This is a genomic window from Rhizobium sp. FKY42, from assembly GCF_005222835.1.
Lineage (GTDB): Bacteria > Pseudomonadota > Alphaproteobacteria > Rhizobiales > Rhizobiaceae > Neorhizobium.
This window is the reverse complement of the sequence record NZ_STGA01000021.1, coordinates 56,718-114,388: the sequence shown is the minus strand read 5'-3', so window position 1 is coordinate 114,388 and position 57,671 is coordinate 56,718. Positions and strand designations below refer to the sequence as shown.

Here is a 57,671-nt window from a genome sequence, read left to right as displayed (position 1 = left end):
GAGAGCAGCACGTTCTGGACGGCGCAGACATCGCTGTCATCCTGCTTGTCGCAGGTCTTGAACCAGCCGAGTGGCGGTGCACCAGCCGGAGCGGTATCCTGCTGCGCGGAAACCGCCATCGGGGCAGCCGAGATTGAGATTGCGAGGGCGGACAGGGCAGTCCGCAGAACCTTGTTTGCCTTAAGCATCATACCGAGATCCGTCTCCTGAAAGCGGTTGTGAGAAGCAGCTGTGCCGCTTCATGCCGGGTGCGGTGTCGCTCCACTGTCGTTCAAATGAGGCATTTGAATGACCCACCCGATTTGCACCCCTGTTACATCGCGTGGCGGCGGATATCCAGCATTAGTTTTGCGAAACTACACGGCATATTGATCTTTTAGGTCCGCCGATTGAAGTCATTGCGAGCTATAGGCTAGGCTCCGTGCGAATCGACTTTGACAGGACGTTAAGACCATGCGCCGTTTGACCACGCTTTCTTTTATGTTGCTTGCCTTGGCGGGGGCCGCCCATTCGGAACCTGTTCATGGCATTGCAATGCACGGAAATCCTGCGCTACCAGCCGACTTCAAAAATTTCCCATACGTCAATCCATCTGTCAAAAAGGGCGGCAAGATCGCCTATGGCGTCGTCGGCACGTACGATAGTCTCAATCCGTTCAATCTGAAGAGCATCCGCACGACGGCCCGCGGAATGTGGGACAACATATTCGGCAACCTCGTTTACGAGAGCCTGATGGTGCGTTCGTCCGATGAACCCTTTACGCTTTACGGCCTGCTGGCAGAAAGCGTCGAATGGGATGAGGCGCGGACCTATATCCAGTTCAATCTGAATCCGAAGGCGAAATGGTCCGATGGGCAACCGGTAACGCCGGAAGACGTCATTTTCAGCATGGAGGTTCTGCGGGACAAGGGCCGCACACCCTTCAATGCCCGCCTGAAGCCTGTCGAGAAAATGGAAAAGGTTAGCGAGCGGAGCGTGCGCTTCACCTTCAATAAGCTGGCGGACAGGGAGTTTCCGCTGATTCTCGCCTCCGGCACTCCCATCCTGCCGAAGCACATCATAAACCCTGCAACGTTCGATCAATCCTCGTTGACGATTCCAACGGGTTCCGGTCCCTACAAGGTGAAGGCCGTCAATCCCGGCCAGAAGATCGTTTATGAGAGAGATCCTAATTACTGGGGCAAGGACATCCCGTCGAAGGTCGGGTTCGACAATTACGACGAGCTGTCTGTCGAATATTTCCTTCAGGAAAACACCCTGTTCGAGGCATTCAAGAAGGGCGCAATCGACGTCTACCTGGAAGGTAACCCGACTCACTGGTCGCGCGCTTACGACTTTCCGGCAGTTGCGACCGGTGATGTCATCAAGGACGTGTTCAAGCCGAATGTGCCCTCCGGCATGGTCGGGTTCGTCTTCAATCTTCGTCGCCCGGCTTTCCAGAACGAGCATGTTCGCAAGGCTCTGGCGACGGCATTCGATTTTGAATGGGCCAATCGCAACCTGTTCGACGGCGCTTATACGCGTACGCAGAGCTACTGGCAGAATTCCAGCCTGTCTTCTCTGGGAAAACCCGCCGATCAGAAAGAACTGGCGTTGCTTGGCGATGCCGTAAAAAGGATCCCGAAGAACATCCTGGACGGCAAGACCGAGTTCCCTGCGACGGATGGCTCCGGTGGCGACCGGAAGGTGCTGCGTGATGTGGTGGAAACCCTCAGGAAGGGCGGCTACTCCATCAAGGGCGGCAAGATGGTGAATGATTCCGGCGTGCCGATCGCCTTCGAGATCATGACTCAAAATCAGGACCAGGAAAAAGTCGCCATCTCGTTCCAGCGAACGCTGAAGATGATCGGTGTCGATCTTTCGATCCGCACAGTCGATGATGCGCAGTACCAGAGCCGTTCCGGCAACTTCGACTACGACATCATCATGAAATCCTACCCCTCATCGCTTTCGCCCGGCATTGAGCAAATTGGCCGTTGGGGGAGTGATTCCAGGGACCGCCAAGGCAGTTTCAACTTCGCCGGACTTGCAGACCCAGATGTCGACCGCGTCATCCAGGCCATGCTGAACGCCCGCTCGCGTGAGGATTTCGAGACGGCAGTTCGCGCCTACGACCGCTTGCTACTTGCCGGCAACTATCTTGTTCCGCTCTATCACATTCCGGAGCAATGGGTTGCGCGCTGGAAGCACATAGAGCATAGCGACAAACTTCCCCTTTACGGCTACCAGCTGCCTACCTGGTGGGATGCGCGAGCGCAGAAGTAGCGAACAAACGAACCAACTGACGGATGGCCCTCATGGAACAGCTGACCATTGACCTTGTATCCGACGTGGTTTGCCCATGGTGCTATCTCGGCAAGGCGCGCCTCGAACTCGCGATTGCCGAAGTGCAAGATCAGGTGCAGATCGACATCAATTGGCGGCCCTACCGCCTGAATCCTGATTACCCCGCCGAGGGCGTTGACCAGAAGGCAGCGCTTGAGAAAAAGCTGGGCGGTGCAGAAGCCGTCAAGCGCGCTCACGATATGCTGACGGAACTCGGCCGTGACGTTGGAATCAACTTCAATTTCGAAGCGATCAAAGTCGGCCCTAACACGCTTGATGCGCATCGCCTTATCCATTGGGCTTCAATGGACGGTCGCGATGTTCAGGACCGTATCGTGACGGCCTTGTTCAAGGCAAACTTCGAGGAAGGCCGCAATATAGGCGATACCAAGGTTCTGCTCGATATCGCGGTTCAGGCCGGGCTTCAGCAGGATGTAATTGCAGCATTGCTGAATTCGGATGCCGACAAAGACACTGTTCTGGGCGAGATTGAAGCCGCGCAGAAGATGGGCGTCAACGGAGTTCCCTTCTTCATCATCGAGCAACAATACGCGGTGAGTGGGGCTCAAACGCCGGATGTTCTGGCGAACGCATTCGTGGACATTGCGAAAGCAAAAGCAGAAGCCCGCGCGAACTTGAATTGACGCCTTTGTAAGAGAAGCCTAATCCGACAGGACAACACCTGCCGGAATCGCTCCCTTGTCCAGTCAAGATACAACCCTCAAAGGCATTCTCATCGCCTTTCTCTGCTTTGCAGCCTACTCCTTCAGCGATGCCGCGGTGAAACTCGTCGAAGGACGCGTTCCGGCCTTTCAGGCAGGCTTCATTGGAACGGTGGTTGGTTTTGCGGCGGTCCCGTTCCTGCTGAAGAAGGGTGATCGCTGGAGCGACATGGTGCGCACGACAAACCGCCCGCTCTGGCTTCTGCGTTTCGTTTGCGCGACCATTGGCACAGTGGGAAGCATCGTCGCCTTTACTGAACTGTCGATGGCGGAAGCGTTCTGCCTCATCTTCCTCCTGCCGTCGTTCGCGACAATCATGTCGGTCATTTTCCTGAAGGAGCGGGTGGGAGCAAAGCGATGGGCAGCTGTCATTATCGGCTTTGTCGGCGTGCTTGTCGTCTTGCGACCCGGATTTCGAGAACTGTCTTTTGGTCACCTGACGGCACTCGCTTCAGGCTTCACCGGCGCCGTCTCGGTCATCATCTACCGCAAGCTGGGTCCGAGCGAGAAGAATATCTCGATGTATGGCGCCGGAATCCTTGGGAGCCTGATCATCTGCGCCGTGCTGATGGTGCCTACCCTGATGATGCCGACAGCGTGGGACCTCTTCCTGTTGACGGTTTTTGGTCTTTTGGCAGCTGTGGGCACTGTGCTTCTGATGATCGCTTCCTATTATGCGCCCGCTGCCATCGTGACGCCCATCCAGTACAGCCAGATGCTGTGGGCCATCCTGCTCGGCTATCTGGTTTTTGGCGACTCAGTCGATGGCTGGATGGCGGTCGGCATCGCCCTCATCGTCGGTTCCGGGCTTCTGACGCTCATTCGCGAACGCAAGCGAGGCACCAGTCTCCCACCGCCGGTCGCCGGACAGAGTGAAGCGGCTCTGGCGGTCAAGCCGGACAACCCGGCCTGACCTCCCCCAATCAGGCATGCTTTGCCAGATCCGCGAGTTGCACCATGATCTGCGCAGCCGTGCTGAGACGCTTTTCCGGCGTTGGCAGATCACGGTTAAGGAACACGCTGTGGTCTGGCCTGATCTTTGCCATGCTGCCCTGTTTTGCAATATAACCCACGAGCCCCGCCGGGTTGGGGAACTGCTTGTCGCGGAACTGCAGGACGACACCCTTCGGACCGGCCTCCAGTTTTTCCACATTGGCCGTGCGGCAGAGAGACTTGATGAAGACAACCTTCAAAAGGTTCTGCACTTCGACTGGCATCGGACCAAAGCGATCCACCATCTCGGCGCCGAAACCATCGATCTCCTTCAACTCGCTGAGTTCGCCCAGGCGGCGGTAGAGGCCCATACGCAGGTGCAGGTCGGGAACGTAGTTTTCCGGGATCATGACCGTGATGCCGACAGAGATCTGTGGCGACCAGCCTGTATCCAGAATCTCGTCCTCGCCCTTCACCTCGGCTACCGCTTCCTCCAACATCTGCTGATAAAGCTCGAAGCCGACTTCCTTGATGTGGCCGGATTGCTCCTCACCCAACAGGTTTCCTGCGCCGCGAATATCGAGGTCGTGGCTGGCAAGCTGGAAGCCTGCGCCCAACGTATCGAGCGACTGAAGAACCTTCAGGCGACGCTCTGCCATCGTGGTCAGCTGCTTGTTAACCGGCAGCGTAAACAGCGCGAAGGCGCGCACCTTGGAACGGCCAACGCGACCACGCAGCTGATAGAGCTGCGCCAGACCGAACATATCGGCGCGGTGAACGATCAGCGTGTTGGCAGTCGGAACATCAAGGCCGGACTCAACGATGGTCGTGGACAGCAGGACATCATATTTGCCATCGTAGAAGGCATTCATGATGTCTTCCAGCTCGCCTGCTGGCATCTGGCCATGCGCCACGGCCACCTTCAGTTCCGGCACATCCGATTGCAGGAAGGCTTGAATATCCGGCAGGTCTGCCAGACGCGGGCAGACATAGAAGCTCTGGCCGCCGCGATAGTGCTCGCGCATCAAGGTTTCGCGGATGACCAGCGGATCGAAGGGCGAGATGAAGGTACGCACCGCCATGCGGTCTACCGGCGGGGTCGTGATCAACGAAAGTTCTCTAACGCCGGTCATGGCCAGCTGCAATGTGCGCGGGATTGGCGTCGCAGACAGCGTCAGAACGTGGACGTCGCTCTTCAGCTCTTTCAGCTTTTCTTTGTGCTTCACGCCGAAATGCTGCTCTTCATCAATGATGAGCAGGCCGAGATTGGCGAACTTTATGCCGGTGCCGAGAAGCGCATGCGTGCCGACGACGATATCCACCTTACCTTCGGCCAGATCCTTCTTGGTCTGGTTAAGCTCCTTGGTCGTCACGAGCCGCGATGCCTGCTCCACCCGGATCGGCAGCCCACGGAAGCGCTCACGGAAGGTTTTATAATGCTGACGGGCGAGCAAGGTCGTCGGCACGACGACCGCCACCTGCGCGCCATTCATTGCTGCGAAGAAGGCTGCACGAAGCGCAACTTCCGTTTTGCCAAAGCCCACGTCACCGCAAACGAGGCGATCCATCGGGCGACCGGCGGCCAGATCCTCGCGCACAGAATCGATGGCGTTCGCCTGATCTTCCGTCTCATCATAGGGGAAGCGCGCGGCAAATTCGTCGTATAGTCCTTCGGGCGTTTCCAATACCGGGGCACGGCGCGTGATGCGCGTTGCAGCCAGCTTGATAAGCGCGTCCGCCATATCCAGCAGCCGCTTCTTGAGCTTGGCCTTGCGAGCCTGCCAGGCACCACCACCCAGCTTGTCCAGCTGGGCTTCCGCAGCGTCAGATCCATAACGCGACAGCAGGTCGATGTTTTCAACGGGTAGGAAAAGCTTGGCCTGATCCGCATAATGCAGTTCAAGGCAGGCGCGTGGCGCCCCGGCGGCCTCGATCGTCACCAGACCGACAAAGCGGCCAATGCCGTGTTCGGCATGGACGACCAGCGAACCTTCGTCGAGGCCCGCCACTTCCGAAATGAAATCTGCTCCGCGCTTGCGGCGCTTGGAACGGCGCACCATGCGGTCGCCGAGAATATCCTGCTCGCCAATGATAACGAGATCGCCGGTTTCGAAGCCAGCTTCAAGACTCAGCACCGCGGAAGCGGCCTCGCCCTTGTCCAGCTTGCGTAGGTCCGAGAGCTTTTCGATCTGCTTGATCCGCTTGAGCCCGTGCTCGTCCAGCACTTGCAGAAGTCGATCAAGCGAACCGGCAGACCAGCCGGTAATCAGAACCTTGGATCCTTCCGCCCGCTTATCAGCAATGTGCTTGACCACGAGATCGAAAACGTTTGTCCGCTCGTCACGGGATTGCTGCTCCGCTTCTGCCTGCGCCTTCGCCCAGCGTGGACCGGCATGCGCATCGACCGTCACGATCTTGCGCCTCTCGCCCTCGTGCTCATTGAACGGCGTCAGGCGAATGGCGTGAACGGCATCCAGTAACGCGCCGAAGCCTTTGCCCTCCAGATAGAGTTGGCCGGGCGATAGAGGTTTGTAAGGAGCCGACTGTGCAGCACCGCCCTTCCCGCCGGTGCCGGTCGACTGGCGTGCCTCATAGTAGTCCAGAATGAGCTTTGAGCGCTCCAGTGCCGCCTCACGCGCCGTATGATCGGTGACGATACGGAAGCCTGAGAGATAATCGAAAGCGGTTTCCAGCTTCTCGTAAAACAGCGGTAGCCAGTGCTCCATGCCTGCATAGCGCCGGCCTTCGGACACCGCCTGATAAAGCGCATCGTCACGCGTTGCCGCGCCGAATGTAGAGAGATACGACTTGCGGAAACGGCTGATGGTTTCCGGCGTCAGCGTCACCTCGCTCATGGGGTTCAGATCGAGCGCTCGTGCCTGACCTGTCGTGCGCTGGCTGGCTGGATCGAAGGTGCGGATGGTTTCCAGCGTATCGCCAAAGAAATCGAGTCGAACCGGCTCCTCGCTTCCGGGGACGAAGACATCGAGGATACCGCCGCGTACGGCAAATTCGCCGACTTCGCGAACAGTTGGAACACGGTCGAAACCGTTTCGCTCCAACCGCGCCGCGATATCATCCATGCGGATCGTATTGCCGGGCTTGGCGGAGAAGGCGAGGCTTTCAATCACATCGGCAGGCGCGATCTTCTGCATCATCGCGTTGACGGTTACCAACACGATTGCGGGATGCGGTTTGCGCGCGTGGGCAATCAGGCCAGAGAGAGCGGCGAGACGTCGTGCCGACGTATCAGCGCTCGGCGAAACTCGGTCATAGGGCAAGCAATCCCAGGCGGGTAGCGTCAGCACCGGAATGTCTGGCGCAACAAAGCCGAGCATCTGCTCGAGGTCCGCCATCCGGTGGCCGTCAGACATGACATAGGCAACTGGCTGCCCTGCCCTCGCCATATCAGCCAGCAGGAAGGGTTCCATGCCCGCCTGAACATTGGCAACAGTGAACCCTGTCGCCGAAGCGACCAGTTTCTTCGCATCAAAGCCAGAAATCATGAACGCGGACCGTGCTTCTCAGCGAGGGAGGCGATCGTCACGATATCGAAATCAGGCCGGTATTTGCAAAGGCGCTCGAACATCGGCGTTTGCAGATGCGATGGCACCGGATCGGCACCGGTAATCCAACGGTTCAAATCCTGATCCTCTTCGGCCATGATCTTCTCGAATTCATCGAGTTCCTCATCCGAAAGAGAGGCAATTTCGTTTTCGGCAAATTGTCCGAACACGAGATCCATTTCGCGAATCCCGCGGTGCCAGCACCGGTAAAGAATGCGACGACGGCGGGGATCGAGATCGGCGCTGCTGCGCGACAGTCCTGTCATGAGCGTGTACCCTGTTTGTACGCGTCATATAGGCCGAAAACTTCTGCTTGTCAGCCTTGCCAAACAAGCATTTTCCAGCGCATTTTCCCGGCCATGCGTCCAGCCCTTCTCGATCCGCTCTTTGCGTCCGTCTCAAGCCTGCCCGGCATTGGCCCAAAACTGGCAGAACTACTCGCCCGCGTTACCAATCGCGAGGATGCCGATGATTGCCGCGTGGTGGATATCCTCTTCCACGCCCCCTCTTCGTTGATTGATCGTAGAAATCGTCCAGGTATTGCGTTGGCGCCGGAGGGTGTGATCGTGACCGTGCAGGGCCATGTCGATCGACATCAGCCGCCACCGCCGGGCAAGAGCAACATGCCCTATCGCGTTTTCCTGCGCGATGAGACCGGTGAACTTGCGCTAACCTTTTTCAAGGTAAAAGGAAACTGGCTCGAGAAAGCTCTTCCCATAGATGAAGAGATCCTCGTTAGCGGCAAAGTTGACTGGTTTAACGGCCGCGCCTCCATGGTGCATCCTGACCTGATGGTGAAGACCTCCGAGGCGGCCGATATGCCTCTAGTGGAACCGGTCTATCCGATGACGGCCGGCCTCGTGCCAAAGGTCATTCGCCGCGCCGTCGAAGGGTCGCTTGCGCGTCTGCCCAACCTGCCGGAATGGATGGATATTCCGCTTCAGCAGAAACAGGACCTGCCCTCGACAGCGGATGCGTTCCGCCGCCTGCACGATCCTCGGGATGCGGCCGACCTCGATCCGCAGACACCGGCAAGACGCCGTCTGGCATATGACGAGTTCCTGGCGGGGCAAGTGTCGCTGGCACTTGTGCGCCAGCGCATGCGCAAGGCGGCGGGCAGACCGATCAAGGTGCAGGGCAGCTTACGGGAAGCCATTCGCACGACCCTGCCCTTTTCGCTGACAAACAGCCAGCAGACGGCAATTTCCGAAATTCTACAGGACATGGAAAAGCCGGAGCGCATGTTGCGACTGGTGCAAGGCGATGTCGGCGCGGGCAAGACGCTGGTGGCGCTCATGGCCATGGCGGATGTGGTGGAAGCTGGCGGACAGGCTGTCCTGATGGCGCCGACCGAAATTCTTGCCCGACAGCATCATGCCACAATTTCCCGCTTCGGTGCGGCAGTCGGACTGAAGGTAGAGGTTCTGACAGGGCGTGTTAAAGGCAAGGAACGCGAAGAGGTTCTGGGCCGGATCGCCTCCGGTGAGGCGCAGATCATCATCGGCACCCATGCCCTGTTTCAGGACGCCATTGTCTACCACGACCTCATGCTGGCTGTAGTGGATGAACAGCACCGCTTTGGTGTTCACCAGCGTTTGCGGCTAACGGCCAAAGGCGCGAACCCGCATCTTCTCGTCATGACGGCAACACCAATCCCGCGCACGCTGGTACTCGCAGCCTTCGGCGATATGGACGTCTCCAAGCTGACGGAGAAGCCAGCGGGCCGTAAGCCAATCCAGACCGTAACAGTGCCAACGGAGCGGACGGACGAGATTGTGGCACGTCTGCGCGCAGCCATTGCCGACGGCAAGAAAGCCTACTGGATTTGCCCTCTCGTTGAAGAATCGGATGTCGCGGAATTGATGTCCGCAGAAGAGCGGCACGCCGTTCTCGCAAAGGCGCTGGGTTCGAAGGTGGGTCTTGTTCATGGGCGGATGACCGGTCCGGAAAAAGACGCGGTGATGGCGGCCTTCAAGGCCGGGGAGCTGCGAATGCTTGTCGCGACGACCGTGGTGGAAGTCGGCGTCGACGTTCCCGATGCAACGATCATGGTCATCGAGCATGCTGAACGTTTCGGCCTTGCTCAATTGCATCAGTTGCGCGGGCGTGTTGGTCGCGGAGACGAGGCTTCAACCTGCATTTTACTCTATAAGGGACCGCTGAGCGAAACTGGTCGCGCCCGACTTTCCATCTTACGCGACAGCGAAGACGGCTTCCTGATCGCGGAAGAAGATCTCAAGCTTCGTGGCGAAGGTGAATTGCTGGGAACCCGTCAATCCGGCACACCCGGCTTTCGCATTGCAAGCCTAGAAGCTCATGGCGATCTGCTAGAAATTGCGCGCAAGGATGCGACCTATATCCTGGAACGAGATCCGGAACTGATGAGTGAGCGCGGGCAAGCGCTTCGCGTTCTGCTCTATCTGCACCGCCGCGACGAGGGGATCCGTTATCTCAGGGCGGGGTGATTACCATTTATGGCGTGTGTTGTTCACACTAAATTCAACCAAAAGAAGCATTCTCGAACCGTCAAACTTGAGGATGTAATCATGTCGAATAGCTTTCAGGTCAATTTTTTAGTGTCCGACTTTCAGGCGGGCGCGTCTTCATTCGAGGTACCCGTCACCCAAACTTCGGTCATCAGCGCCTATCGGTTGCTTGTCGAGAATGTAAGTGGAGGAGTAGCAACGCTGAACATTCAGTTCTGGCAAGGTGACAAAGTCGGCGTACAGGCAACACTCGTCATTGATGCATCCAATCCGCCGGGAAACACTCTATCAGTCCCGCCCGGGGTGGATAAGGCAGTTGGCACTTTCGGAGCAATCAGTTTCCCGATGGGAACCGTGGTTGTTGCCGTCAGCTCCTGAGAGCTGTAACTTTCGGGAGAAAGCGAGACAGGGCGGACGACACCATCCTGTCTCAACTCATCTTACTGCTTCATGCCAGGAAGCGTGACGCGGAAGACCTGGAACATTGTATCGACGTCTGCGCCATCTGCAGCCTTGTAGGCGGCGCCGACCTGATAGCCATCCTGAGTCAGGAAGTCGTTATCGTTTGCAACGAACAGGAAGTAATCGTCCGGCGCGTTGGCATCGAGCGCGCTGGCAATGCTCATCGCTTCCCATTTTTCCGACAGATTACTCTTGTTGTTCGGCGCGCCATTGTGCAGACCGAAGCGCGCCAATTCGCCGCTATCGTTCAGGTCGATAAATGGTGTGAGCGTTGCAGGCTTGACCGAAGCGTCAATCACGCCCTTCGGTGCAACCGGTTTGTCGGCGTCAAAGGCAGTGTTTGCAATATCGGTCGCCGCAGACAGATCAACTGCGAGGATCTTACGGTAGACGGATGTATCGCCCTTCAGCCCCTGACCGCTATTGCTGTCACGCGCCAGCATGAGGAATGCCTTGTCGGACAGGGCAACGATTTCACTCTGGGCGGCAACGGACACTTTACCCTTGTTATCAAAGGTGGGCAGCGGCACGACGTATTCGTGCACCAGCTTGAGGCTATCAATGTCGGAAGCATCATACACGAGCGCACGGGTGTTCATGCGCGTCTGGCCGGAATCGCCGCCATCCTGACGGGCCGCAGACTGAAGGACGGCGATCACGAACTTGCCGTCTGGCGTCATCGACATGGCTTCCAGGCCCTGATTGTTCTGTCGGCCGGTATCCGGATCCTTGGGATCAGGCTTTTTGCCTTCTGCATCCACGTTATTGGAGGAGAAGTTCACCTCGCCCTTGCGCATTGGCAACAGCGCCTTCGGCGGCTGCGTAACCGAAACCATCTTACCACCTGCGGTGAAGTGGTAGATGTAGGGACCATATTCATCGCTGATCAGGAATGAGCCATCCTTCAGGCGAATGATCGCTTCAGGGTCGAGTGCAATCTTGCCTGTGCGCGCCTGCGGCAAAAGCGGTAGCTTTCCGGATGCCGGGCGTGTTCCGGATTCCGGATCGAGGCCCGTCATGTTCTTGCCCTGATCGTCCGTCAGCAGAATTGTGTCGGCGAGCTTTGCTTCAACACCGCTCTGCTGCTTTTCGGCTGAAAGAGCGCCGCTTGCCGGGGTCAGGCGAAATTCGATCCGGTTCAGGCGATCATTGTAATCCGTGGTCCCTTCGACGTTGTAGCCGCGATCCGGAAGCAGCCAGAGAGCGCCCGTGTAGGCCTCGCCATCTTTTTTCCATGCTGTCGGATCAATCGCCATTCCAGAGCCCGAACCGAAGGTTTCGTTAAACTTGTCCTTCTGATTTGCGGGGATGCGACCAACAGCGACAAGGCCCTTGCTGGAAATGGTGATGCCGGCTGCGGATACCGAGCCTTCAGCATGAACTGCGAATGGCATCGCAAAAACGGAAGCTGCCAGTGCGAGGCTGGCGCAACGACGTGCAAACGTGGATGGAGATTTCATGAGAACAATCCTTTGAACTGGAGATCCCATTTCTGCCCTGCGCTGCGCCCGTAGATCTGGCGCAAAGTTGAACATGGTGTGATCGTGGACTGTATCTATGAGCGATTGATGACAGTCCGATGAAGCCTACGCTCAGTTCACGACTGGCCTTGGCGTCCACTCGGGAGCAATAAGCCCACCGGAAATCAGCAGCTTGGCCGCGTCTTCCGGCGTCATGTCAAGGATAATGAGTTTTTCCTTCGGTACGAACATCAGGAAGCCGGCGGTTGGTACAGGCGTGGGCGGCAGGAATACAGCAATCATTTCCTGTCCCATTTCATTGAAACGGTGTGCCAGTTCGCCTTGAGCTTCCGTCGCGATAAAGACAAGCGCCCAGGTTCCGGGTGAAGGAAACTCAACAAGACCGACCTTCTTGAAAGAGGTCGATTGATCCTTGAGCACGGTTTCGAAAATCTGCTTCAGGCTCTTGTAGAGCGTGCGCACCAAAGGCGTACGATTGAGGATCGACTCGCCAAAATTGACGATTGACCGACCGATGAGATTCTTGACCAGAAAGCCGATCAGCGTGATCAGGATCATCGCGATGAGCAGGCCAAGACCCGGTATCGTGATGTCGAAATAATATTGAGGATTGTAACGCTGTGGGATGTAGGGCGTTACCCAACTGTCAGCCCAATCGATGAAGGCAAAGGTCAGCCAGATCGTGATGGCCAATGGCGCACAAATGATCAGACCGGTCAGGAAGTTATTCCGAAGCCGTCCGGCGAGCGTTATGCGTTCCGGGCTTTCCATCCACTACTTCCAAGAATCATGCTGCACTGCCGTCAAAGGCGGGTGAAGCCGGACAATGCCGGACCTCTTCCCGCGTCGCAAGTGCGTATCGATTAATATTTGGCAAGGCTGAAACCTTGCTTCCGTTATTCGACTGTGACCGATTTTGCCAGGTTGCGGGGCTGGTCTACATCAGTGCCCATGAAGACGGCTGTGTGATAGGCGAGCAGTTGGATGGGCAATGCGAAGATCATCGGGGCGATGACTTCATCCACGTTCGGCAGCACGATAGTCGCCATGGTGGCGAGCTTCGAGGCGGCAGCGCCCTTTTCATCGGTGATGAATATGATCTTTCCGCCACGTGCCGCGACCTCCTGCATGTTGGAGACCGTCTTCTCGAAGAAGCGGTCATGCGGAGCGATAACAATCACCGGCATGTGCTCGTCGATCAGAGCGATAGGCCCGTGCTTCAGTTCTCCGGCTGCATATCCTTCGGCATGGATATAGGAGATTTCCTTGAGCTTCAGCGCGCCTTCCATCGCGAGCGGATAGCTTGTGCCGCGGCCTAGATAGAGAACGTCCTTGAAGCGGGAGAGATCGCGAGAAAGCTGTTCGATCTGTGGCTGGATAAGATTCAGTACCTTGCTCATGATGCGCGGCATCTCGATGAGATGGCGAACAAGCTCCTTTTCCTGCATCTCGGTCAAGGTGCCCCTAGCGCGGCCCGCCTGAATCGAGAGAGCGGCCAAAACGGCGAGCTGGCAGGTAAAGGCCTTTGTCGATGCCACGCCGATTTCCGGCCCGGCGAGAATCGGAAAGATTGCGTCTGCTTCTCGCGCAATCGTCGATTCCTTGACGTTGACGACGGCTGCGATCGGCAGGCCCTCTTCCTTGCAGTAGCGCAGAGAGGCAAGCGTATCGGCGGTTTCCCCCGATTGGGAGATGAAGAGCGCGGCCTGATCTTTCGACAGCGGAATATCGCGATACCGGAATTCCGATGCCACATCGATTTCGACCGGCAAGCGCGCGTAACGTTCGAACCAGTACTTGCCTACCAGGCCGGACAGATAGGCAGTACCACAGGCGGAGATAGCAAGGCTTCGGAGCTTTGCGAAGTCGATTGCATCGGCCTGCTGCTTGATGGCGCCTGTCGCGAAATCAACGTAATGGCTGAGCGCGTGAGAAATGATCTCCGGCTGCTCGTAAATTTCCTTTTCCATGAAGTGGCGGTGGTTACCCTTGTCCACCATCAAGGCAGCCGCTTGCGAGATCTGGATCGGGCGCTCTACCGGCTTGCCCGCAAAATCGGTGATCGTCACGCCATTGGCGGTCAGAACAGCACAATCGCCATCGACCAGATAGGTAATCTGGTTTGTGAATGGTGCGAGCGCGATGGCATCGGAGCCCAAGAACATTTCTCCACGACCATGGCCAACAGCAAGCGGAGGGCCAAAGCGCGCCGAGAGGATCTTACCCGGATCATCCTGGAACATGACGACCAGTGCAAAGGCACCGGTAACGCGGTTCAGCATGGCGAGCATGGCCTCGCGATGGCTCATACCCTCACGTGTGAACTTTGCCAGAAGATGCGCGACGACCTCGGTATCCGTTTGGCTGGTGAACACAGCACCTTCCGCCGTCAGTTCATCGCGAAGCTCGGAGAAATTCTCGATGATGCCGTTGTGGACGACCGCCACGCCTTCAACGAAATGCGGATGAGCATTGGTTTCGTTTGGAACTCCATGGGTCGCCCAGCGCGTGTGGGCAATGCCGATTGTGCCGGGCAACGGTTCGCCGGCCAGTTTCTTTTCGAGATTGAAAAGCTTGCCTTCTGCACGGCGGCGATCCATCGCGCCATCGTGGATCGTGGCAACACCTGCGGAATCATAGCCGCGATATTCCAGCCGCCGCAGTGCATCAACCAAACGCTCTGCAACGGGCTCCTTGCCAACGATGCCAACAATTCCGCACATGAAAACCTCTTTTGGTGTTTGCGAACGCGCAAATCTCTATCGCACTGCACGCAAGGCGCAATGAGAGCGCCGGTCAAATTCAATTTCTTACAGTAACCGATAGAGTGTTACTGACCTGCCTTCTTCGCGGCTTTCAGTGCAAGCGCGCGCTCTCGCACCTGCTTTGCGCGCTCAGGCTTCACTTCCTGCCGAGCGCGTCCGAAGGCCAGTGCCTCTTCCGGGACGTTTTCCGTGATGACGCTGCCAGACGCGACATAGGCGCCATTGCCAATCGAGACGGGTGCGACGAGCGCCGAATTCGAGCCAATGAACGCGTTTTCACCGATCCGCGTTTCGTGCTTGTTTATGCCATCGTAATTGCAGGTAATTGTTCCTGCGCCGATGTTCGAGCCAGCGCCGATGGATGCGTCGCCGATATAGGTCAGATGGTTGACCTTCGCACCCTTGCCGATTGTCGCCTTCTTCACTTCGCAGAAATTGCCGACCTTTGAATTCGGCCCAAGATCCGCACCGGGACGCAAACGTGCGAAAGGACCGACCGTCGCACCTGACGCTACGTGAGCTCCCTCCAGATGCGAAAAAGCGTGAATGACAGCGCCGCCTTCCACGGTAACGCCAGGACCGAATACGACATTCGGCTCTACCAGAACATCCTGTTGCAGCACCGTGTCGAAGGCGAGGAATACGGTTTCCGGCGCAATCATCGAGACGCCCGACAGCATGATTTCGTGACGGCGGCGGTTCTGCCAGCTGGCTTCCAGCAACGCCAACTCCGCCCTCGTGTTGCAGCCGGCCAATTCTGCTTCCGGCGCATCCACTGCCACGACCTTCGCACCATCGGCTCGGGCGATCTCGACAAGATCCGTGAGATAATACTCGCCCTTGGCATTCTTGTTGTCGATCTTTTCCAGCCAACCAAGCGCTCTGGCCCCGTTGATGACCATCAGGCCGCTATTGCAGCGGGTGACCTTGCGCTCTTCTTCTGTCGCGTCCTTATGTTCCCGGATCGCGACCAGTTGACCATCCTCGACAAGAAGCCGACCATATCCTGTCGGATCAGCGGCCTCGAAGCCGATCACGACGAGATCGGCGCCTGAGTTCAAAAGAGACCGTGCGTTTTGAAAGGTTTCCGATCGAACCAGTGGAACATCACCATAAGTCACGAGTACTTCGTCGAAACCTTTGGCGATGGCATCTCGCGCCATCAGGACAGCATGACCCGTGCCCTTGCGCTCTGTCTGTAGAACAGTGGAGACCGCCATTCCCTCGACTGCACCCGCCTTCGCCACCGCATCCGCATCACGGCCCAGCACCAGCACGGCATCCTTGATCTCTGCATCCCTTACCGCACGCATGACATGCGAGATCATCGGCAATCCGGCGATCGGATGCAGCACCTTGGACATTGACGACTTCATGCGCGTGCTATCGCCAGCGGCGAGAATGACAGCAAGACAGGTGCGGGCCATACGACTCTCCATGTAAATTCGAGCCGCTTTTAGCAGCGTTTGGCTTAATAGGCCAAGGACGTCGGTGTTTCGCTGCTTCAAGTTCTGTTTGGAAATATGTCGAAACGAAAAAGCCGCCTGCCGTGAAGGCAAGCGGCCTGTGAATTCAAGGCGTGGGCAAAGCTTACTTTGGAAGCTTGTCGTCAACGCCTTCAATATAGAAGTTCATGCCCAGCAGCGTGCCGTCGTCAGCCTTTTCGCCAGCCTTCAGCCAAGCGGAGCCATCCTGCTTGTTGATCGGGCCGGTGAAAGGATGCAGTTCGCCAGACTTGATCTTGGCTTCCGTCTCTTCCGCCATCGCCTTCACATCGTCAGGCATGTTGGTATACGGCGCCATGGTCAGGATGCCGTCCTTCAGGCCATCCCAGATCTGCTCGGACTTCCAGGTGCCATCCAAAAGCGCCTTGGTACGCTTGATGTAGTAGGCGCCCCAGGTGTCGACGATTGCCGTCAGCTGGGTCTTCGGACCGGCAGCGATCATGTCAGACGCCTGACCGAATGCCAGAATTCCGCGTTCGGCAGCAACCTGCATCGGAGCGGTCGTATCTGTGTGCTGCGTCAGAATATCAACGCCCTGATCGATCAGAGCCTTCGCAGCATCGGCTTCCTTGCCCGGATCGAACCAGGTGTTAGCCCAGACGACCTTGAGCTTGAAGTTCGGGTTGACCGACTTCGCACCGAGTTCGAAGGCGTTGATGCCCATCACAACTTCCGGGATCGGGAAGGAGGCGATGTAGCCTGCGAGGCCCTTTTTGGACATCTTGGCAGCGATCTGGCCCTGAATGTAGCGGCCTTCGTAGAAGCGCGAATTATAGGTTGCGAGGTTCGGTCCGGCCTTGAAGCCGGTCGCATGCTCGAACTTCACCTTCGGGAACTTCTCGGCAACTTTCACGGTCGCGTCCATGAAGCCGAACGATGTCGTGAAGATCATCGCACAGCCGGAACGGGCCATACGCTCGATCGCACGCTCTGCATCCGGGCCTTCCGGTACGCTTTCAAGATAAGGCGTTTCGATCTTGTCAGCAAAGGCCTTCTGAAGTTCCTGGCGACCGATATCGTGCGCCTGGGTCCAGCCACCATCTGTCTTGGTGCCGACATAGACGAAGCAGACCTTGGTCTTTTCCTGAGCCTGGGCGCCGCTGGACAGACCGCCGAGTGCGGCTACCGTTGCGGCAAGTGCGATAATGAGCTTCTTCATATTCAACCCCTGTTTGGCGTGAAGCTTCGTTGTTCGGTTACCGTTTCACCGATCGGGAACGAAAGGTTTCCCAAGCGATGCTGGCGTATTGATGAGCGTCGTGCGGCGATTATGCGAAATGATGATCAGCACGACAATAGTGACTGCGTAAGGCAGCATGGACAAAAACTGCGACGGCACGCCAATGCCGAACGCCTGCGCATGCAACTGAAGGATGCCGACGGCGCCGAAAATATAGCCGCCCGCAAACACGCGCCACGGCCGCCATGAGGCGAAGACCACCAGCGCCAGAGCAATCCAGCCGCGACCGGCGGACATATTCTCCACCCATTGCGGCGTATAGACGAGAGAAAGCTGCGCACCGGCAAGACCGGCACAGGCGCCACCGAACATGACCGCCAGATAGCGCGTGCGAATGACGTTGATGCCAAGCGCATGAGCGGAACCATGGTTATCGCCAATTGCACGCATCTTGAGACCAGTACGGCTTTTGAACAGAAACCAGTTCACGCCGATAATCAGCGCAATGCTGAGGTAGAAGGTGATGTCCTGCTTGAACAGCAGCGGCCCGACGAAGGGAATATCCGACAGAACGGGGAACACGATTGGCTGCAGTTTCACGCCCGGTATCCCGACAAAGGATTCGCCGATTTGACCCGACAGGCCGAGACCGAGGATAGTCAGGGCAAGGCCTGTGGCAACCTGATTGGTCACCAGCGTGAGAGTCAGGAAACCGAAGAGCAGCGAAAACAGAGCGCCGCCAATTATCCCGCACAACACGCCGAGTAGCGGTGAGCCTGTGAGGTAGGATCCGGCAAAGGCGCACACCGCGCCCATGATCATCATTCCCTCGACGCCGAGATTGAGCACTCCGGCGCGTTCTGTCACGAGTTCACCGACTGCGGCAATGACCAATGGTGTTGCAGCGGTGATGATGGTGAGCAGGATAGCCTCAAGCATGGATCACGACCTCCCCTCAACGGCAGCCCGATCCGAGCTCAAAACGATGCGGATGCGATAAAGGATCAGCGTATCGCAGGACAGGACGAAGAACAGCAGCAGCCCCTGGAAGACGCGTGTTACCTTGTCGGACACCCCGATGGACAGCTGCGCCGCCTCGCCGCCGAGATAAGTGAGCGCGAGAATAAAGCCGGACACGATAATACCCAGCGGGTTCAAGCGCCCCAGGAATGCAACGATAATGGCCGTGAAACCATATCCGGGGGAAATGCTTGGCTGGAGGTGATTGATCGAGCCGGAGACTTCCGAAATTCCGGCAAGTCCGGCGAAGGCACCGGAGAGCATCATCGAGAACCACACCATTCGACGTGACGAGAAGCCCGCAAAGCGCCCTGCCCGTTCCGAGCGTCCCAGCACGGTGACTTCGAAGCCCTTCAGCATATAACGCATCATGAACCAGATGCCGACCGCAGCGATGATCGCGAAGACGATGGCCCAGTGAGCGCGACCGCTTTCGAGCAGTTCCGGCAACACAGCTTCCTTGGCGAAGCTGATAGTCTGCGGAAAGTTGAAGCCTTTCGGATCACGCCACGGACCGCGCACCAGCCAATCCAGAAACAACTGGGCGATATAGACCAGCATGAGGCTGACCAGGATTTCATTCGTGTTGAAACGGGTCCTGAGAAGAGCGGGAATTGCGGCAAACAATGCGCCGCCGATCGCCCCCATGATCAGCATCAGAGGCAAAACCAGCGGCGAATGCCACTGCGGCACCAGAACCGGCAGAATGGAACCCACAATCGCGCCGATGGTAAACTGGCCTTCGGCGCCGATATTCCAGTTATTGGACCTGTAGCAGACCGACAAACCGACTGCGATCAGAATGAGAGGCGCGGCCTTGATGGCCAGCTCATGCAGCGACCAGACCTCCAGCAAAGGCTCAATGAAGAATGCGTACAGCGCGTGGCCCGGGTTCTTGCCAAGCATCCAGAACATCAGCGCGCCAAAGAGAAGCGTGAGAACCAGCGCCAGCAGCGGAGAGACGATCTGGAACAGGCTGGAGGCACTGGCGCGCTTTTCAAGCTCAATGCGCATGGGCAGTCTCCCCGCCATGTGTCGAATCATGGATACCGCCCATGAGCAGGCCGATCTTTTCCAGAGTCAGTTCCCCTGCGGGGAAAGGCTGCGAAAGCCGACCCTCGGAGATGACTGCGATATTGGTCGCCACTTCAAAGATCTCGTCCAGATCCTGACTGATGACCACTACCGCGGAACCAGAACGCGCGAGATCGATCAAGGCTTGGCGAATACGGCTAGCCGCACCGGCATCCACGCCCCAGGTCGGCTGGTTGACGATGAGAATGGACGGTTGGCGATCCAGTTCACGGCCGATGATGAATTTCTGGAGATTGCCGCCAGACAAGGATGCTGCCGCCGGGTCGTCGCCGCTCTTGCGTACATCCATCATATCGCAAATGCGCTTTGCAGCGGAACGAATTGTGTCATGCCGGATGACCGAGGCAAAGCCGCCAGCAAGAAATGCCGTCCGGTCGGACTGGCTTCGCGACAGTAGAAGATTGTCGGACAGGGACATATCCGAAACGGCTGCATGGCCATGGCGTTCTTCAGGAACGAAGCCTGCCCCAAGCATACGGCGGCCATTGATGCCAAGGCGCCCCACCGGCTTGTCACGCATGCGGATCGTCTCAGCGTCGGCAACCGGATATTCACCCGAAAGCGCATCAAACAACTCGCCTTGGCCGTTACCGGCAACACCGGCAATCGCCAGCACCTCACCTGCGCGAACACGAAGCGAAACATCCTTCAGCGTCACGGCAAACGGCGTTCGTGCAGGCACATTCAGACGGCGAACATCGACGAGCGTAGCTCCGAGAACGTTTGCGTCGGCGCGATGAACGGCGGCAACTTCCGATCCCACCATCATGCGGGCAAGCGATGCCGGCGTTTCCCGGCGCGGATCGCAAGCGCCTGTAACCTTGCCATGGCGCAGAACGGTTGCGCGATCGCAGATGCGTTGAACTTCTTCAAGCCGATGGCTGATGTAGAGCACAGACCGACCTTCAGCCTTCAACTTGAAGAGTGTCTCGAAAAGCTTGTCCGCCTCCTGCGGCGTCAGGACCGAGGTTGGCTCATCCAGAATGATGAGCTTGGGGTTTTGCAAAAGCGCGCGAACGATCTCGATACGCTGGCGCTCGCCGACCGAAAGATCGGCGACATGCGAGCTTGGATCCAACGGTAGGCCGTAGGCGCGAGACAGGGCCGCGGCCTCTTCCGCAATTGTTGCAAGCGGAATCTTTGGATCGAGCGACAGCGCGATATTCTCGGCAACGGTCAGTGCTTCAAACAGCGAAAAATGCTGGAACACCATGCCGATACCAAGCGAACGCGCATGGCCGGGTGATGTGACTGTTTGTGGCTTACCGGTCCAGACGATCTCGCCTGCGCTTGGCTGAAGAACGCCGAACAGCATTTTGACGAGCGTGGATTTTCCCGCACCGTTTTCACCCAGCAACGCATGAATTTCGCCATGCGCTATCGTCAGATCAATGCCGTTATTTGCGGCGAAGCTGCCGAAATATTTCGTCAAGCCTCGAACCTGAAGAAGCGGCACCGCTTCCTTGTCGATCGTTTTAGTCACTCGTATCCCCTCACACGTTCAGCCATGCCGCCTTCTTCTGAGGCGATTATCAAAGCGACGTGCCGCAATTTTTCCAGCGATGCTGGACGGCCTTCAATTGATACAAGTTTTGTTGCTGCGCACAACAGAAAAGACGTGATTAAGCGAATACTTAACTGCTTTTCCCGAGGCTGGGGAAAAGCTGCAGGATGCCGCCAATGCAGAAGAGATAGATCCCGGTCAGAACCACGCTCCAAACAAGCCACGCGGGCGAGTCGAATTGCAGAAGCAGGGAATAGCCGCTCAGCGCGCACCAGAGCAGGAAGATGCCGAGGTTTAGCGGTCTCAGCCTTTTGACGCGCACCGGGTGCAGGAAATTGATCGGGAGGAAGGTCAGGATGACGGCAGCAACGACCACAACAAGAGCCGCCGTTTCCGATGGCTTGATGACGAAGAGCGTTAGGATGACCATGTTCCAGACAACGGGGAAGCCGGAGAAGAAATATTCATCCGTCTTCATGCCCATGTCGGCATAATAAATCGCGCTCGATACGACAATCATTCCGGCGGCGACGAAAGACCAGGTTTCGCCGATCATACCGCTTTGATAGAGCGCGAATGCGGGCAAAAGCACGTAGGTTACATAGTCGATGATATTGTCCAACGTATCGCCAGACCAGTTCGGCAGAACTTCCTTCACACGGACCTTGCGCGCAATCGGGCCGTCGATACCATCGATCAGAAGGGCGAGACCAAGCCACCACCACATATCGACAAACCGATGCTCTGCCGCAGCGACCACGCCGAGGAACGCCAGAAATGAGCCGGAAGCCGTCAACACATGCACGGAAAAGGCACGAATCTCGGCATAGGGCACTTTGCGGTAGTTGAAAATTCGCCTGATCACGCCCCACTCCGACCAACATAGTTCGCGACTTGACGATATGCGGCCAATCGGCGCGCTTTGCAACCTTATCCCGGTCAGCCCATGGATAAGTTTGCGGAGTTTGCTTAAATAGCATGCAGGTCAAAACGAAAAGAAGACGTGAGATGCAGGACTTCGAGATCGCAATTGTAGGTGAAGGTCTGGCTGGTTCCATAGCGGCTTTGGCGCTCGCTCGCGCCGGGCGCAAAGTTGCACTAATCGCGCCACTCGTTGAACGACAGGATCATCGAACGACTGCGCTGATGGATCAATCCATTCGCTTTATCGACGGTCTAGGCATTTGGGAAACACTGCAGGACGGTGCTGCGGCTCTCAGCACGATGCAGATTCTGGACGGCACCAAAAGACTTCTGCGCGCGCCACCGGCTCAGTTCCGGGCAGCCGATGTGGGGCTCTACGCCTTTGGTTACAATATCCCCAATCAGGACCTGATGAAGGTACTGAGGGCCTCGATTCTGTCCGAGCCCAATCTGCAGCGTATTGATGCGAGCCTCGACACGCTAAGCATTGAAGATGACTCGGTCACGCTTTTACTGAACGACGGCACCTATCTATCGGTCGAGTTCGTCGTGGCGGCAGACGGCCGGGGATCGCGTGTACGCGAACTTGCAGGGATCTCTACCCGTCGGTGGGCCTATCCCCAGACGGCAGTTGTACTCAACTTCTCCCACGAACAGCCGCATAACAATGTCTCGACGGAGTTTCATACGGAGACCGGGCCCTTCACGCAGGTTCCTTTGCCAAGCAAGCGTTCCAGCCTCGTTTGGGTCGTCAAGCCGCAAGAGGCAGAGAGACTTGTTGCGCTGCCGCTTGCCGAGCTTTCGCTGGCTGTCGAGACGCGGATGCAATCCATGCTGGGACAGGTTTCCGTTGAAGGCGCGCCAGAAGCCTGGCCACTCTCCAGCCTGATGGCGGAGCGCTTCGGTAAAGGTCGTATCGCACTTATTGGTGAAGCCGGACATGCATTTCCCCCGATCGGCGCGCAGGGCCTTAACCTCTCACTACGCGATGTCATTGAATTGGTGAAACTACTCAGTTCTCCGACGAAGGCTGCGATTACCGCCGATGCGGGGGATCGTTTCAACCGCCAACGCCGCGCCGATGTCATGACCCGTACTCTTGGTGTCGATCTCCTGAACCGTTCCCTGCTGTCGGATTTCCTGCCCATGCAGGTGGCACGCGCCACAGGTCTGCATCTTTTGACGGCTTCCGGTCCCCTGCGCAATATTCTGATGCGCGAAGGGATCGAGCCTGGGCGGAGCTTCAAGGATCTTGCAGAGAGTTTAAGGCGTCCATTCAACCGTCAAAAAGCCGGATGAGATTAGGTAGAGAACGACCGGCAAAGTCAGGACCGACAATAGCGTAGTGATTAAGACTGTTGCTGACGCCCTTTCCTGCCAGACATTGTAATGCTGACTGATGACGAAGACGTTTGTGGCTGTCGGCAGAGCAGCGAGCAGGACGGCGGCATAGATCCAATTTCGATCGAACCCGCCGACCCATGATAGCGACAGATACATTACAGTCGGCAGAACCAGCAGCTTTACCAGGGTGATATAGCCGATTTCGACCGGAATGCGCTTCAGCGGGCGTAAAGCCAGCGTCACTCCCATGGCGAACAGTGCGCATGGTGCGGCAGCTTGCGCAAGATAATCAATAAGCTGCTGAAGCGGTGCAGCAATGGAGATTTGAAACGCGGCGAAAACAAACCCGCAAGAGGTCGACACAATGAATGGATGCATTGAAACGCGTTTCGTCACATCGAGCGCGACCGCGAGCGGTGGACGTGCATCACCCTTCGCAATCGCCATCAAGGCGGGCGCCACCACAAAATGAACTGCATTTTCAAAGCAGACAATGAGCGCTACTGGAACGGCGGCGGCATCGCCCAAGACGAGTAAAGCCAAGCCAGGCCCCATATAGCCGATGTTTCCATACGCGGCGCCGAAGGCCTGAATCACCCCTTCCGCCAATGTCACTCGCCTCCAAACACTGGCGATCAACAGCATCAGGAAAAAGACACCGTAAACCGTCGTCAATTGAGTGAAAATAAAATCGACCCGCGTCAAGTCCGCCATCGGCGTTCGCGAGACCAGCTTGAAGAACAATGCGGGAAGCGCGGCATAAACGATGAAAATGTTCATCCAGCCCAAAGCATCGGCGTTCAGCGTACTCAGGCGTGCCGCCACAAAGCCGATTGCAATCAAGCCGAAGAAAGGAATCAACAATGCGAGCGTGGCAGCCAATCGACTCATTCCCGGCAGAACATGAGTATGCGTGACCGGTCTATCCGATCTTCATAAGGATTGGAAAGCTTTGCTGGAACCAAATTGCGATATCGCTAATGAAGCCAAACATAAAAGCCACGCCAGTCACAACCAGCAGAACGCCCATGACTTTTTCGACCATTCCCAGATGACGGCGGAAGCGGGCCAGAAAACGCATGAACGCTCCGGAAAATGCGGCCGCGATCCAGAACGGCACTGCAAGACCAAGGGAATAGACGGCAAGCAGAAGTGCCCCATCCGATACAGTTTCACGCGATGCTGCGACACCGAGGATCGCGCCCAACACGGGACCTATGCAGGGCGTCCAGCCAAACGCGAATGCCAGACCCATGATATAAGCACCCGAAAGTGTGGCGGGCTTCCCGCCTGACTGGAAACGTGCCTCGCGCGCAAGCAGGCCTATCCGGAACACGCCTAAAAAGTTCAGCCCCATCACGATGATAATCAGGCCACCAATCTTCGACAGAAGATCCAGGTGCTGGCGCAGCACCATGCCAATGGAGGATGCGCCAGCTCCGAGGGCCACGAAGACGCTACCGAAACCGAGAGTAAAGAAGAGTGCGGTGATGAGGACAGAACGGCGCGCTTCAACCGCCTGGGTCTGAGCGCCATTGCGGAACTGCTCAACGGAAATCCCGGCCATATAGCAAATATAGGGCGGAACGAGCGGAAGCACGCAGGGCGACAGAAACGACAGTGCGCCGGCGATCAAGGCGCTGAACAATGAGATCTCGGCAATCGACACTGGCTTCTCCTGAATCGTCCCTGCCCGGCGTAGCCCCACTTCATAAGGCTGGCCGTGGCCATACGCCCGAGATGCAATAAATTCCAGTCACCTTCTGGTTCACAGCCGGACCTACGCCCCTACGATAGAACTTCGCCACCGCAAATGCTCATAGAATCCGCGTTTCTGAACCAATCGATCGTCCAAGGGTTGTCAAAGCAGCGGCATTGTGATGCTGTGACACATCGCCGCGTTGAGGAGCGCGGTGTTTTTTCGATCATTCTTGGAGGAGAGTAGTATGATCATTTCTGGCTTGGTTCTGGCTGCGGCGCTGGGTGCTGGCAGCATTGCCTATTTTCGCTGGCGCGACGGGATTTAATAATTTTTCCAACTCGGCTTGATTTACATCAAACAGCAATACGATTTTGGCGGCCCTTGGGCCGTCAAAAGCAAGCCTCGTAAATCTTAAAGGTCATCAGCCAAAATACGAGCATCGCACAGATCCAATCAACCCACCATTTAGCCTACCTTCAAACGAGATAGAATTTCTAAAGCGCGGCTCTATCGAATCCAATAAGGTGCGGCGCGCTTTAAAGTCTAATAAGAAAGCCCGCCTGCGATAGATAAGCGGGCTTTTGGTCGTTTTACGATGAGAGACCAATTCCGAACGTCGGATGAACTCCTCGACATTCTTATACAGACATATACAAGCAGAATATCTGTTGAATTATTGGAATATTGGCGACCCCTGCAGGACTCGAACCTGCGACCTACTGCTTAGAAGGCAGTTGCTCTATCCAGTTGAGCTAAGGGGCCACGGCCCTGTACAGATCAGTGTGTCCAGGGCTGAATTCTATTGAAACGGAAATTATCAGAATAGGACACGACCTGCCGCGTCGCTTCTTTCGGCGGCAAGACGCGATACTCGATACCGTTGCGCTCTGCGTAGGAGACAGCCTGCTCCATTGATTCGAATGTCAATCGAACCTGTTGTCGCATGTCCGAAGAGGAGGTGTAGCCAAGGATCGGGTCGATGCTGCGTGGCTCTTCCTGATCGAATTCAAGAACCCAAAGATGAGTCTTCGCCTTGCCAGATTGCATTGCCGTTTTTGCAGGACGAAAGATCTTGGCGGTCATATCTTCGAAGCTCCCTTTCACGTATTGATTCTGAGCAATACGTGGAAATTCTAAATCCAGCTGCAGGTTCCGTCCACCATAAGATGGCTTGATCCCGCATCTACTGGAGGAAGCTTAACCGTCGCTTTAAGACGGTGGTCGGAGTGGAGAGATTCGAACTCCCGACCCTCTGGTCCCAAACCAGATGCGCTACCAGACTGCGCTACACTCCGTTCCGCCGATGTGTGCGAGATACACGCTTCACCCCGTGTCCGCAACAGCAAATTTCACTTTCTCTCTCAAATTCACAAGGGCATTTTCAAATTGACATCCACAGCAGAAGCACGGCGCCAAAACAGCTGTGAACCGGCGCTGAACGCGTCAATGCAAATCGCCCAGGTTATCTGGCGTTTCCAATTTGCGGACTAAGAACTCTGTTGCCAACCGCGATGTTGCGCGCCTTCACCGCTCCACCATTCAACTCCAGCACATATTTGACAGGACCGCCCGACGACAAGGGAGTCTCATCATGTGGCTTGGCTCCCTCATGGATATTCTGGATGATGCCTTTGTCGTCAATGAACAGCATATCCAGCGGAATCAGCGTATTCTTCATCCACATTGCCACCGCTCTCGAGGTACCGAAGTCGAACAACATGCCTGCATCGGCGGCCATCTTTTCGCGGAACATCAAGCCTTGCTGTCGCTGCGGCCCATCAACTGCAATCTCTACCGTAAAGACCTGAGGACCCGTTGCTGTCTGAATTGTCAGTTGCTCGGTTGGAAACTTCAATTGCGCCGAGGAAGGTATCACCGAAAACAGAAAGAGCGCCAAAAAGGCGCTCGTAAACTTAACGACATATCCAAACATCAATGTGCCCGCGATACAATGGAGGGGCCATCGGGATGAACTTCAGCAGCCATAAGACCTTTATCTCCATCCCCATATCTGACGAGAACAACCTGGCCCGGACGCAACTCCGTGAGGCCGAAACGTCGCAACGTCTCCATATGAATGAAAATGTCTTCTGTGCCCTCACCACGCGTCAGGAAGCCAAAGCCCTTGGTACGATTGAACCACTTGACCAGTGCACGCTCAAGACCGCTGGTCGGCGTAACCTGAACGTGAGTGCGAATAGGTGGAAGTTGTGACGGATGGACTGCTGTCGACTGATCCATGGAAAGGATCCGAAACGCCTGGTAACCCCGATCACGCTTCTGGATCAACGCCACAATACGCGTTCCTTCGAGGATCGTCTGGAAACCATCCCGACGCAGGCATGTCACATGCAACAGCACGTCCTGCATTCCATTGTCCGGCACAATGAAACCAAAACCTTTGGCAACATCGAACCATTTTACGACGCCGGTGATTTCAATCAGCTCAACCGGATCTACTGCCAGATCCTCGAAACTGGCAATGCCTTTCGATGACATTCTATCCGCCATTCTGTCAGCCCCTGGTTTACGCGTCTACGGAGTCACGGTTAACTGATTCTTAGAAGATAAGTTAACATTGAGCAGTTCGTCTAGCGCAAGTCCTCACTTCTTCATTTTCCCGGCCTTTTATCGCGAAATCGCCTTGTCTGAAGCTGTCCAGCGCCCATATCGTGACAGGAAATCTCCATCCATGCACTTAAAGACTGAAAGGCTAAGCGATCCATGCGCTATCTGCACACCATGGTCCGCATCAAGGACCTCGATGCGTCACTTGATTTCTACACTCGAATCTTTGGTCTCACGGAAGTCAGACGGATCGAAAATGAAAAAGGCCGCTTTACTCTGATCTTCCTGGCTGCGCCGGAAGACGTTGAGTCTGGCACTTCCGTGAAGGCCCCTCTGCTTGAACTTACCTACAACTGGGATACGGAAGATTATCAGGGTGGGCGGAATTTCGGCCATCTCGCTTACGAAGTAGATGATATCTACGAATTCTGCCAGCAGCTAATGGACAAAGGGATTACCATCAACAGGCCGCCGCGCGACGGCAATATGGCATTCGTGAAGTCCCCAGACGGAATCTCCATTGAGTTGCTTCAGAAGGGTCCCGCGCTCGCGCCTGCCGAACCCTGGGCTTCGATGCAGAACACCGGCAGCTGGTAAACGTCGAAGGGCATTCCTCAGCCACGATTGGCAGGCGCAGGACACCGCTGCGCCCGCCAAGCCTCACGCAGGATTGCGGGTGCAAGATCGATCCGATCAACAGACAGGGTCGATAGTCGCACATGTCAAAGTCAGGCACATCATTCGCACTCGGCGTTCGACGCGGATTGGTCATCGGTGGGGCCTTGCTGGCGTCCTCGATGTTGAATAGCTGCACGAGCCTATTGGCAAAGGCGCCATCCGAACAGATAGTTGCAGCTGCGGAACCAGAAACGCGCACAATATCCCACACACCGGCCTCTTCGCCGGCATCACCAACGAAAAGTGCCGCCTATACCGATCCACTCGTTTCCAAGCAGCCGCCACCGGTGAAACAGGCAAGCGCAAAACCCAGTTCGACGCGGGCGGTTTCGCCGCAAATCGTAGCGCCGCAACAGGCTGAATCGACCCAACACCCTCCGGTGCAAGCACCACAAAACAGTCTGGCCAATGTTATTCAGCAGCCAACTGCGGTGCAAGCTGGGCAAAACAGCATCTTCGCGATTGCAAACGCGAAAGTTGCCGAAGCTCAGGGCGTACCGGCTTATGCACCTGTCAAAAATATCAATCCCATGGCTGGCAGCGTGTTCAGTGCACGCAACAGCGGGATCGCTCAGCCAGCGCCGGCCTCCGGATCCCCAGATAAGAACGGCCTTTGGTAGAACCGCATACCTCCAGGTTAATCCCTGATATCATTGCGTTTTACCCTATTCGGTTGCCGCCGTATTTTTTGTCAGTTTTATGAAAAAGGTACTTGCGCATCCTGCAAGGCACCCATATAACGGCGCCACAGCACGCGCCCTTCGTCTATCGGTTAGGACGCCAGATTTTCATTCTGGAAAGAGGGGTTCGATTCCCCTAGGGCGTGCCATCACCTCCCAGACTATCGACAGACAACACAGCTGCCCCAAAGCGCTCGAGCGTAGCCATTCGTGTCGAAGTATTGATTTGGATCGAGCTTCAGCTCATCCCGTGCCGGGTTAGTACCAATTCAGTTTGCTGAATCTGATGTCCGATTTCGTCCTGTGAAAAACTCTCCGTAGACCGGATTTTTCCTCTTGCGAAGTTCGAAATCGTGGCTATAACGGCCCCCACAGCACGCGCCCTTCGTCTATCGGTTAGGACGCCAGATTTTCATTCTGGAAAGAGGGGTTCGATTCCCCTAGGGCGTGCCACTACTCTACCAAAAAAGCCTCAAATTCAGATAGTTACGCCTGTGACGCTCATCATGATCGATGTCGTTTCTACATGCTATTTCTATCCGTATTTTTGTGGATTTTATTGCTCTTCACAATCATTTTCCACTTGCGCATCAAGCGCCTCGTCCATATAAGGGCGCCACAGCACGCGCCCTTCGTCTATCGGTTAGGACGCCAGATTTTCATTCTGGAAAGAGGGGTTCGATTCCCCTAGGGCGTGCCATCCTCTCCATATCTTTCATGAAAAAATGTTTACTGATCAGATTGCTTTCGCAGCATCGGTGATCCGCAGTTGAACGCGCCGGCTACCCTGCCATTGATCGGCACTCAGACTACCCGCCACATGCAACTGGCTGCCACGGGAGCCAAGCAACAGCTGCCCGAGTGGTGTATCCGCAGCCCGGAATGCGATGCCTTCGAGTCGCGAACCGTCCATGGCCTGAAGAGACACCTTCACATGCGATGTTCCAATTTGGCGGGAATCAACGACGCGATGCGCGGGAATGGCAAAAATCGGCTGGCTGTGCCCGGATCCGAAGGGCCCAGCCTGCTCCAGTTGATCAATCAGCGCAAGTGTGGCTCCTGAAGCAGCGAGTGCTCCATCGATCTTCAGCACATGATTTGCCACTAATGACGGTACGACATTCTCTGCGATGGCTTCAAAATAAGCGCGCAGTTTGCCGAGATTTTTCTGCTGGACTGTCAGCCCCGCCGCCATGGCGTGGCCACCGCCCTTGACCAGCAGACCTTCCTCTACAGCGCCGCGGACCATTTTGCCCAAGTCGAATCCCGGAATGGACCGTCCAGATCCAGAGCCGCGCCCGGATGCGTCGAAGGCGATGGCAAATGCCGGACGCTTGAACTTCTCCTTCAAACGCGCTGCGAGAAGACCGACGATTCCCGGATGCCAGTTTTGGCGGGCGGTGACGATGACAGCGGCGTTTTCGCCCGTCCCGTATTCCGCGACCACCTCGGCTTCGGCCTCCAGCAACATTTCGGCTTCCATGGCTTGCCGTTCACGATTGAGCTCATCAAGCCGTGCTGCGATATCCTCAGCCTCGGAACTGTCATCCAATGTCAGCAGCCTGCTTCCCAATGCGGCGTTACCGATTCGGCCGCCTGCATTGATTCGGGGACCGATCAAAAATCCGAGATGATAGGGCGTAACTGGCCCTCCTAGCCCGGCCTTGCGAAACAGCGCCGCCAGGCCCGCATTGCCCATGTGGCGAGCGGTAAGCAAACCTTTGACCACGTAGGCACGATTCAATCCCTTGAGTGGCACCACATCGCAGACCGTCGCAAGCGCTACGAGATCCAGAAATCCGAGTAGGTCCAGCGTCTTTGCTTTATCATGGCCTCTTTCACGCAAGATTCGCGCGGTTGCGACAAGCACGATAAAGACGACACCGGCCGCACAAAGATGCCCCTGCCCCGACAAATCATCGTTTCGATTTGGATTGACCAGTGCCAGACAATGAGGCAGTTGCGGGCCCATCTGATGGTGGTCGATCACCACCACGTCGCACCCTTCTTCGGCGGCGGCGTCCAGAGCGTCGTGGCTCGTCGAGCCACAATCGACTGTAACGATAAGGTTCGCCCCATCGGCAATCAATTGCCGTATGGCGGCGGGATTGGGTCCGTATCCTTCGAATATACGATCAGGAATGTAGATATGGTCCTGTATTCCGAAATGATGAAGGAAGCGCGACAACAGGGCGGAGGACGCTGCGCCGTCGACATCGTAATCGCCAAAGATTGCGACCCGCTCGCGGCGCTCGACGGCATCGGCAATACGGTTTGCCGCCTTTTCGCAATCAATCAAACTGTAGGGCTCGGGCATCAGGCGGCGAATCGTTGGGTCGAGGAATGCCGGAGCATCGTCCGGCTGAACACCTCGGCCGGCCAGCACGCGCGCAATCAGCTCGGGAATGCCATGGAGTTGCGCGATAGCCAGCGCGCGGTTCTGTCCGGCCTGATCAAGACGCGAGACCCAACGATTGCCAACAGCGGATTGTTCAACGCCTAGAAATGCGCGGGAAACTGGATCTGCAGGTTCTAACATCGGCCCGAAACTTTGTTGAAGTCAGACCGCTTCTACAGCATTTAAAAGATGTTTGTGCAGGTGATTCTCTTTGAAATTTTCCCTGCCCACGTCAATCGAGGGCCATCAGAACCGCACCAGCCCCAAGGCAGATTGGCCAGGTTGCCAGTGCAAGCGCCACGCCCCAATGGTGATCGACCTTTTCGTCAGAGCCGCCGGTCACGGTAGGCTTGCCCATCAGACTATCAAATGCACTGACGCGGACCGATGAGAGATCGGACATATCGCTGTCATGCTGTCTCCGAAACGAGATTATCTTGGACATCACAAGCGCCTCCCTCACTGGTGAACCTGCGAGGAAGTGTAAGCCTATTTCCGTTTGATGGCTACCTGATTAGCAGCAGAGCCGAATCAGAACGCCTTCGGCCGCTCAATCCGGATCACCTGCGGCTCACCCGAAAGATAATTCCCACCCTTTATGCCTGCCACTGCCTTGCGAACCGAATCTTCCGTTGTGGCATGCGTGACAAGGATGATTGTCTTCGCATCGGAGGCCGAACCTCCGTTGGCCCGCTGTACGATCGACTCAAGTGAGATGCCGTTTTGCGCCATCTGAGTTGCCACGTTAGCAAAAACACCCGCGCGATCCAGAACGGTCAGGCGAATGAAGTAACCACCCTCGTGGCTCTGCATCTGCGCTTGCTGGTAGACTTCCAGAGACGCGGCAGGCTTTCCAAGAACCGGAACACGTTGCGCACCGGGGCGGCTCTTCGCGATATCTGCGATATCGCCAAGCACGGCGGACGCAGTGGCGTTGCCGCCGGCCCCAGGACCGACCATGAGCAATTCGCCAAGGATATCGGACTCGATCGCTACGGCGTTCGTTACACCATCGACCTGAGCAATGACCGAGTCATGCGGCACCATGGTCGGATGGACGCGTTGCTCGATGCCACTCTCGGTGCGCTGAGCCACGCCGAGCAGTTTGATCCGATAGCCAAGATCGGCTGCGGCGTGAATGTCTTCGATGGAGATGTTAGAGATCCCCTCGAGATAGATCTGATCGGCGGCAATGCGGGTTCCAAAGGCGAGCGTCGTCAGGATCGCCAGCTTGTGAGCCGTATCGTTGCCCTCGATATCAAACGTCGGATCAGCTTCCGCATATCCGAGTCGCTGAGCCTCTTTCAAGCACGCCTCGAATGACAGGCCTTCCTTTTCCATCCGGGTCAGGATGTAATTGCAGGTGCCGTTCATGATGCCGTAGATGCGGGAAATCGTGTTACCGGTCAGAGACTCGCGCAAGGCCTTGATGACAGGGATACCGCCGGCAACAGCAGCTTCGAAGTTTAGCAGAACGCCCTTTTCTTCAGCGATCGCAGCCAGTTCTACGCCGCAACGAGCAAGCAGCGCCTTGTTCGCAGTAACGACATGCAGGCCTCTGGCAAGAGCCGCACGAACGGATCGATCTGCAGTTCCTTCAGCACCACCTATCAATTCAACGAAGACGTCGATATCCGCCTTCTCGGCCAACTCTTCAGGGCTGGAAAACCACTCGGCACGAGACAGATCTGCCCCTCGGTCGCGCGAACGATCACGCGCAGTGACCGCAGTGATTTCAATGGCACGCCCACACGTTACTGCCAGCTCATTTGCGCGCGTTGTCAAAATGCGCGCAAGCGAAGCGCCAACGGTGCCCAGACCCGCAATACCGATTTTGAGGGCGTCTGCCATATTCAAATTTCCTATTGATGTGGTTCGGGCGGCAGAACGCCGCCCAGTTTTGTGATTGAAATCAACGATGCGCGTTTAGCGAAATTACGTTGTGTAGTGTCTCATCCGCGGTTCCAAAGAATCGCTTGATGTTGCGGGCAGCCTGACGGATGCGATGTTCGTTTTCGACAAGAGCAATACGAACGTATTCGTCACCATGCTCACCGAAGCCGATACCCGGAGCAACCGCGACATCGGCCTTCTCGATCAACAGTTTAGAGAACTCAAGCGAGCCGAGATGACGGAACTTTTCCGGCACCGGCACCCAGGCGAACATGGATGCCGCCGGTGGCGGTACATCCCAGCCTGCACGTCCGAAGCTTTCAACCATCACATCGCGTCGACGCTTGTAGGTTTGGCGAACCTCGTCAATGTGCTGGTCGAGATCCGGATCGTTCAACGCGGCAGTCGCCGCAACCTGGATCGGCGTGAATGCACCGTAATCGAGATAGGATTTAACGCGCGTCAGAGCGGAAATCAGACGATCATTGCCGACCGCAAAGCCCATGCGCCAGCCAGCCATGGAGAAGGTCTTGGACATGGACGTAAATTCCACGGCGACATCCATCGCACCTGGAACCTGCAGGACTGAAGGCGTTGGCTTACCGTCGAAATAGATTTCGGAATAGGCAAGATCGGACAGGACGAACACGCCATGCTTCTTCGCAAAGGCGACGACGTCCTTGTAGAAATCGAGTTCGACGACGGTCGCGGTCGGGTTCGACGGATAGCAGAGAATCATCGCGATCGGCTTCGGAATCGAATGAGCAACCGCACGTTCCAGCGCGCGGAAGAACTCCTCATTCGGTTCAACCGGGATAGAGCGGATAACGCCGCCGACCATCAGGAAGCCAAAGGCGTGGATCGGATAGGATGGATTTGGGCACAACACCACATCCCCAGGCGCCGTGATGGCCTGAGCCATGTTGGCAAAGCCTTCCTTGGAGCCGAGGGTTGCCACAACCTGCGTATCGGGGTTTAGCTTCACGCCAAACCGACGGGCATAATAGGCAGCCTGTGCGCGACGCAGGCCCGGAATGCCTTTAGAAGACGAGTAACCGTGCGTATCGGGTCTCTGAACGGTTTCAATCAGCTTATCGACGATGAACTGGTTCGTCGGCAGATCAGGATTGCCCATACCGAGGTCAACGATATCCGCGCCCGCCGCTCGTGCGCTCGCCTTCAAACGGTTTACCTGTTCGAAAACGTAGGGCGGCAGTCTGCGGACTTTATGGAACTCTTCCATAGCGAACCTCGTCAAGGCGTTAAAAACAGCGCCGCGAAGCAAGGCAGTTTGCATCCCGGCAGCAAGATGCTTTGATGCGAAAAACGCCCAAAGGCAAGCTTTAATTGGTGGCAGGCGCCGTCCCGCTGGAGGTCTGCTCTTCCGAAAGCTTGCGCAAAGCGTTGACCCGACGATTATATTCAGCTTCGGAAATTGCGCCCCGCGCTTTAGCCTTTGCCAGCGAACTCAGTTGCGTTTCGGCGGATGTATATTGCTGATCCTCGATCTGAGTATTGGCTGCGGTCAATGGTTTCCCAAATGTCGGATAGGTGCCGGTCGACTTCAGTGTCAGTGCTTCAGGGCGCGGTGCGTTCTGTGGACCAACAACGACAGCTGGCGGTGGTGTATTGGGAATGCCATCGTCCAGCGCAAAACTGTTGCAACCGGCAAGGCCCATGGGAATCGCCACGACGCAAACCAGCATCGATAGATGACGAACCAAACCCGCCTGTACAACCATTTCTGCAACCCTGTCTTTCACCTTTGGCTAAGCCCATCCGGGCCGCAATCGCTGGAACTTGTATTCGTTTTCGGGCACAATGTAAAAACCAAAAAAGCAGGCTGGAACCCTGAAGGGTTCACAAGGGGAGCGAGGACACGATGGGGAGCGACGGCCATTACAGCCGTGCGGGGGGAGAATCCGCCGCGTTTGATGCGAAGGCGATGGAGGCCTATCTCGTCAAAGACCCGCAGGCCATGGCGCTAAATCTCGCGCGCGCCGTCGAAAATTTCGGCAAGGCGGCGACAGAATGGATCGGTCCGCGTGAACGCGGCGAGGTGATCGATCCGATCGACCCGGTGGCCGAAATGGTCAAGACCCTGTCGAAAGTCATAGAATACTGGATGTCCGAGCCTAAGCGCACGCTCGATGCGCAGTCTCTCCTGCTGTCGTCCTATATGGGCATCTGGATGAACACCCTGCAGCGCATTGCGACAGGTCAGGAAGCGGCGGACCCGGACGATCTACCGAAAGACAAGCGGTTTTCCGACGAAGACTGGCGCAAGAATCCGTTCTTCTCGCTCATGCGACAGATCTATCAGGTCACCGCGACCTGGGCTGAAAAGCTTGTGGAGAACGCAGATGGCCTGGATGAACACACCCAGAAGAAGGCGCTTTTCTACGTCAAACAACTGACCGCCGCGATTTCTCCCGCCAACTTTGCCCTGACCAATCCGGAGGTATTCCGACAGACCGTTGCCAGCAACGGTGCCAACCTCGTTCAGGGCATGCGGATTCTCGCGGAAGATGTGGCGGCAGGTCGTGGGGAACTGCGCCTGCGACAGACGGATCAGTCCAAGTTCCGGCTAGGTGAGAATGTCGCCATTACCCCCGGCAAGGTCGTGGCGCGCAGCGAAATCTGCGAGATCATCCAATATCAGGCCTCGACTGAGACCGTCTTGAAGAGGCCACTGCTGATCGTACCGCCGTGGATCAACAAGTTCTACATCCTTGACCTTGGCCCAGAGAAAAGCTTCATCAAATGGTGCGTGGAACAGGGCCATACGGTTTTTGTCGTATCATGGGTGAACCCGGAAGAGCGTCATGCGCGACTTGCCTGGGAAGATTACATCCGCGACGGCATCGATTTCGGGCTCAAGACGATTGAGGATGCGACCGGCGAGAAGGAAGTGAATGCGATCGGCTATTGTGTCGGTGGCACCCTGCTTGCCGCAGCGCTAGCTCAGCATGCCAAGGCTCGGAACAGGCGTATTCGGTCGGTCACGTTCTTCACGACACAGGTTGATTTCACCCATGCAGGAGAGTTGAAGGTCTTCGTGGACAACGAGCAGATCGAAGCGCTCGAACAGCAGATGAATACGACGGGTTATCTTGCAGGGTCGAAGATGGCGGCTGCCTTTAACATGCTGCGTGCTTCGGAATTGATCTGGCCCTACGTCGTTTCGAATTATCTTAAGGGCCAAGAACCGACAGCCTTCGACCTGCTCTACTGGAACTCTGACTCAACGCGGATGACGGCTGCCAACCACGCCTTCTATCTGCGGAACTGCTATCTGGAGAACCGCTTGAGCAAGGGTGAGATGGTTCTCGGTGGAAAACAAATCGCGCTCGGAGACATCAAAATCCCGGTTTACAGCCTAGCTGCGAAGGAAGATCACATTGCACCGGCCCGCTCCGTTTTTCTGGGATGCCAGTTCTTCGGCGGCGATGTAACGTTCGTGCTGAGTGGGTCAGGCCATATTGCGGGTGTCGTCAACCCGCCGGCCAAGCACAAGTACCAGTACTGGACGAATGGACCGGTGGAAGGCTCGCTGGACCACTGGCTCAAGACGGCGACAGAGACGGCTGGATCCTGGTGGCCGCACTGGCAGCAATGGATCGAGAAGCAGAGCGACAAGCGCGTACCCGCCCGGATTCCTGGCGGAAGCAAACTTCAACCTTTGTGCGATGCACCCGGCACCTATGTCAGGGTACGGAGCTAGGCACATTCATTCATGAAGTTTTTAACGCCTCTTGTCCCGGCGCGGTTGATCCGCTGCTACAAACGTTTTTTGTTCGACGCGGAGTTAGCGGATGGTGAGGTGATTACAGGCTCCTGCCCTAATACCGGCTCCATGCGCGGACTAACGACACCGGGTTCGGAAATCTGGCTGTCGCTGCACAACAACCCTACCCGCAAATACCGCCACATGCTCGAACTGGTGCAGGCGGATGGCACACTTGTTGGCATCAATACCGCCGTGCCGAACAAGATTGCGGAAGAAGCGGTGCTCAGCGGGTTGCTGCCGACACTGTCTGCCACGGCAATCCTTAAGCGAGAGCAACGTTACGGCATCAATTCCCGCATCGACATTTTGCTGCGGGAAGAAGGCAAGCCGGACGCCTACATCGAGGTCAAGAATGTGCATTTCATGCGCAGACCAGGACTTGCAGAGTTTCCCGATTCGGTAACGGAACGCGGGGCCAAGCACCTCAATGAGCTGGTATCCGTCGTCCAATCCGGACATCGCGGGGTCATGCTTTACGTCATCCAAAGGAACGATTGCGCGAACCTCAGAATTTGCGACGATCTGGACCCGAAGTATGGGGCGGCATTCCGAGAGGCGCTACGCCACGGAGTGGAAGCCTATGCGCTGAGTTGCGCGATTTCCCCTCAAGGAATTTTTGCCGAAAGGTTGATCCCGATAGACGAAAGCGAGCAGCCTGATTAAAACCGGTGCGAGCGAGACGAAAGTGAATCCATGGTTACCTATATCGACGCAGCATCGGCGCCAAAGAAGAACACGGGTGCAATCCGGCTGTATGACACCGCTGCGGACTTCGACGGCATGCGCAAGGCCTGTCAACTGACAGCGCGATGCCTTGATGAGCTGGCATCAATCGTGAAGCCCGGTGTCACGACGAATGAAATCGACCGCTTCGTTTTCGAGTTCGGAGCAGATCATGGCGCCCTGCCCGCCACACTGAATTATCGCGGTTACAAATACTCCGTCTGCACGTCGATCAATCACGTCGTTTGCCATGGTATGCCGGAAGACAAGCCACTGCGCGAGGGCGACATCGTCAACATCGATGTAACCTACATCGTGGACGGCTGGCATGGCGATTCCAGCCGTATGTATCCGGTCGGTCAGGTGAAGCGCGCAGCCGAGCGCCTGATGGAGGTGACCTATGAATGCCTGATGCGCGGCATTTCCGTCGTCCGGCCAGGTGTCCGCACCGGTGCCATCGGCGAAGCGATACAGACATTCGCCGAGGCAGAACGCTGCTCGGTAGTTCGGGATTTCTGTGGTCATGGGGTGGGCCGCCTGTTTCACGACAGCCCGAACATTCTGCATTACGGGCGTGCAGACGAAGGTCCAGAATTGCGCGAAGGCATGATTTTCACCATCGAACCCATGATTAACCTGGGCAAGCCGCATGTGAAGGTTCTTTCCGATGGTTGGACGGCCGTGACCCGTGACCGCTCGCTGTCTGCCCAATACGAACATGCAGTTGGTGTCACTGCAACAGGATGCGAAATCTTCACCCTCTCTCCCAGCGGGTTGGATCGTCCGGGGCTGCCGCCTCTGTGAAAGGGAATCGATGACGCAATCTTCCGTGCCTCCATCCACGCAGCAGGGTTTTCCGGAAGCCGAAGAGGAAACGAACGACCTGTTCGCGGATGAGCGAAGCTTCTTTGCGGAACAGGCACCAAAGGCAGCCGGCTTGAAGAGACCTGTGCCATTTGCCAAGGAAGATGATAAGTCGGCTCACTATCACGGTCATCGCGAACGTTTGCGTGCCAGGTACCGAGAAAACGGTGACACAGCACTTGCCGATTACGAGATCCTCGAACTGCTGCTTTTCCGGCTGATTCCAAGGCGGGATACCAAGCCGATTGCCAAGGCGCTGATTGACCGCTTCGGAAATCTGGCTGGCGTCTTTGGAGCGTCGGTCCAGCTTCTTCAAGAGGTTAAGGGGGTCGGCGAAGCAGTTGCGCTGGATCTGAAGCTCATCGCGTCTGTTGGTCAGCGGATACTGAAAAGCGAGTTGCGCGACAAGCAGGTACTGGGTTCCTGGTCCTCTGTGATCGATTACTGCCATGCCGCCATGGCCTACGAATCGCGTGAGCAGTTCCGCATCCTGTTCCTCGACAAGCGCAACACATTGATAGCCGACGAAATACAGGGACGAGGAACGGTGGATCACACGCCCGTCTACCCTCGCGAAGTAGTGCGTCGGGCGTTGGAACTTTCTGCGACAGCGATCATTCTGGTGCACAATCACCCGTCAGGCGATCCGACGCCGTCACGAGCCGATATCGATATGACCAATACGATCATCCAGACGGCGAAACCGCTCGGAATCACCGTGCATGATCACATCATCATCGGTAAGGACGGCCATGTGAGCTTCAAGGGCTTGCGCCTGATCTGACGATCTCTATCACGCCACTTGAACGATGTGGCCCGCGGAGACTTCGCGATATTCCCGCTTTGGCGACTGATAGCCCATGGGTCGCACTGGACTGTTCAATTCTTCCTCCATCAGCCCACGGCGAATGCCGCGTCTTGCAGGATCCGGCACGGGAACCGCCGACATAAGCTTGCGTGTGTAAGGGTGCTGCGGATTTTCAAATACGGCAGCCCGCGGGCCAATCTCCACAATCTCGCCCAGATACATAACCGCAACGCGGTGGCTTACCCGTTCTACGACGGCCATGTCGTGGCTGATAAACAGGAACGCGAGGTCCAGTTGTTCCTGCAGATCCAGAAGCAGGTTGCAGACCTGCGCTTTGATTGAAACGTCCAGAGCCGAAACGGACTCGTCTGCAACGATCACCTTCGGATCGAGTGAAAGTGCACGGGCGATGGCAATTCGCTGACGCTGTCCGCCGGAGAACTCATGCGGATAACGGTTCATCATGGATGCTGATAGACCCACCCGCTCCAAAAGGTCTGCCGTCTTCTGTTTGGCCTCAGCCGCATTGCCCATTCCATGCTTGAGAAATGGTTCAGCGATCGCCTGTCCAACTGACATACGCGGATTGAGGCTTGAGAATGGATCCTGAAAAATCATCTGGATGCTTTTGCGCATGCGCTGCAATTGCGAGGATCCGAGCTCCCGTACATTCTGGCCATCGAGGCGAATGTCACCGGAGGTGGGTTCTATCAACCGCATGACCGAGCGTCCGGTCGTCGACTTGCCACAGCCGGACTCACCGACAAGCGCCAGAGTCTCGCCCTGCTTCAAATCGAAGGAAACATTTTCGACCGCATGGATCGAACCGGTCTGGCGACTGAACAGGCCTGAGCGAACCGGAAAGCGGGTTACGAGGTTCTCGACCTTCAGGATCGGAGCATCCCGTTCGGGCATCGTCCTGCTCGGCTGCGGCTCGGTCGTGATACCCGTGACCGTATCGACAATCGGGAACCGTAGCGGCACGGCCTGCCCTTCCATCGACCCTAGTCTCGGTACGGCAGAAAGAAGCGCGCGGGTATAGGGATGCTGCCCCCGATGAAAGATCTGCTCTGTCTCGCCGCTCTCCACCGCATCGCCCCGGAACATCACGACGGTGCGGTCTGCGATCTCAGCGACCACACCCATATCGTGCGTGATGAAGAGAACAGACATGCCCTCCTCCTCCTGCAGCGTCTTGATGAGGTCCAGGATCTGGCCCTGTATTGTGACATCAAGTGCCGTCGTCGGTTCGTCAGCGATAAGCAGTTTCGGCCGAGAAGCCAATGCCATGGCGATCATGACACGCTGGCGCATGCCGCCGGAAAACTGATGAGGGTACTCGTTGAAGCGGGAAGCTGCGTTCGGAATGCGCACCTTCTCCAGCATGCGGATGGTCTCGGTGCGGGCATAAGTGGCTGACATTCCCTTATGGCGCGTCAGCACTTCCGAGATCTGCCGACCGATCGTGAAGATCGGGTTCAGCGATGTCATCGGCTCCTGAAAGATCATGGAGACCTCATTACCGCGGACTGCGCGTATCTCTTTCTCGGACAGGCTCAACAGATCACGTCCGTTGAGCAGCACCTGACCTTCGATGCGGCTCGTGCTATGCGCGAGAAGCCGCATGATGGAGAGCAAGGTGACGCTCTTGCCCGAACCGGATTCGCCGACGATCGCCAGCGTCTCGCCGGGCCTGATATCGAAGGACACATCTCGAACGACAGGCTTCCACTCACCATCGACACGAAATGAGGTCGTCAGGCTGCGAACCGAAAGTATGGGTTCTGCGGTCATTTGGGCATCCTCGGTGTAGAGAAGGATGCAGATGCGCGGCCAGCAGCAGCGCGTTCTGCTTCAAGGGCGGCGATCTTCTGATCAATGATGGTACGATCAATAATGCCGTGCGGGTTGCTGCGCGTTGGCATCGTTTCCGCCACATAGATGTATCGCTCCTGCGCAACAGCATAAAGCCGACGCAGTTCCGCAAGGGGATCGCCATGATCATCGGCGCGAATGTTCAACCAGGCATAATCCTGATCACGATAGATGACGAGAGCAGCAGATTGCTTGCCACGCTTGTCGCCGCCTGCCGCCTCGCCCGCTTCCATTACGGCAAGGAGCCTTTCCGCAAAAGGCATATGCAACTTCTCTTGGTAAGCGCGCATTGTCTCTTCAACAACGTGAGGCCCTGCCAGCATGTTTCCGGCCACAGATACATTTTCGGCAACCAGATGGCCTGCCCAATCTATGCATTTGGAACCGGTGAACGCTGCGTTCCGGCCCGATGCGTCGATCAGGTGCATCTGGCGCTGTTCTGCGCCGTCATCGCGCTTCGTCACAATCCTAATGATCTCTTCCGGAGACTTGCCCTCGCCCAGCATTTTCAGGCCGTCGGTGCCGTAAAGCGGGCTAACGAAGGCTTGCGTAGCAACAGCGCCAACTCCGCCCCGAATGTAGGGCACGGCGCAACCAACGGCGAAGAAGCGACTGGCAACGGCGATGCCCAGATGTCCGGTCTCCGGATCTCTTGCAACGATCGAATAGGTCATGGTCAACGCCCCACAGCATAAGCTTGCATCAATCGCGGTGTCGCTGCCGCACGCAGCAGGCCATCCGCGTCACGGCGCGCAGCCGTCAAGCGACCGACCGTCCAGTTTTCGGCCACTGTGACCTGATGGCCGCGACGGCGTAGCTCCGCGATCGTCGCCTCCCCGAAACCTGCTTCCACCATGATTTGCCCCGGTTCCGATGTGCGCGGATAGAACGAGCCCGGAAAGTGAGTCGTATGGAACAGCGGCGCATCGATTGCGGCTTGAAGGTTTTTGCCGTGATGTGCGTAGCGCAGGAAGAAGGGCAATTGCCACTGGTCCTGTTGGTCGCCTCCCGGAGTTCCGAACGCAAGCGTCGGCTTACCCTGATAGAGCGCGAGCGAGGGCGTCAATGTCGTGCGAGGGCGCTTGCCGGGCGCCAGCGATGTCGGCAGTCCGTCTTTCAGCCAGAACATCTGTGCGCGCGAGTTCAGCGGGAAGCCGAGGCCGGGCACGACCGGCGAAGATTGCAGCCAACCGCCCGACGGCGTTGTCGAGACCATGTTGCCCCAGCGATCGATGACATCGATATGGACGGTATCGCCTTTCTTCTCAGACAAATGCGCCATTGTCGGCTCGTAGACCGCGCCCTTGCCGGAAAATTCCGCCAGCATGGCCATGGTCGCATCGCGCTGGCTTTCGTAGCCGGGAACAAGGCCGGGTCTCAGTTCCATGGAAGCCGTGTCAGAAATGAGTTTGCGGCGCTCGGTGTTGTAGCCTTCTGACAGGAGAAATTCGGTCGGTATCTGGCCGAATTCCGGGTCACCGTAATAGACCTCGCGATCGGCATAGGCGAGCTTCATTGCTTCCACCACATGGTGCACGAAGTCCGGACCGGTCGGGTCCATTGCTTGCAGGTCAAATCCCTTCAACAACGCGAGGGATTGCAGCAAGACTGGCCCCTGCCCCCATGCGAGAGTCTTGGCAACAGTCCAATCATTGTAGTCGAAGGTCTGCGGGGCTTCGATCGTCGCCGAATATCCTGCCATGTCGTCAGCGGTCAGCACCGCCTTATGGCGCTGGCCGCTCGCATCCATTACCTCCGCCGTCTTCAGGTAGCGGTCAATCGAGTCGGCCACAAAACCGCGATAGAAGGCATCACGGGCTAACTGAACCTTGTCCTCGCGGCTGCCGGTGGCACTCTCTGACTCCGAGATGATACGCTTCCATGTTTCCGCGAGAACCGGATTGCGGAAGTTTGAATGTGGCTCCGGTGCAGATCCACCCGGCAGCCAGGTCTCGAACGAGGTTGGCCATTCTTTCGCGAAGAAGTCCGCCAAGCCCTTGATGGTTGCCGAAACACGCGGCAGCACGGGATGCCCATGTTCAGCGTAATAGATTGCAGGCTCGAGCACTTCGCGAACGGACATGCTGCCATAATCGCGCAGCATGAGCATCCAGCCATCGAACGCGCCGGGGATGACGGTTGCCAGCAGGCCATCGCCCGGAATGAGTTTCAAACCTTCCGCAGTGTAGTGCTCTATTGTGGCACCTGCGGGCGCTGGACCCTGGGCACAAATCACCTCAACCTTGTCGCTCTTCTTCGAATAGATGATCGCCGGCATATCGCCGCCCGGACCACAGAGATGCGGCTCTACAACCTGAAGCACGAAGGCGGTGGCAACGGCTGCGTCGAATGCGTTACCGCCCTTTTCCAGAATGCTCATGCCCACGGCGGAAGCAATCCAGTGGGTCGAGGTCACGACACCGAAAGTGCCGAGAATTTCAGGACGCGTCGTGAAGTCACTCATCAACAATGCCTTTCAGACTTAATTTTCGCGGGGGTCCAGCGCATCACGCAGACCATCACCCAGGAGATTGAAACCGATGACGACGAGGAAAATTGCGATGCCAGGCCACATGGCCATCCAAGGGGCCTGTGTCAGGAAGTTCTTCGCAACATTCAGCATGGAGCCCCAGCTGGCGGCAGGTGGCTGCTGACCAAGCCCGAGGAAGGAGAGCGAGGCTTCGGCAATGATCGCCGTCGCGACCGTCAAGGTGGCCTGCACGATGATCGGTGCCGTGACATTCGGCAGAATGTAACGCAGCATAATATCGAGATGGCCGAGGCCCACAGACCGTGCGCCCTCGACGAAATCCTCCTGCTTCACAGCCAGTACCTGCCCACGCGTCAAACGGACAAAAATCGGCATGGCACTGAGGCCGATGGCTATCATGGCATTGGTCAGGCTTGGACCAAGAAATGCAGCAAGCGCGATCGCCATGATCAGGAACGGCATGGCAAGCAGCGCTTCGGTGATGCGCGATATGATGAGATCCACCCAGCCGCCGAAATAGCCGGCGAGAATGCCGAACGGCACTCCTATCACCACTGCAATAGCAACGGAAAACACTCCAGCCATGAGCGATGCCTGCGCGCCCCAGACCATGCGCGAGAGGATATCCCGGCCAAGATCATCCGTGCCCAGCCAATGCGCCGCGGACGGTGCCTTGCGGATAGCCGACCAACTGGTTACCACAGGATCCGGAATAGGCAGAACCGGTGCCAGTGCAGCCAAAGCCACGAAGAATATAATGATGATGAAGCCAGCAACGGAGCTGCGGTTTGCCTTCAGCTTGCGCCAGGCACGGCTGCTTTCGCGTTTGGCAGGAACAGCGGTCTGGGAGACGGCGCTCATAGCGTTGCCCTCAGTCTTGGATTCAGCAGCACGTAAAGGATGTCGGCAGCGAGGTTCATGACGAGGAAACCGACCGCCGTGCACATGACAACGCCCTGCACAACGGCATAATCGCGGTTGAAGACGGCATCGACAATAAGCTTCCCGAAGCCGGGAATCGTGAAGATCTGCTCCGTCAATACAGCTCCGGCCAGCAATTCGCCGAAAAGCAGCGCGCTGAGCGTGACAACCGGCAGCAAGGCATTGCGGAAGCTATGGGACAGGATCACTTCCCTAGGCGACAAACCTTTGGCGCGGGCTGTCCGGATGTAATCCGAGGAAAGAACACCAAGCATTGCAGAACGCGTATGGCGCATCAGCGTTGCCGCAAGCCCGGTTCCAAGAACGAAGGATGGCATCAGCATCGTCTGAATGGATCGCACCGGATCCACGAAAATCGACTCGAACCCCGAGGCCGGAAGCCAGCCAAGGTTTACCGAAATCAGCAGGATCAGCATGATGCCGAGCCAGAAGTTCGGTACCGACAAGCCGGACAACGCGACCAGATTGGCGATGTAATCGAGGATCGTATTCTTTTTCACCGCCGCCAGTATGCCCATCGGCACGCCGATGATGACGGCGAAGAACATCGACATGACGGCGAGCTGGATCGTGACCGGCAGCTTCTGCCCGATCAGTTCAAGGACCGGCTGATTAGTGCGTAAGGAAACGCCAAGATCACCCTGGGCAACACCACCGAGCCAGCGAACATATTGCACGGGGATTGGATCATTGAGGTGATACTTCTCCCGAAGCGGCTCAAGCACCGCTGGATCACGCTCTTCACCGGCCATGGCCATGATGGGATCACCGGGAAGCAGCTTCTGAAGCGAAAAAACAAAGATGGAGATGATCAGCAAGGTCGGAATGGCGACCAGCAGACGCTTTCCAATATAGACGGGCATTTGCACCATCCCTATGGGGCTCGATGGCTGGCCGAAGGCACAACCACGCAGATTGAAAAGTGGCGCCGCAGGCTGAACTCCGCGGCGCCTGCTTACCTCAGCTGCCCTTCTTCAGGCCAACAAGACGAATCATGCCATCCGGCGAGGGGGTGAAACCGGTGACATTCTTCTTCATGGCCCAGATCCAGGACTGGTGACCGAGGTAGATCATTGGCTGCTCGTCGTTCAGAATGACAGTAGCGGCATCATATTTCTGCTTGCGTACCTTCTCGTCCGTCGCGGCACGCGCTTCGTTCAACAACTTGTCGACTTCCGCATTGCAATACTTCGTGTCGTTAAGGCCACCTTTGCAGGTGACGAACTGGTGGATGTTGCCATCCGGATCGACGCGGCCCGACCAGTCGGAACGGCTGAGCTGGTAGTTACCGCGCGTTTGCTCATCCAGCAGGGTTGCGAATTCGGTCGACTTCAAGGTCACGTCAAACCCGGCTTCCGCCACCATGGACTGGATGATCTGCATCGTCTGCTGAACGACCGGATTGTTCGGGATCTGGATCTCGACGGGCACACGGTCAAAGCCTGCTTCCTTGATCAAGGCCTTTGCCTTTGCAACGTCGCGCTGCGGAACAGGAACGGACTTGTTGAACCACGCACTGCTTGGCGGGAATGGCTGGTTGCCCGCAAGAGCCGTGCCTTCGAATACGATCTGCATCAGCGCTTCACGATCCATGGCCAGCGAAAACGCCTGACGCAGGCGCTTGTCCTTGCCCATCGGGTTGTTGGCGCGCGCGCCATTGCCCACATTCACGTAGATCGACATGTTGCCGATATTGACGACATCCGCATAGGTCAGCTTGGAATCACCCTTGACGGCTGCGGCATCCGTTGGCGCCAACCGCTCTATGAAATCCAGATCGCCAGACTGGAGATTGGCGAGCCGCACTGTGGAATCCGGAATGGGCGTGTAGGTCACCTTGTCGATGAAGACATTGTCCTTGTTCCAGTAGTCCTTGAACTTTTCGAGAACGATACGATCCTGCTGGACACGCTCGACGAACTTGAAAGGTCCGGCGCAAACCGGCTTGGATCCGAAATTCGCGCCCAGTTCTTTCGCGGCCTTCGGCGAGACAATCATGCCTGCGCGGTCGGACAGTTGTGCCAGAAGCGTCGCATCCGGCTGCTTCAGCGTGAACTTGACCTTAAGCGGACCCGCGGCCTCAACCTTCTCGACAGAAGCAAGTTCGCTCTTGCGGCGTGATTCCGCCATAGTCAGATTGCGTTCGATCGTGGTCACGACTGCCGCCGCGTCCAGCGGGGTGTCGTCATGAAACTTCACGCCTTCGCGCAGTTTCATGGTCAGCACCTTGCCGCCTTCCGACCAGGCCCAGTCGGTTGCCAGCTGCGGAATGATCTTCAGGTCCGGCGAGACATCGACCAGCTTGTCGCACATTGCGGTATAGACGATACGGCCAACAAAGCTTCGTGATTGTGCCGGATCGAGCACATCCGCATCGTCTTGCAAACCGACTTTCAAGTCGACGGCGGCGGCCGGCAGCGCAGTCAAGACACCGAAGGCCAGAGCCGTAGTCAGGCGCAAGATCTGGTTCATGATCATTCTCCTCTGATCGATTAATTCAATTGGTTCGGATCTTCCGGCTTGTTGCCGCCGGTTTGAATGTGTCAGGAAGCCTGCTGGCCCAGGTTGGCAGGTTCATGGTCAAGCGAGGTTTCGCGGATGAGGCGCTCTTGCAGCATCAGCAGATGCTGCCGCATCGTTTCTCCCGCTCGCGCCGGATCACGCGCTGCAATCGCCTCGATGATGTCTTCATGCTGCGCATAGGCCATGGTGATTGCCGTGCCGGACCGGGCGCGCTCGCGAATGGCCTGCCAGGCTTCGTCCTGACGGACGTGATTCATCACATCGAAAATGGTCAGAAAGAGCTGGTTGCGGGCGCTTTGAGCAATCTGGCGATGCAGCGCGCCATCCCAGAGCTCGCGGGCGTCGGCATCTTCGCTTTCACGGATCTTTCGAGCCAGCTCACGCATGCGAACCAACTCTGCAGGCTTCGCACGCATGGCCGCCAGTTGCGCCAGTTGCGGCTCGATACGAAGGCGCACCTCCATGATTTCCATGAAGTCCGTTCCCGCGACAATGGCATCGACGTTGCCGGGCCAGTTGCCGGGCCTTTGGCCAACAAACGTACCGGATCCCTGCCTGCGCCAAACCTCGCCTTCAGCCTCCAGGACCTCCAATGCCCGACGGATCGCCCGCCGACCGACACCCAGCATCTCCGAAAGGTTGCGTTCAGTCGGCAGCTTTCCATCGGCGGCAACCTTCCCGTCACGCAACAGTTCACGCAGCTTTTCGAGCGCGTAATTTGCATTGTCCGGCGGCGGGGTGTTCTGGACCATTGTATGAACCAATTTTACGATTGGTTCATTTGTGGTATTATGCCTTTATTGTGTCAAGCTAAAATATGCACATGTTTGTGCAATGCACATGGTTTGTGCGATGCGAGTTCGGTGCCGGCACTCACTGACTTGTCGGAAACCAAGGGCGTCAGGAATTGGTTAGAATTGGAGGTTATATTTGACGAATTACGGATGTTGCGGCGCAATAGAGACCGCAACGCGCAACGAGGCTCATCATGTATCAATACGATCTGGTCGTTATCGGTAGTGGACCCGCAGGCAGAAGAGCCGCAATTCAGGCTGCCAAGCTGGAAAAACGGGTGCTTGTCGTCGAGCAGGGGCGGCGTGTCGGTGGTGTGTCGGTGCACACGGGAACGATCCCCTCCAAGACACTTCGCGAGACGGCGCTCAATCTGACCGGTTGGCGAGAGCGTGGCTTCTACGGGCGCGCCTATCGGGTCAAGCAGGAAATCAGTGCGGAAGACCTGCGCCGTCGCCTGCTGATAACGCTCGACCATGAAGTTGAGGTGCTCGAGCATCAGTTTGCCCGAAACAGGGTTCAACAGATGCGTGGAAGGGCTCAGTTCGTTGATCCGCACACGCTTGAAATCGCCAAGAGTGATGGCGAGATGCTTCGCGTCACGACGGCCTCCGTTCTTCTGGCTGTAGGCACCCGCCCCTATCGCCCGCCGCACATTCCATTCGATAACGAGGCCGTACTCGATAGCGATGAGTTGCTGGAAATCAAGCGGGTCCCACGATCATTGATCGTCGTTGGCGCAGGCGTTATCGGGATCGAGTACGCCACCATATTCAGCGCTCTCGATACGCAAGTCACAGTAGTTGAACCGCGCGAGACCATGCTGGATTTCATCGACAAGGAAATTGTGGAAGACTTCACCTACCAGCTACGCGACCGCAACATGAAGCTCATTTTCGGCCAAACGGTTGAGTCGGTTGAGCGCGAACCAAACGGCGGGAAATGCCGCGTCACACTGAAAAGCGGGCGAAGTCTCCAGGCCGAAATGGTTCTGTTTGCAGCGGGGCGCGTTGGAGCTACTGACACGCTGAACCTTGCCGCAGCCGGGCTGGAGGCCGATAACAGAGGTCGGTTGAAGGTTGATCCCGAAACATTCCAGACTTCCGTTCCGCACATCTATGCGGCGGGTGACGTCGTCGGCTTTCCGAGTCTTGCCTCCACCTCGATGGAGCAAGGTCGCATCGCAGCACGGCACGCGGTTGGCGTACCCGCCAGCGAACCCCCGCAATATTTCCCCTATGGCATCTACGCGGTGCCAGAAATTTCCACCTGCGGGCTTTCCGAAGAAGAAGTTCTTCAGCGCGGAATTCCTTATGAGACCGGCATTGCCCATTTCCGTGAAACCTCTCGCGGCCACATCATGGGCCTCGACACCGGCATGCTGAAGATGATCTTTTCACTGAAAACACGCCGCCTGCTAGGCGTTCACATCGTAGGTGAAGGCGCGACTGAACTGGTCCATATCGGACAGGCAGTACTCAACCTGAAAGGGACCGTCGAGTACTTCGTCGAGAACACCTTCAACTATCCAACACTTGCGGAAGCCTACAAGATCGCCGGTCTGGACGCCTGGAACAGAATGGGAGAAGGCCCGAAAGAGGCACCAGTGGCAACAGCACAGCCAACTGATTCGACTGCTGGTTCAGGTGCAGATGTCGCGCCCGCTGAACCCAAGAAAAAAGCCGCCTCGTAACGGGGCGGCTCCAACTCGTCATGCAAAAAAGGCGGCTCGTGGCCGCCTTTTTCGTAACTATTAGCGCGAATAGAATTCGACGACGAGGTTCGGTTCCATGATCACGGCGTAAGGAACATCGGACAGGGTCGGAACGCGAACGTAGGTGGCGACCATCTTGTTGTGATCAACTTCGATGTAGTCCGGAACGTCACGCTCTGCGAGCTGAACGGCTTCGAGAACCGTAACCAACTGCTTGGACTTCTGACGAACTTCGATGACGTCGCCGGCCTTGCAACGGTAGGAACCGATGTTGACGCGAACGCCGTTGACCGTGACGTGACCATGGTTCACGAACTGACGAGCAGCCCAGATGGTCGGAACGAACTTTGCACGATAGACGATTGCGTCAAGGCGCGACTCGAGCAGGCCGATCAGGTTTTCACCGGTATCGCCCTTGCGACGGTTGGCTTCGTCGTAGATCGAACGGAACTGCTTCTCGCGAAGGTCACCGTAGTAACCCTTGAGCTTCTGCTTGGCGCGGAGCTGAACACCGAAATCGGACAGCTTGCCCTTGCGGCGCTGACCGTGCTGGCCAGGACCGTATTCGCGACGGTTGACCGGGGACTTCGGACGACCCCAGATGTTTTCGCCCATACGGCGATCGATTTTGTACTTGGACGACGCGCGCTTGCTCATCGTATTTCCTTCAAACGTAAACAGACCGGTCTGTCGCCAAACCGGACCAGAGGAAACACGCCCTCCTAAGAGCAACATCTTGCGATGGCTCTGACAGGCTTCTCACAGAGCGTCCGGAGACAGCCACGGGACATGTCAATGAAACACCGGGCGTTGCCACCCCGTGTTGGCCCGGTCTTTAGGGGGCTGATGAAGAAATGTCAACCGCTTCCTCCCCTCAGCAACGCAGGCACGATATACAACTATAAATAAAGCATTCACTAAAGTGAAATCGAGGTGATTATTTTTTGATGTCCACTCTTGAAGCTTGGCGAGAGAAAAACCATGTGTGTCTGCAGCACCGGGCCCCTCTGACGTGTATTGCCGGATCGACCCGTGATGTCGGTGCTAGAGAGTCAACTTGATCCGGCTTCGGATAACCCGTCATGGATTTTCTCTTCATCGATCTATTGGGCAAGCCGCTATGGATGTGGCTTACCTTTGTTGCAGTCGTACTCGTTCTACTCGCCCTCGACCTGGGTGTTCTCCATAAGGATAGCCGCGAAATCGGCATCAAGGAAAGCTTCGCGCTTTCTGCTTTCTATATTGCGCTCGGCCTCGCCTTTGGCGGCTGGATCTGGTTCCAGAGCGGCGAGCAGGCAGGCCTTGAATATCTGACCGGATTTGTGGTCGAAAAAAGCCTGGCCATGGATAATATCTTCGTCATAGCGATGATATTTGGCTACTTCTCCATTCCTCGCGCCTATCAGCACCGAGTTCTTCTCTGGGGTATTCTCGGAGTTATCGTACTGCGAGGCGTGATGATTGCCGCCGGTGCGGCCATTGTCGAAAACTACAGCTGGGTTCTCTATCTCTTCGCAGCCTTCCTGATCATCACGGGCATCAAGATGCTTTTGACCGCCGATCAGGAATATGATGTCGCGTCGAACCCGGTCCTGAAGTTCTTGCGCAAGAAATTGCCGGTGACCGACGGACTGCGCAATGAGAAGTTCCTGGTACGTGAGACCGACCCTGCTACGGGCAAACTCAAGACCTTCATCACGCCGTTGTTCCTTGCGCTTGTGATGGTTGAACTGGCGGACGTTATCTTCGCGGTCGACTCGATCCCGGCAATTTTCGCGATCACGACTGACCCGTACATTGTCTACACGTCCAACATCTTCGCGATCCTCGGCCTGCGCGCTCTGTACTTCGCATTGTCTGCGCTGATCCACAGGTTCACCTATCTCAAGTATGCTCTGTCGGTCGTCCTGATCTTCATCGGCTCCAAGATCTTCCTTGCGGATATGCTGGGCCTTGCCAAGATCCCGCCGGTCGTCTCGCTTACGGTTACCATCGGCATCCTGGCCGCCGGTATCCTGGGCTCCCTTTGGGCAACAAGGAACACGAAGCCGGAAATCGAAGCAAAGCAGTAAGCCCCAGAGAATTGAAGACGGAAACCGCGCCCTCAACGGCGCGGTTTTTGTTTGCAAGCTCCGGCTTTTTCAGCACTCATGCTCGGGTTGTTTCTCATGCTTTCAATTCGAATCGGATGCCCTGCCATGACTGCCACACACGATACCGTTCTCGAGCGCTTTCTGCGTTACGTCGTGATCGATACCCAATCGGACGGAACGTCCAGTTCGCAGCCCTCCACGGAGAAGCAAAAGAACCTGGGACGACTGCTGGAGCGAGAGCTTAGAGAGTTGGGCCTTGATGACGCTCACCTTGATGAGCACGGTAATGTCTACGCAACCATCCCCGCGACGAGCAGCAAAGACGTGCCCGTTATTTGCTTCTGCTCCCATATGGATACAGCGCCGGATTTTACGGGCACCAACGTCAAGCCCCAGATCGTGCGCAGCTATCAGGGTGGAGACATCCGTTTGGTGGGCGACACTTCCCAGGTCATTCGCGTCTCAGATCATCCGGAGCTGAAAAATCAGATTGGCCACGACATTGTCACAACCGACGGCACCACGCTTCTAGGCGCGGATGACAAGGCCGGAATCGCCGAGATCATGACGGCTGCGCAGTATCTGCTAGCACATCCGGAAATTCCACACGGAGCGGTCAAGATCCTGTTCACGACCGATGAGGAAATCGGACGCGGCGCTGACAAGGTTGATCTCCAGAAACTCGGCGCGAAGTTCGGCTACACGCTGGACGGCTCGACGGTCGGTGAAATCGAGAACGAAACCTTCTCTGCCGACGGTGTGACGATTGAAATCACTGGCGTCGCGATGCATCCCGGCACCGCAAAGGATCGGATGGAGAATGCCATCAAGATTGCCAGCCGCATCGTTGCCAACCTGCCGCAGGATCAGACACCGGAAACCACGGAAGGGCGCCAGGGCTTCATTCACCCGGTTGGCATTTCCGGCGCCATGGAAAGTGCCCGCATCAGTTTCATCATTCGGGATTTTGAAGAATTTGGTCTGATCGAAAAGGAAGGGCTTCTTCGTTCCATTACAGAGGATGTACTGAAGTCCTATCCCGGCTCCAGTTTCACATTTACGGTAAAGCAACAGTATCGAAACATGAAGGTCGTACTCGACCAGTATCCGGCTGTAGTCGAAAACCTTGTCGAAGCGACAAAGCGGGTCGGTCTGACGCCGAAGCTCGCCAGTATTCGCGGCGGAACAGACGGATCACGCCTTTCCTTCATGGGCCTTCCCTGCCCTAATATATTCACCGGTGGGCATGCCTATCACTCGCCGCTCGAATGGGTCAGTGTTCAGGACATGGAAACTTCGGTGAAGACAATAATCGAACTGGTCAAGGTCTTCGAAGAGCGCGCTATCTGAAGACACATTCAAGAGAGACCTCCACGGTCTCTCTCACTCCGCAGCAAGGCGATCGACCGAGGCAGGTTCGTCATCGGTCGCGTCCGCAGCACCGGGCGCGGTCTGAACGTCGAGATCCGGAAAGGCGACGATGCGCTTGCCGGAGAAGTCTGCGTGGACGACGATCAGGTTCTGCTCCTCAAAGTAACCGAGAAGCCGCCGCGCACGCCGCGCCGAATGCGTTCCATAAGCCTTTGCGATACGCATATCCGATGGACAGGGCTCTCCAATCAGAGCAGCCTTGGCCATCAGTAGGAAGACCCCTTGAAGATCATCTGAAACACGAGCCGACAACTCAAGTGCTGTCTGCCAGCCAGGTGTCGCCGCTGTCTCCTCATCGACACCGGCACGCGAGATGGCAACGCGCCTGCGAAACTCACTCATCGACATGGGCGTACCGGGCAAACGCCGCATACGCGCTCGGACCAGAAAGTCCTGATAGAGAACCGAATCCGTTCTGTAGGCGGCCTGAGGATCATCGATGATCTCGGAGAGAACCGCTGCAATACGCTCCTCCCGTTGCTCCGCCGTCAGTTCCGGCTGTGCGGGCTTGGCCGGTTCCGCAGGAGCAGGCATCGCCGCCTGCGGGGAGCGGGAAAGCTCCGCCAGAATATCCGTTGTCGGCCGCGGCGCAGGCGGGGCCCGCCGCGTAACGGGCCGCGTGAATTCTTCCGGATCGGGGGTGAAGATCAGGTCTTCCACATCCTGCGGCGCATCCGGCAGTGGCATCAGCTTGGGTGACGAAGACCGTGCGGAGGTTTCCACGCTGCCTATCACGATAGGCAGCGGCCTGCGCGAAAGGGCCGGTCCCAGCGCGACGAAATTTCCGCGCTTCAGGTCGCGGAACATTTCCGCCTGACGCCGATCCATACCAAGCAGGTCAGCAGCACGAGCCATATCGATATCCAGAAAGGTCCGGCCCATCAGGAAGTTGGAGGCTTCGGCGGCAACGTTCTTGGCGAGTTTGGCCAGTCGCTGTGTTGCAATGACGCCTGCCAGACCGCGCTTGCGACCGCGGCACATCAGGTTTGTCATGGCGCCGAGCGACATCTTGCGGGCATCTTCCGACACGTCACCGCCGACGGATGGCGCGAACATCTGGGCCTCATCCACGACGACAAGAACCGGATACCAGTACTCGCGATCGGCATCAAAAAGCCCGTTGAGGAATGCAGCTGCGGCACGCATCTGCTCCTCAATGTCGAGGCCTTCCAATGTCAGAACGCAGGAAACGCGGTGCTGACGGATACGCGTTGCAATCCCGATGAGCTCCGCTTCCGTTCGCTCTCCATCGACAACAATATGCCCGTATTTATCGGCAAGCGTGACGAAATCACCTTCGGGATCAATGATGACCTGCTGCACCCACTGGGCCGACTGCTCCAGCAACCGCCGCAAGAGGTGTGATTTGCCGGATCCGGAGTTGCCCTGCACCAGCAAGCGGGTGGCCAAAAGCTCCTCGATATCGAGCTTGGCCGGCTGCCCGCCGGACAGAGTTCCCATATCGATGCCTACCTGCACTGCACTTCCCTCAAGATGACGCTGGTTACGACGCCGGACTCACTGCGGCTCCATTCTATCCTTATCAGATAATCGAACCCGCAGCGCCCCGAAAGCCAGTCGATCAACAGAGAATTGCTTAGAGCGTCGGGCGACTAATCGGAAACGGCCTGCCGCTCTAATTTCTCTGTTGACGCATCGATTGAGCGAAAAACCGGATTCCACTTTTTCGCCCGATGCTTTAGGCGGCGGCACGGCGCATACCAGCTGCCAGAAAGCCTGCGCCAATCATCAGTGTTCCGCCTGTCCGGTTGACGGCGCGCTGAACGCGCGGGCTTCGGATCGTGTTTCTGGCGGAGGACGCCAGCAAGCCGTAAAGTCCCGCATTCAGCGTCGCCAGAACCAGAAACGTGACTTCGAAGATCACCATCTGCGCCAGAAACGGCTGAGTCACGTCGAGAAACTGCGGCAGGAAGGCCACGAAAAACAGGATGCTCTTCGGGTTCAGCGCCGTCACCATATAGGTGTGCAGGAAAATCCGCGCAGGCTTCACGGTCGCGTCAGCCTGCGCTTCCTCAACGGAAGCAGCGTTGACAGGCGCCCGCCAGAGCTTGATGCCGAGATAAATGAGGTAGGCCGCGCCGACCCATTTCAACACAGTGAAAAGGCTTGCATAGGTCGTGAGAAGCGCACCGAGGCCCAACATCGAGGCCGTCATGGCAGTGAAGTCTCCGAGCGCCACCCCGGCAACCGTGGCACCTGCTATTTTGCGACCATGGGTCAGCGAATAGGAAATCACCAACAGAATCGTTGGGCCGGGAATGGCGAGAACAACGGAGGCCGTTGCCACGAAGGCCAACCAGTTTTCAAAGGACATGCAGCACCTCCAGGTTCGGAATCACGTCTGACCAACACTTTATGCTTGAACCGGCCTGACTGGATATAACCAGAAACAGGGAAGCAGTTTTTTGTTAGCCGCGCCGACGAACCGGTCTAACGTTACAGCGTCGTCCGCATGGAATGTGGACGACGCTCAACTCGGTTGCAGGCGTCAAAAACGGATATCCCATGGAGAAAACCGCTTGGGGCGGAGATGATCTTCCTGACCTTCCGCGCCAATGTCTCTCAGCATGCGGTCGGAGAGCTGGCGAAGATCATTCTTCTTTTGCTGTTCGAGCAGGATTGCAGCCCACAAGGCCCGTAAAAGAGCCCACAATCCGAATTGTTGAAACAGGTGAGTGACCACCGAGTTCAGCGACTCCGCAACTTCAACTTGTGATTTTCGCATAGCGTATCGTTCTGGCGCCTCTCGACAACCAGATCCTTTTAAAGTGAGAAAGGACGCCGCGTCGCATCAAGCAGACGCAGTAACGCGCTGCTTCAAGGTCTGAGCGTCAGATGGTTTGGGTAAATGCCGTAACGGCGCGAAAATGACTTTAGTGAGTAAAGCCAATCATATAGCCCGGACGTCGCATTGAGAACGCGTGTGGGGTCGGGGCTGCTCCGCCAGAAAGGCATGCATGCACGGATGTAATCGTCATTATCGCCTCCTGTTTTGAGTTGCGGACGGGGAAACAATCTCACAGAATCTTGATAGCTGCAAGAACCACATCCAAAGATTGAACTTAACAGGGTATCGGTGTTGTCGTCTCGCAACGATTAATCGTTACAGCACGCTGAGGCCAAAGCCCTGCATCAGACGCTGCGTCGAAAAGCCGGGACTGCCAGAGGTGAAATAGGCAAAATCAAAGCCAGCAGGATGTTCAGCGTGAGGCACGAGTGGAACGAGTCGCCTCGCCTGTCGCGCAATTGCTTCGGCAGGGTCAAGCCAATCGACCGGCCAGGGGGCCAGCTTGCGGAAGACATTGGCCATGAAGGGATAGTGTGTGCAGGCAAGCACGACGATATCTGTCTTCGCGCCGTCCTTTTCGACAAAACAGGGGGCGATCTCGGCCCTGACATCATCATCGGAGACCGATTCTCCACGAATGTAGGCTTCCGAGAGCCGCGCCAGATTTTCCGATCCCACCAAGCGCACGTGACACTGGCTGGCGAAGGACTGAATAAGGTCGCGCGTATAGGCTCGCCTGACCGTTCCCGGTGTTGCCAGAACAGAAACCAGACCTGAGCGCGTGCGCTCTGCTGCTGGCTTGATGGCGGGCACGGTTCCGACAAATGTCATTTGCGGGAATGCAGTTCGGAGATCAGCGCCTGCCAGCGTAAAGGCCGTATTGCAGGCAATGATGCAGATTTCGGGCTCATACTGAGACAACAATTTTGCGAAGAGGCTAAGAATACGCTCCTTCAGAGCGCCCTCCTCCCAGCCACCATAGGGAAATCCGGCATCATCTGCGACGTAAATAAAACCGCGCTCTGGCATCAAGACCCGCGCTTCGCGCAAAACCGTCAATCCGCCAATGCCAGAATCAAAAACCAGGACTGGTTTGAGGTCAGCCGTCTGCTCCGTCATCCGCCTTCCCCTCTCCGGTATCGACCGGCTTTTTCCCTTTCGGCCAACGGCGCTGGAATTGATCAAGCGACGTGATCACGCCACGAAGAACGCTGATTTCCGGCTCTGTAAAGCCGGGGCGCGACAGGACAGCGCGAAGGTTGTCGATCATCTTTGGCACTTTTGTGGGCGGATGAAAGTAATTGCGCGCATCCAGTGCTTCTTCGATCTGGTTAAAGAAGCCGAACAACTGCTGCTTGGTCGCAGGCTTCTGATCAACCACCTGAAATGGCGTGGCAGCGATATCCTCCATTCCGCTTTTCATCCACTCGTAGGACATCAGAAGAACGGCTTGGGCGATGTTAAGTGATGCAAAGGCAGGGTTGACCGGAAACGTGACGATCTCGTCCGCCAGCGCCACTTCTTCATTGGTCAGGCCCCAGCGTTCGCGACCAAACAGGATGCCGGTCTTTTCCGCCGCGTTGAA

At 56.7% G+C, this 57,671-nt stretch carries 50 protein-coding genes and 5 tRNA genes (2 of these 55 cut by a window edge); 18 read left to right on the top strand and 37 right to left on the bottom strand.

Features of this window, described 5'->3' with window-relative positions:
* Positions 1-191, bottom strand: partial view of an invasion associated locus B family protein gene (locus E8M78_RS08395; protein ID WP_137134638.1) — the start only. It extends 445 nt beyond the left edge of the window; 191 of the gene's 636 nt are visible here — the first part of the coding sequence; it begins with the start codon at positions 189-191; the stop codon falls past the left edge of the window.
* 262 nt (positions 192-453) lie between these two features.
* Between E8M78_RS08395 and E8M78_RS08390 the strand changes: the two genes are divergently transcribed.
* Genes E8M78_RS08390 through E8M78_RS08380 form a run of 3 tightly spaced genes read left to right on the top strand, consistent with a single transcriptional unit; the run spans position 454 to position 3,960 of the window.
* Positions 454-2,265 (top strand): extracellular solute-binding protein, encoded by a 1,812-nt coding sequence (locus tag E8M78_RS08390; RefSeq protein WP_137134637.1) that lies wholly within the window; start codon positions 454-456, stop codon positions 2,263-2,265.
* A gap of 32 nt (positions 2,266-2,297) precedes the next feature.
* Complete coding sequence (locus tag E8M78_RS08385; protein ID WP_137134636.1) at positions 2,298-2,969, top strand: DsbA family oxidoreductase; 672 nt, start codon at positions 2,298-2,300, stop codon at positions 2,967-2,969.
* Positions 2,970-3,024: 55 nt separating this feature from the next.
* Positions 3,025-3,960, top strand: coding sequence for a DMT family transporter (locus E8M78_RS08380; RefSeq protein ID WP_137134635.1), 936 nt, complete (start codon positions 3,025-3,027; stop codon positions 3,958-3,960).
* 10 nt (positions 3,961-3,970) lie between these two features.
* Here the strand turns inward: E8M78_RS08380 and mfd are convergent, their stop codons facing one another.
* Positions 3,971-7,486 (bottom strand): transcription-repair coupling factor, encoded by a 3,516-nt coding sequence (mfd, locus tag E8M78_RS08375; protein ID WP_137134634.1) that lies wholly within the window; start codon positions 7,484-7,486, stop codon positions 3,971-3,973.
* Positions 7,483-7,812 (bottom strand): succinate dehydrogenase assembly factor 2, encoded by a 330-nt coding sequence (locus E8M78_RS08370; RefSeq protein ID WP_137134633.1) that lies wholly within the window; start codon positions 7,810-7,812, stop codon positions 7,483-7,485. Before E8M78_RS08370 ends, mfd begins: the two co-directional genes overlap by 4 nt.
* 93 nt (positions 7,813-7,905) lie before the next feature.
* Between E8M78_RS08370 and recG the strand changes: the two genes are divergently transcribed.
* Positions 7,906-10,011: an ATP-dependent DNA helicase RecG gene (gene recG / locus E8M78_RS08365; protein WP_137134632.1), complete on the top strand. Its 2,106-nt coding sequence runs from the start codon at positions 7,906-7,908 to the stop codon at positions 10,009-10,011.
* 81 nt (positions 10,012-10,092) lie between these two features.
* Complete coding sequence (locus E8M78_RS08360) at positions 10,093-10,410, top strand: hypothetical protein (protein ID WP_137134631.1); 318 nt, start codon at positions 10,093-10,095, stop codon at positions 10,408-10,410.
* Positions 10,411-10,472: 62 nt separating this feature from the next.
* On the opposite strand, the gene E8M78_RS08355 is transcribed toward E8M78_RS08360, so the two are convergent.
* The 9 genes from E8M78_RS08355 to pcsA form a co-directional block, all read right to left on the bottom strand.
* Complete coding sequence (locus E8M78_RS08355) at positions 10,473-11,954, bottom strand: esterase-like activity of phytase family protein (protein WP_137134630.1); 1,482 nt, start codon at positions 11,952-11,954, stop codon at positions 10,473-10,475.
* 132 nt (positions 11,955-12,086) lie between these two features.
* The gene (locus E8M78_RS08350; RefSeq protein WP_137134629.1) at positions 12,087-12,746 is read right to left on the bottom strand and encodes a DUF502 domain-containing protein; all 660 of its coding nucleotides are present in this window, start codon (positions 12,744-12,746) and stop codon (positions 12,087-12,089) included.
* Positions 12,747-12,871: 125 nt separating this feature from the next.
* Complete coding sequence (gene glmS / locus E8M78_RS08345; RefSeq protein ID WP_137134628.1) at positions 12,872-14,698, bottom strand: glutamine--fructose-6-phosphate transaminase (isomerizing); 1,827 nt, start codon at positions 14,696-14,698, stop codon at positions 12,872-12,874.
* A gap of 107 nt (positions 14,699-14,805) precedes the next feature.
* Positions 14,806-16,167, bottom strand: a complete 1,362-nt coding sequence (gene glmU / locus E8M78_RS08340; protein WP_137134627.1) for a bifunctional UDP-N-acetylglucosamine diphosphorylase/glucosamine-1-phosphate N-acetyltransferase GlmU — start codon at positions 16,165-16,167, stop codon at positions 14,806-14,808.
* Between the two features lie 163 nt (positions 16,168-16,330).
* Positions 16,331-17,404 carry a BMP family ABC transporter substrate-binding protein gene (locus E8M78_RS08335; RefSeq protein WP_137134626.1) on the bottom strand — a complete coding sequence of 358 codons (1,074 nt, stop codon included), beginning with the start codon at positions 17,402-17,404 and terminating at the stop codon, positions 16,331-16,333.
* A gap of 45 nt (positions 17,405-17,449) precedes the next feature.
* A complete protein-coding gene (locus E8M78_RS08330) occupies positions 17,450-18,364 on the bottom strand; it encodes an ABC transporter permease (RefSeq protein WP_137134625.1) in 915 nt (304 codons plus the stop codon).
* Positions 18,365-18,367: 3 nt separating this feature from the next.
* Positions 18,368-19,459, bottom strand: coding sequence for an ABC transporter permease (locus E8M78_RS08325; protein ID WP_137134624.1), 1,092 nt, complete (start codon positions 19,457-19,459; stop codon positions 18,368-18,370).
* On the bottom strand, positions 19,449-21,011 hold the full coding sequence (locus E8M78_RS08320) for an ABC transporter ATP-binding protein (protein ID WP_170973372.1): 1,563 nt from the start codon (positions 21,009-21,011) through the stop codon (positions 19,449-19,451). The genes E8M78_RS08325 and E8M78_RS08320 overlap by 11 nt, the downstream gene beginning before the upstream one ends.
* A gap of 163 nt (positions 21,012-21,174) precedes the next feature.
* Positions 21,175-21,909 (bottom strand): phosphatidylcholine synthase, encoded by a 735-nt coding sequence (pcsA, locus tag E8M78_RS08315; protein ID WP_170973368.1) that lies wholly within the window; start codon positions 21,907-21,909, stop codon positions 21,175-21,177.
* A 143-nt stretch (positions 21,910-22,052) separates the two neighbouring features.
* Here pcsA and E8M78_RS08310 point away from each other — a divergent pair, with 143 nt between their 5' ends.
* On the top strand, positions 22,053-23,267 hold the full coding sequence (locus tag E8M78_RS08310) for a UbiH/UbiF family hydroxylase (protein WP_137134623.1): 1,215 nt from the start codon (positions 22,053-22,055) through the stop codon (positions 23,265-23,267).
* On the opposite strand, the gene E8M78_RS08305 is transcribed toward E8M78_RS08310, so the two are convergent.
* From E8M78_RS08305 to E8M78_RS08275, 7 genes are all read right to left on the bottom strand, one after another.
* Positions 23,232-24,203 (bottom strand): AEC family transporter, encoded by a 972-nt coding sequence (locus E8M78_RS08305; RefSeq protein WP_170973367.1) that lies wholly within the window; start codon positions 24,201-24,203, stop codon positions 23,232-23,234. The two genes, E8M78_RS08310 and E8M78_RS08305, sit on opposite strands and share 36 nt — an antisense overlap.
* A gap of 31 nt (positions 24,204-24,234) precedes the next feature.
* Complete coding sequence (locus E8M78_RS08300; protein ID WP_137134621.1) at positions 24,235-24,981, bottom strand: cytochrome c biogenesis CcdA family protein; 747 nt, start codon at positions 24,979-24,981, stop codon at positions 24,235-24,237.
* A gap of 718 nt (positions 24,982-25,699) precedes the next feature.
* Positions 25,700-25,776: transfer RNA gene (locus E8M78_RS08295), tRNA-Arg, on the bottom strand.
* A gap of 15 nt (positions 25,777-25,791) precedes the next feature.
* Positions 25,792-26,097 (bottom strand): ETC complex I subunit, encoded by a 306-nt coding sequence (locus E8M78_RS08290; RefSeq protein ID WP_137134620.1) that lies wholly within the window; start codon positions 26,095-26,097, stop codon positions 25,792-25,794.
* A 135-nt stretch (positions 26,098-26,232) separates the two neighbouring features.
* Positions 26,233-26,309, bottom strand: a tRNA-Pro gene (locus E8M78_RS08285).
* 167 nt (positions 26,310-26,476) lie between these two features.
* Positions 26,477-26,947 (bottom strand): DUF192 domain-containing protein, encoded by a 471-nt coding sequence (locus E8M78_RS08280; RefSeq protein ID WP_137134619.1) that lies wholly within the window; start codon positions 26,945-26,947, stop codon positions 26,477-26,479.
* The gene (locus tag E8M78_RS08275; protein WP_137134618.1) at positions 26,947-27,525 is read right to left on the bottom strand and encodes a cold-shock protein; all 579 of its coding nucleotides are present in this window, start codon (positions 27,523-27,525) and stop codon (positions 26,947-26,949) included. Before E8M78_RS08275 ends, E8M78_RS08280 begins: the two co-directional genes overlap by 1 nt.
* 213 nt (positions 27,526-27,738) lie before the next feature.
* Between E8M78_RS08275 and gloA the strand changes: the two genes are divergently transcribed.
* The 5 genes from gloA to E8M78_RS08250 all read left to right on the top strand — a co-directional run bounded on the left by gloA (position 27,739) and on the right by E8M78_RS08250 (position 29,640).
* A complete protein-coding gene (gene gloA / locus E8M78_RS08270; protein WP_137134617.1) occupies positions 27,739-28,179 on the top strand; it encodes a lactoylglutathione lyase in 441 nt (146 codons plus the stop codon).
* 200 nt (positions 28,180-28,379) lie between these two features.
* Positions 28,380-28,880: a hypothetical protein gene (locus E8M78_RS08265; RefSeq protein WP_137134616.1), complete on the top strand. Its 501-nt coding sequence runs from the start codon at positions 28,380-28,382 to the stop codon at positions 28,878-28,880.
* A gap of 134 nt (positions 28,881-29,014) precedes the next feature.
* Positions 29,015-29,089: transfer RNA gene (locus E8M78_RS08260), tRNA-Glu, on the top strand.
* Positions 29,090-29,318: 229 nt separating this feature from the next.
* Positions 29,319-29,393 (top strand) — tRNA-Glu (locus E8M78_RS08255).
* Between the two features lie 172 nt (positions 29,394-29,565).
* A tRNA-Glu gene (locus E8M78_RS08250) sits at positions 29,566-29,640 on the top strand.
* 36 nt (positions 29,641-29,676) lie between these two features.
* On the opposite strand, the gene recJ is transcribed toward E8M78_RS08250, so the two are convergent.
* The 5 genes from recJ to E8M78_RS08225 all read right to left on the bottom strand — a co-directional run bounded on the left by recJ (position 29,677) and on the right by E8M78_RS08225 (position 34,973).
* A complete protein-coding gene (recJ, locus tag E8M78_RS08245; protein ID WP_137134615.1) occupies positions 29,677-31,479 on the bottom strand; it encodes a single-stranded-DNA-specific exonuclease RecJ in 1,803 nt (600 codons plus the stop codon).
* Positions 31,480-31,570: 91 nt separating this feature from the next.
* Positions 31,571-31,783: a hypothetical protein gene (locus tag E8M78_RS08240; RefSeq protein ID WP_137134614.1), complete on the bottom strand. Its 213-nt coding sequence runs from the start codon at positions 31,781-31,783 to the stop codon at positions 31,571-31,573.
* An 86-nt stretch (positions 31,784-31,869) separates the two neighbouring features.
* Complete coding sequence (locus E8M78_RS08235) at positions 31,870-33,189, bottom strand: homoserine dehydrogenase (RefSeq protein ID WP_137134613.1); 1,320 nt, start codon at positions 33,187-33,189, stop codon at positions 31,870-31,872.
* A gap of 61 nt (positions 33,190-33,250) precedes the next feature.
* Positions 33,251-34,474 (bottom strand): LL-diaminopimelate aminotransferase, encoded by a 1,224-nt coding sequence (locus E8M78_RS08230; RefSeq protein ID WP_137134612.1) that lies wholly within the window; start codon positions 34,472-34,474, stop codon positions 33,251-33,253.
* Between the two features lie 100 nt (positions 34,475-34,574).
* The gene (locus E8M78_RS08225) at positions 34,575-34,973 is read right to left on the bottom strand and encodes an SHOCT domain-containing protein (RefSeq protein WP_137134611.1); all 399 of its coding nucleotides are present in this window, start codon (positions 34,971-34,973) and stop codon (positions 34,575-34,577) included.
* Between the two features lie 140 nt (positions 34,974-35,113).
* Between E8M78_RS08225 and phaC the strand changes: the two genes are divergently transcribed.
* The 4 genes from phaC to radC are packed head-to-tail and all read left to right on the top strand — an operon-like array spanning position 35,114 to position 39,392.
* A complete protein-coding gene (gene phaC, locus E8M78_RS08220) occupies positions 35,114-36,955 on the top strand; it encodes a class I poly(R)-hydroxyalkanoic acid synthase (protein WP_137134610.1) in 1,842 nt (613 codons plus the stop codon).
* Positions 36,956-36,967: 12 nt separating this feature from the next.
* Positions 36,968-37,684, top strand: a complete 717-nt coding sequence (gene sfsA / locus E8M78_RS08215) for a DNA/RNA nuclease SfsA (RefSeq protein ID WP_137134609.1) — start codon at positions 36,968-36,970, stop codon at positions 37,682-37,684.
* Between the two features lie 30 nt (positions 37,685-37,714).
* Entirely contained in the window at positions 37,715-38,548 is an 834-nt protein-coding gene (gene map / locus E8M78_RS08210) for a type I methionyl aminopeptidase (RefSeq protein ID WP_137134608.1), read from the top strand.
* A 10-nt stretch (positions 38,549-38,558) separates the two neighbouring features.
* Positions 38,559-39,392: a DNA repair protein RadC gene (gene radC, locus E8M78_RS08205; protein ID WP_137134607.1), complete on the top strand. Its 834-nt coding sequence runs from the start codon at positions 38,559-38,561 to the stop codon at positions 39,390-39,392.
* Positions 39,393-39,401: 9 nt separating this feature from the next.
* Here the strand turns inward: radC and E8M78_RS08200 are convergent, their stop codons facing one another.
* The 7 genes from E8M78_RS08200 to E8M78_RS08170 form a co-directional block, all read right to left on the bottom strand.
* Positions 39,402-41,210: an ABC transporter ATP-binding protein gene (locus E8M78_RS08200; protein ID WP_137134606.1), complete on the bottom strand. Its 1,809-nt coding sequence runs from the start codon at positions 41,208-41,210 to the stop codon at positions 39,402-39,404.
* Complete coding sequence (locus tag E8M78_RS08195) at positions 41,207-41,965, bottom strand: DUF1028 domain-containing protein (RefSeq protein ID WP_137134605.1); 759 nt, start codon at positions 41,963-41,965, stop codon at positions 41,207-41,209. Before E8M78_RS08195 ends, E8M78_RS08200 begins: the two co-directional genes overlap by 4 nt.
* 2 nt (positions 41,966-41,967) lie before the next feature.
* Positions 41,968-43,755, bottom strand: a complete 1,788-nt coding sequence (locus E8M78_RS08190; protein ID WP_137134604.1) for a gamma-glutamyltransferase family protein — start codon at positions 43,753-43,755, stop codon at positions 41,968-41,970.
* A gap of 18 nt (positions 43,756-43,773) precedes the next feature.
* Complete coding sequence (locus tag E8M78_RS08185) at positions 43,774-44,643, bottom strand: ABC transporter permease (protein WP_137134603.1); 870 nt, start codon at positions 44,641-44,643, stop codon at positions 43,774-43,776.
* On the bottom strand, positions 44,640-45,587 hold the full coding sequence (locus tag E8M78_RS08180) for an ABC transporter permease (RefSeq protein WP_137134602.1): 948 nt from the start codon (positions 45,585-45,587) through the stop codon (positions 44,640-44,642). Before E8M78_RS08180 ends, E8M78_RS08185 begins: the two co-directional genes overlap by 4 nt.
* A 97-nt stretch (positions 45,588-45,684) precedes the next feature.
* A complete protein-coding gene (locus E8M78_RS08175; RefSeq protein ID WP_137134601.1) occupies positions 45,685-47,196 on the bottom strand; it encodes an ABC transporter substrate-binding protein in 1,512 nt (503 codons plus the stop codon).
* 71 nt (positions 47,197-47,267) lie between these two features.
* A complete protein-coding gene (locus E8M78_RS08170) occupies positions 47,268-47,999 on the bottom strand; it encodes a FadR/GntR family transcriptional regulator (RefSeq protein ID WP_137134600.1) in 732 nt (243 codons plus the stop codon).
* 236 nt (positions 48,000-48,235) lie between these two features.
* On the opposite strand from E8M78_RS08170, the gene sthA reads away from it, so the two are divergent.
* A complete protein-coding gene (sthA, locus tag E8M78_RS08165; RefSeq protein ID WP_137134599.1) occupies positions 48,236-49,732 on the top strand; it encodes a Si-specific NAD(P)(+) transhydrogenase in 1,497 nt (498 codons plus the stop codon).
* A 60-nt stretch (positions 49,733-49,792) separates the two neighbouring features.
* On the opposite strand, the gene rpsD is transcribed toward sthA, so the two are convergent.
* Positions 49,793-50,410: a 30S ribosomal protein S4 gene (gene rpsD / locus E8M78_RS08160; protein WP_062554618.1), complete on the bottom strand. Its 618-nt coding sequence runs from the start codon at positions 50,408-50,410 to the stop codon at positions 49,793-49,795.
* Positions 50,411-50,835: 425 nt separating this feature from the next.
* On the opposite strand from rpsD, the gene E8M78_RS08155 reads away from it, so the two are divergent.
* Together E8M78_RS08155 and pepT are read left to right on the top strand one after the other, a co-directional pair.
* Entirely contained in the window at positions 50,836-51,825 is a 990-nt protein-coding gene (locus E8M78_RS08155; protein WP_137134598.1) for a TerC family protein, read from the top strand.
* 126 nt (positions 51,826-51,951) lie between these two features.
* Positions 51,952-53,196, top strand: coding sequence for a peptidase T (gene pepT, locus E8M78_RS08150; RefSeq protein WP_137134597.1), 1,245 nt, complete (start codon positions 51,952-51,954; stop codon positions 53,194-53,196).
* Between the two features lie 33 nt (positions 53,197-53,229).
* Here pepT and E8M78_RS08145 read toward each other — a convergent pair whose 3' ends face one another.
* The 5 genes from E8M78_RS08145 to E8M78_RS08125 form a co-directional block, all read right to left on the bottom strand.
* Positions 53,230-54,756 (bottom strand): ATP-binding protein, encoded by a 1,527-nt coding sequence (locus E8M78_RS08145; RefSeq protein ID WP_170973366.1) that lies wholly within the window; start codon positions 54,754-54,756, stop codon positions 53,230-53,232.
* Between the two features lie 220 nt (positions 54,757-54,976).
* A complete protein-coding gene (locus tag E8M78_RS08140) occupies positions 54,977-55,612 on the bottom strand; it encodes a LysE family translocator (RefSeq protein WP_137134596.1) in 636 nt (211 codons plus the stop codon).
* Positions 55,613-55,786: 174 nt separating this feature from the next.
* A complete protein-coding gene (locus E8M78_RS08135) occupies positions 55,787-56,023 on the bottom strand; it encodes a DUF1127 domain-containing protein (RefSeq protein WP_137134595.1) in 237 nt (78 codons plus the stop codon).
* A gap of 378 nt (positions 56,024-56,401) precedes the next feature.
* Positions 56,402-57,205 carry a glutamate racemase gene (murI, locus tag E8M78_RS08130; protein ID WP_137134594.1) on the bottom strand — a complete coding sequence of 268 codons (804 nt, stop codon included), beginning with the start codon at positions 57,203-57,205 and terminating at the stop codon, positions 56,402-56,404.
* Positions 57,186-57,671 carry the 3' portion of an RNA methyltransferase gene (locus E8M78_RS08125; protein WP_137134593.1) on the bottom strand. 342 nt of this gene lie beyond the right edge of the window, so only the last 486 of its 828 coding nucleotides appear in the window; the start codon falls outside the window, past its right edge — the gene reads right to left on this strand; it ends in the stop codon at positions 57,186-57,188. Before E8M78_RS08125 ends, murI begins: the two co-directional genes overlap by 20 nt.

Bases quoted from the DNA above. Each gene is read 5' to 3' on its own strand.
- E8M78_RS08140 (WP_137134596.1), bottom strand. From the start codon at position 55,612: ATGTCCTTTGAAAACTGGTTGGCCTTCGTGGCAACGGCCTCCGTTGTT.
- E8M78_RS08225 (WP_137134611.1), bottom strand. From the start codon at position 34,973: ATGGTTGTACAGGCGGGTTTGGTTCGTCATCTATCGATGCTGGTTTGC.
- E8M78_RS08350 (WP_137134629.1), bottom strand. From the start codon at position 12,746: ATGGAAAGCCCGGAACGCATAACGCTCGCCGGACGGCTTCGGAATAAC.
- E8M78_RS08330 (WP_137134625.1), bottom strand. From the start codon at position 18,364: ATGCTTGAGGCTATCCTGCTCACCATCATCACCGCTGCAACACCATTG.
- sthA (WP_137134599.1), top strand. From the start codon at position 48,236: ATGTATCAATACGATCTGGTCGTTATCGGTAGTGGACCCGCAGGCAGA.
- E8M78_RS08135 (WP_137134595.1), bottom strand. From the start codon at position 56,023: ATGCGAAAATCACAAGTTGAAGTTGCGGAGTCGCTGAACTCGGTGGTC.
- E8M78_RS08305 (WP_170973367.1), bottom strand. From the start codon at position 24,203: ATGAGTCGATTGGCTGCCACGCTCGCATTGTTGATTCCTTTCTTCGGC.
- E8M78_RS08265 (WP_137134616.1), top strand. From the start codon at position 28,380: ATGTTGAATAGCTGCACGAGCCTATTGGCAAAGGCGCCATCCGAACAG.
- E8M78_RS08230 (WP_137134612.1), bottom strand. From the start codon at position 34,474: ATGGAAGAGTTCCATAAAGTCCGCAGACTGCCGCCCTACGTTTTCGAA.
- pepT (WP_137134597.1), top strand. From the start codon at position 51,952: ATGACTGCCACACACGATACCGTTCTCGAGCGCTTTCTGCGTTACGTC.
- E8M78_RS08170 (WP_137134600.1), bottom strand. From the start codon at position 47,999: ATGGTCCAGAACACCCCGCCGCCGGACAATGCAAATTACGCGCTCGAA.
- murI (WP_137134594.1), bottom strand. From the start codon at position 57,205: ATGACGGAGCAGACGGCTGACCTCAAACCAGTCCTGGTTTTTGATTCT.
- E8M78_RS08280 (WP_137134619.1), bottom strand. From the start codon at position 26,947: ATGTTTGGATATGTCGTTAAGTTTACGAGCGCCTTTTTGGCGCTCTTT.
- E8M78_RS08195 (WP_137134605.1), bottom strand. From the start codon at position 41,965: ATGACCTATTCGATCGTTGCAAGAGATCCGGAGACCGGACATCTGGGC.
- gloA (WP_137134617.1), top strand. From the start codon at position 27,739: ATGCGCTATCTGCACACCATGGTCCGCATCAAGGACCTCGATGCGTCA.
- E8M78_RS08325 (WP_137134624.1), bottom strand. From the start codon at position 19,459: ATGCGCATTGAGCTTGAAAAGCGCGCCAGTGCCTCCAGCCTGTTCCAG.
- E8M78_RS08370 (WP_137134633.1), bottom strand. From the start codon at position 7,812: ATGACAGGACTGTCGCGCAGCAGCGCCGATCTCGATCCCCGCCGTCGT.
- E8M78_RS08335 (WP_137134626.1), bottom strand. From the start codon at position 17,404: ATGAAGAAGCTCATTATCGCACTTGCCGCAACGGTAGCCGCACTCGGC.
- map (WP_137134608.1), top strand. From the start codon at position 37,715: ATGGTTACCTATATCGACGCAGCATCGGCGCCAAAGAAGAACACGGGT.
- E8M78_RS08310 (WP_137134623.1), top strand. From the start codon at position 22,053: ATGCAGGACTTCGAGATCGCAATTGTAGGTGAAGGTCTGGCTGGTTCC.
- E8M78_RS08180 (WP_137134602.1), bottom strand. From the start codon at position 45,587: ATGCCCGTCTATATTGGAAAGCGTCTGCTGGTCGCCATTCCGACCTTG.
- E8M78_RS08240 (WP_137134614.1), bottom strand. From the start codon at position 31,783: ATGTCCAAGATAATCTCGTTTCGGAGACAGCATGACAGCGATATGTCC.
- E8M78_RS08355 (WP_137134630.1), bottom strand. From the start codon at position 11,954: ATGAAATCTCCATCCACGTTTGCACGTCGTTGCGCCAGCCTCGCACTG.
- E8M78_RS08360 (WP_137134631.1), top strand. From the start codon at position 10,093: ATGTCGAATAGCTTTCAGGTCAATTTTTTAGTGTCCGACTTTCAGGCG.
- glmS (WP_137134628.1), bottom strand. From the start codon at position 14,698: ATGTGCGGAATTGTTGGCATCGTTGGCAAGGAGCCCGTTGCAGAGCGT.
- E8M78_RS08235 (WP_137134613.1), bottom strand. From the start codon at position 33,189: ATGGCAGACGCCCTCAAAATCGGTATTGCGGGTCTGGGCACCGTTGGC.
- E8M78_RS08185 (WP_137134603.1), bottom strand. From the start codon at position 44,643: ATGAGCGCCGTCTCCCAGACCGCTGTTCCTGCCAAACGCGAAAGCAGC.
- rpsD (WP_062554618.1), bottom strand. From the start codon at position 50,410: ATGAGCAAGCGCGCGTCGTCCAAGTACAAAATCGATCGCCGTATGGGC.
- glmU (WP_137134627.1), bottom strand. From the start codon at position 16,167: ATGGCCCGCACCTGTCTTGCTGTCATTCTCGCCGCTGGCGATAGCACG.
- sfsA (WP_137134609.1), top strand. From the start codon at position 36,968: ATGAAGTTTTTAACGCCTCTTGTCCCGGCGCGGTTGATCCGCTGCTAC.
- E8M78_RS08290 (WP_137134620.1), bottom strand. From the start codon at position 26,097: ATGACCGCCAAGATCTTTCGTCCTGCAAAAACGGCAATGCAATCTGGC.
- E8M78_RS08175 (WP_137134601.1), bottom strand. From the start codon at position 47,196: ATGAACCAGATCTTGCGCCTGACTACGGCTCTGGCCTTCGGTGTCTTG.
- phaC (WP_137134610.1), top strand. From the start codon at position 35,114: ATGGGGAGCGACGGCCATTACAGCCGTGCGGGGGGAGAATCCGCCGCG.
- recG (WP_137134632.1), top strand. From the start codon at position 7,906: ATGCGTCCAGCCCTTCTCGATCCGCTCTTTGCGTCCGTCTCAAGCCTG.
- E8M78_RS08390 (WP_137134637.1), top strand. From the start codon at position 454: ATGCGCCGTTTGACCACGCTTTCTTTTATGTTGCTTGCCTTGGCGGGG.
- E8M78_RS08385 (WP_137134636.1), top strand. From the start codon at position 2,298: ATGGAACAGCTGACCATTGACCTTGTATCCGACGTGGTTTGCCCATGG.
- E8M78_RS08155 (WP_137134598.1), top strand. From the start codon at position 50,836: ATGGATTTTCTCTTCATCGATCTATTGGGCAAGCCGCTATGGATGTGG.
- mfd (WP_137134634.1), bottom strand. From the start codon at position 7,486: ATGATTTCTGGCTTTGATGCGAAGAAACTGGTCGCTTCGGCGACAGGG.
- radC (WP_137134607.1), top strand. From the start codon at position 38,559: ATGACGCAATCTTCCGTGCCTCCATCCACGCAGCAGGGTTTTCCGGAA.
- E8M78_RS08275 (WP_137134618.1), bottom strand. From the start codon at position 27,525: ATGGCGGATAGAATGTCATCGAAAGGCATTGCCAGTTTCGAGGATCTG.
- E8M78_RS08190 (WP_137134604.1), bottom strand. From the start codon at position 43,755: ATGAGTGACTTCACGACGCGTCCTGAAATTCTCGGCACTTTCGGTGTC.
- recJ (WP_137134615.1), bottom strand. From the start codon at position 31,479: ATGTTAGAACCTGCAGATCCAGTTTCCCGCGCATTTCTAGGCGTTGAA.
- E8M78_RS08200 (WP_137134606.1), bottom strand. From the start codon at position 41,210: ATGACCGCAGAACCCATACTTTCGGTTCGCAGCCTGACGACCTCATTT.